The organism is Cupriavidus phytohabitans (genome assembly GCF_017815025.1).
In the GTDB taxonomy this organism is placed as follows: Bacteria; Pseudomonadota; Gammaproteobacteria; order Burkholderiales; family Burkholderiaceae; genus Cupriavidus.
This window is the reverse complement of the sequence record NZ_JAGIQB010000001.1, coordinates 1-57039: the sequence shown is the minus strand read 5'-3', so window position 1 is coordinate 57039 and position 57039 is coordinate 1. Positions and strand designations below refer to the sequence as shown.

Sequence of the window (57039 nt, the reverse complement as noted above, 5' to 3'; positions counted from 1 at the left end):
TGCGCCCTCACAGGCTGCCACCCGAGGTGCGGTAGCGCGGCCGCGCCATCTCCGGCAGCGCGCACGGCAGGAACTCGCCATGGCCTGCCTCGGCGCGCACTTCGCCCTCATGCGCGACGACCTTGCCGCGCACCAGCGTAGTCACCGGCCAGCCGGTCACGCGCTGTCCTTCATACGGCGTGTAGTCGACCGCATGGTGCAGGTCGGTATTGCGGATCTGCACTTCGCGCTTCGGATCCCACAGCACCAGGTCGGCGTCGGCGCCGATGGCAATGGTGCCCTTGCGCGGGTGCAGGCCGTACAGCTTGGCTGGGTTGGTCGAGGTCAGCGCCACGAACTGGTTCACCGAGATGCGCCCGCCGTTGACGCCGGCCGAGAACAGCAGCGGCAGGCGCGTCTCCAGGCCCGGGATGCCGTTGGGGATGTACTGGAACGGCACTTCCTTGCCACCGGGCTTCTTGCCCTCGGGATCGTCGTAGCGGAACGGCGCGTGGTCGGACGAGAAGATCGTGAACAGGCCGTCGGCCAGCCCGTCCCAGATCACCTCCTGGTTGCTGCGGTCGCGCGGCGGCGGGCTGCAGACGCACTTGGCGCCGTGGTAGCCAGGCTGGTCCAGGTCTTCAGCGGTCAGGAACAGGTATTGCGGGCAGGTCTCGGCAAAGATCTTCATGCCGCGGTTGCGTGCCCAGCGGATCTGCTCCACCGCTTCCTTGCCGGAGACGTGCACGATCAGGATCGGCACGTCGACCAGCTCGGAGAAAGTGATGGCGCGGTGCGTGGCCTCGCGCTCGATAGCCATCGGCCGGGCCAGCGCATGGAAGCGCGGCGCGGTGTTGCCGGCAGCCTCGAGCTTGTCGGTCAGCCACGCGATGCAGTCGGAATTCTCGGCATGCACCATCACCAGCGCGCCTTCCTGGCGCGCCACCGACAGCACCTCGAGGATCTCGCGGTCGTCGAGCTTGAGGTCGTCGTAGGTCATGTAGATCTTGAACGACGAATAGCCCTCGCGGATCAGCCCCGGCAGCTCGTCCTGCAGCACGGCATGGGTCGGGTCGGCAACGATCAGGTGGAAGGCGTAGTCGACCACCGACTTGCCGCCGGCGCGTCGATGGTAGTCGTCCACCGCCGCACGCAGCGAATGGCCCTTCTCCTGCGCGGCAAACGGGATCACGGTGGTGGTGCCGCCGCACGCGGCCGAGACCGAGCCGGTGCGGAAGTCGTCGGCCATCCTCAGGCCGTCCGGCATGGGCTGGTCCAGGTGGCAATGCGCATCGACGCCGCCCGGCAGCACCAGCTTGCCGCTGGCATCGATGACCTGCGCGGCATCGCCCAGGTCAAGGCCGAGCTGCACGATGCGGCCGTCCTTGACGGCGATGTCGCATTGCACGGTGTCGCTGGCGGTCACCACGGTGCCGTTGCGGATGATCAGGTCAAACTGTTTCACGATGTTCGTCACGAAAGGAAATGAAGGGCGCGCCGGGCGCGCCCGAGGAGGTCTTCAGCGGTCTGCGTCGGACAGGTGCATACGCGCGGTTTCACGAGCGGCTGCCGCCGCAACAGCGATCAGCGCGCACACCACCGCCAGGTAGATCGCCACCGGCGCGGTGCTGCCGAAGCGGTCGAGCAGGCCCACCGCGATCAGCGGGGCCAGTGCGCCGCCGAACACGCCGGCGAACTGGAAGCCGAGCGAGGCACCGGTGACACGCACCCGGGTGGCAAACAGCTCGGGCAGGAACGAAGCCAGCGGCGAGAACATGAACGACACCAGCACCATGCCGACGAACGAGGCCAGCATGATCAGCGCCGGGCTGCCGGTCTTGACCATGGCGAAGAAGACAAAGGCCCACACCGCGCCGCCGATGCCGCCGATCATCAGCACCGGGCGGCGCCCGATGCGATCCGCCAGCAGGCCGGCGATCGGGATGAACAGGATCTGCGCCACCGCGCCCAGCAGCACCGCATTGAGCGCGATGCTCTTGGGCAGGCCCAGCTTGGTCGGCACGAAGTACAGCAGGAACAGCGTGAACACGTAGAAGGCGATGTCGCCGCCCAGCCGCGCGCCGAAGGCGATCAGCAGCTGCTTCTTGTAGTTGCGCAGCACTTCCATGATGGGCGCGCGCGCTTCGGCATGCGATTCCTCCAGCTTCTCGAACATGCCGGATTCGCGCACGTTGGAGCGGATATAGAGCCCGACGCCGACCAGCAGCGCCGACAGCAGGAACGGCACGCGCCAGCCCCAGCTCAGGAACGCCTCTTCCGATACCTGCCATGTCACCAGCGCGAACACGCCGTTGGCCAGCAGCAGGCCGATCGGCGCCGCCAGCTGGACCAGGCTGCCGAGCATGCCGCGCCGCTTACCTTCGGGATCGAGCTCGTTGACCATGATCGCGGCCCCGCCCCACTCGCCGCCCAGCGCCAGGCCCTGCACCACGCGCAGCAGCACCAGCAGCAGCGGCGCCAGCGCGCCAGCCGCGGCATAGGTCGGCAGCAGGCCGATGCCGAAGGTGGCCAGGCCCATCATCAGCAGCGTGATGATCAGGATCGACTTGCGGCCCATCTTGTCGCCAAAGTGGCCGAAGATCGCCGCGCCCAGCGGCCGCGCCACGAACGCCACACCGTAGCTGGCGAACGACAGCAGCGTCGCGGTCAGCGGGTCGCTCTGCGGGAAGAACAGCTTGGGAAAGACCAGCGCGGCGGCTGATCCGTAGATGAAGTGGTCGTAGAACTCCAGCGTGGTGCCGGCCAGGCTGGCCCCGGCGACGCGCGCGACTGACTGTTTCTGTGCCGACGCGCCTTTTCCCGCGGCGTCGATGCTGACTGCTTGCATGGTGGTCCTCCAATGGTCCCTGGCCTGCCCGCTGCGCACTGGTCTCTGGCTGCGCGTTGGGTCGTCTCCGGACGGGGCATGCATGTGCCTCGCCTTTGCTCAGTACATTAGGCCATAAACCGCCATACAATCAAGCAAAATATTGTTTGTCAGATATGGTGCATATGCATGCTGGATCTTGGTGCAATGCACTAAAGCGGCATCGGCCGCAAAATGGCTGGGACGCTGGCGGCAGACTCGGGGTAAACACCTAGCAGTCATGGCACTGACGAAAAAAACGGCGCATGCCCAAGGGCATGCGCCGTCTTCTATCTAAAAGGCTGAGGTCGCGTCAGATCACGATGGTCTGGGCCTCGCCCTCGGCACGTTCGCGGATCTCACCGATCTGCCACACGGCTTCGCCGGCGGCCTGCAGGTGGCGGATGGCGCGTTCGGCGTCTTCCTTGGCCACGATCACGACCATGCCAATGCCGCAGTTGAAAACGCGGTGCATTTCGTCGTCGGCCACGCGGCCTTGCGCCTGCAGCCACTGGAACAGCGGCGGCAGGGTCCAGGCATCACGATGCAGCACGGCCGTCACGTTCTGCGCCAACACGCGCGGCACGTTCTCGGTCAGGCCGCCGCCGGTGATGTGGGCCATGCCCTTGACCTGCAGGGTTTCGATCAGCGACAGCAGCGGCTTCACGTAGATGCGCGTCGGCGCCATGATGGCATCCTGCAGGCGCTGGCCGTGGAAGTCGGCATTCAGGTCAGGCCTGGCCACCTCGATGATCTTGCGCACCAGCGAATAGCCGTTGGAATGCGCGCCCGACGACGCCAGGCCCAGCACCACGTCGCCCGGGGTGATGGTGCTGCCGTCGATGATCTTCTTCTTTTCGACCGCGCCGACGGCAAAGCCGGCCAGGTCATATTCGCCGTCCGGATACATGCTCGGCATTTCGGCGGTCTCGCCGCCAATCAGCGCGCAGCCGGCCAGTTCGCAGCCGCGGGCGATGCCCTGGATCACGGTGGCGGCGGTGTCGACGTCCAGCTTGCCGCAGGCGAAGTAGTCCAGGAAGAACAGCGGCTCGGCGCCCTGCACCAGGATGTCGTTGACGCTCATCGCGACCAGGTCCTGGCCGACGGTGTCGTGGCGGTTCAGCTGGAACGCCAGCTTGAGCTTGGTGCCCACGCCGTCGGTGCCCGACACCAGCACCGGCTCCTGGAATTTCTTCGACAGCTCGAACAGCGCACCGAACCCGCCGATGCCGGCCATCACGCCTTCGCGCATGGTGCGCTTGGCAAACGGCTTGATGCGGTCGACCAGCGCGTCGCCGGCATCGATGTCAACACCGGCGTCGCGGTAGGAAAGGCCGGCCTGGCCGTCGGTCGGGGATGCGCTCATGGGAACCTGCTTGTCCTGGAGGAATAAAGGGAGGAACTAAAGTGACAAATCCGGCGCTCGCGCAGTCGGGCTTTCCGTCGCAGCTTCCGTCGCTTGGCATCGGAAGGCGGGCGCGAGTCCAGTAGAATCGCAATTTTAACGGATAGAGGCCCCCGGCTTCCAGTTTCCGGCACACTTGGGCCGCAAACCGGCCCCAAGTGCCTCGTCGCCCTCCTTATTGATGAACGCCCCGCTGCTGAACCACGAGACCAAACGCATCCTGCTCTGGATCGCAGTGGCCGCCGCCCTGTTCGCCGCGATCATCGCGCTGGCGCCGGTGCTGACGCCGTTCCTGTTCGCGTTCATCTTCGCCTATATCCTGAACCCCGGCGTGGACTGGCTGCAACGGCGCCGGGTGCCGCGCGCGATCGGCGTGACGCTGATGATCCTGCTGCTGACGGTGATCTGCGTGATGCTGGTGCTGCTGCTGATCGCGGTGCTCCAGCGCGAGATCCCGCAGGTGCGCGAGCAGTTGCCGATCCTGCTCAAGAAGCTCAATGCCGTGGTGGCGCCGCGCCTGGCGGAGTTCGGCGTGCGTATCCGCTTTGACTTCCCGGGGCTGCGCAACATGATGTCGGACCGCTTCGCGGCCAGCCCGGAAGACCTGCTGGTGGTGTTGCTGAACTACGTCAAGATGTCGGGTTCGGCGCTGCTCGAGGTGGCCGGCATCATCTTCATCGTGCCTATTGTCATGTTCTACCTGATGATGGATTGGCACATGGTGATGCGCCGTATCGAGGGCGTGGTGCCGCGCCGCTGGGTGCCCAAGGTGCGCGAGCTGACCAACGAGACGGATGCCCTGCTGTCGCAATACCTGCGCGGCCAGATCCTGGTGATGGTGATCCTGGCGGCGATCTATTCGATCGGGCTGACCATTGCCGGCTTCGATATCGGCGTGCCGGTCGGGGTGTTCACCGGGCTGGCGGTCTTTATCCCGTACATCGGCTTCGGCGTCGGGCTGGTCATGGCGATCCTGGCGGCGATGCTGCAGTTCGGCAACTGGTATGGCCTGGGCGCGGTGGCGGTGGTGTACGGTTTCGGCCAGTTCATCGAGAGCTTCTACCTGACGCCTCGGCTGGTGGGCGAGCGCATCGGGCTGCACCCGCTGGTAGTGATCTTCGCGCTGCTCGCCTTCGGCCAGCTGTTCGGCTTTTTCGGCGTGCTGCTGGCGCTGCCGACATGCGCCGTGCTGCTGGTCGGCGCGCGCCAGCTACGCCGCGTTTACGTCGCCAGCGACCTGTACCGAAAATAGTCTCTGCCGATTGCCGCAATACTGACCGCACCACCGACCGCAACATCGCCCCCGACGCCCACCCCGGAAGTTAGCCATACGTCATGTCCCCGCGTCCCAACAAGCAACTGTCGCTCGAGCTGGGCAGTCCGCCGCCTTCGACCTTCGAGAATTTCGTGGTGGCGTCCAACCGCGAGCCGGTGCAGCGCCTGCAGGAACTACCCGCCGCGGTCGCGCAGGAGCGCGCCACCGACCGGCTGGTCTACCTGTGGGGCGAGGTCGGCTGCGGCCGCACCCACCTGCTGCACGCGGTCTGCGAGGCCGCGCCGCAACATGGCATCCGTTCGCGCTACCTGAGCCCGCACCACCCGTTGTCGGACTTCCTGTTCGACCCGTGGTGCCAGCTCTATACCGTCGACGATGTCGAACTGCTGGACGAAGCGCGCCAGATCGCGGTGTTCTCGCTGTATAACGAGGTGCGCGCCCACGTGCGCACCGCGCTGGTGGTCGCCGGCGGCCTGGCCCCGCGCGCCATGCCGGTGCGGGAAGACCTGCGCACCCGGCTGGGCTGGGGCCTGGTGTACCAGGTCGCGCCGCTGTCCGACGACGACAAGAAGGCTGCAGTGCTGCAAGCGGCACGCGAACGCGGCCTGCAGCTGTCGCCCGAGATCACGCACTGGCTGGTGACGCGCCATTATCGCGACATGCCCAGCCTGATGGCGCTGCTCGACGCGCTTGATACGTACTCGCTGGAACGCAAGCGGCCGGTCACGCTGCCGCTGCTGCGCGAGATGTTCGCTGAATTCCGGGACTAGGCGACGGCCCCGGCCCCGCCCGCTCCATTGCCCCATCCTGCCTTAAGGTAAAATCGCGCCCCATGAATCTGGCACTCTTTGACCTCGACCACACCCTGATCCCGACCGACAGCGACCATGAATGGGGCCGCTTCCTGGTCCGCCTGGGCATTGTCGACGAGGAAATTTACCGGCAGAAGAACGACGAGTTCTACAACCACTACAAGGCTGGCACGCTGGACATCCAGGCGTTCCTGCGCTTCGCGCTGGGGCCGCTGGCGGCCAACCCGCGCGACAAGCTCGACGCCATGCGCATGCAGTTCATGCACGAGGTGATCGACCCGGTGATCACGCCGCAGGCGCGCGCACTGGTCTACAAGCACATCGAGGCCGGTGACCTGTGCGCGGTGGTGACCGCCACCAACAGCTTCGTCACGGCGCCGATCGCCGCCGCCTTCGGCATCAAGCACCTGATCGCGACCGAGCCCGCCACCATCGACGGCAAGCCGGAAAGCCAGTTCACCGGCGAGGTCTTCGGCGTGCCCAGCTTCCGCGAAGGCAAGATCACCCGCGTCGAGGCCTGGCTGAAGGCCCAGGGCGCGGGCTGGGACAACTTCGAGACCACCACCTTCTACAGCGACTCGGCCAACGACCTGCCCCTGCTGGAAAAGGTCTCCGAACCGATCGCCACCAACCCGGACGATCGCCTGCGCCACCACGCCGCCGCAGCCGGCTGGCGCATCATGGATCTGTTCTGACGTGATCAAGAAGCTCATTACCCGGCTGCTGGGCAAACCCGGCCCCAAGCAGCGCCGCACCGGCCGCGCCCATACGCCGCGCATCGTCAACGTGGACGAACACCAGATCGATCCCACGCTGCTGTCTCGCAATGCCGTCAAGGTCACTTCCACGCTGCAGCAGGCCGGCTACCAGGCCTATGTCGTCGGCGGCGCCGTGCGCGACCTGCTGCTCGGCATCAAGCCCAAGGATTTCGACGTCGCGACCAATGCCACGCCCGAGCAGGTGCAGTCGCTGTTCCGCCGCTCGCGCATCATCGGCCGCCGCTTCCAGATCGTGCACGTCACCTTCTACGGCGGGCGCGAGCAGGAGATCATCGAAGTCTCCACCTTCCGCGCGCTGGTCGATGCCATCGCCAGCGAGACCCTGCCCGAAGGCCGACGCCTGAAGCGCGCCGAGCTCGACAGCAAGACCCATGCGATCGACGCCTCCGGCCGCGTGCTGAGGGACAACGTGTGGGGCTCGCAGGCCGAGGACGCGGAACGCCGCGACTTCACCATCAACGCGATGTACTACGACCCGGCCGCGCAGACCGTGCATGACTACCATCACGGCATGGAAGACATCCGCGCGCGCCTGCTGCGCATGATCGGCGACCCGGCCACGCGCTACCGCGAAGACCCGGTGCGGATGCTGCGCGTGGTGCGCTTCGCCGCCAAGACCGGCTTCGATATCGACGAGGCCACGCGCCACCCGGTCGCCGGCCTGGCCGAGCTGATCCACAACGTGCCGAGCGCGCGCCTGTTCGACGAGATGCTCAAGCTGCTGATGTCCGGCCACGCCTGGGCCTCGCTGCAGGAGCTGCGCAAGGCGGGCCTGCACAAGGGCCTGCTGCCGCTGCTGGACGTGGCGCTGGAGCAGCCCATGGGCCAGCGTTTCGTGCAGCTGGCACTGGACAACACCGACCGCCGCGTGCAGGCCGGCAAGCCGGTTTCGCCGGGCTTCCTGTTCGCGGCGCTGCTGTGGCACCACGTGCTGCAGCGCTGGAACCAGCTGCGCGAGGAAGGCGAACATGCCATTGCCGCACTCAACAGCGCCATGGACTCGGTGCTGGAAAAGCAGACCGGCCAGCTCGCGATCCAGCGCCGCTTCGTCACCGACATGCGCGATATCTGGGGCATGCAGCCGCGCTTCGAGAAGCGCGTGGGCCGCATGCCGTTCCGCCTGCTGGAGTCGCCGCGCTTCCGCGCCGGCTACGACTTCCTGCAGCTGCGCTGCCAGTCCGGCGAGTTGCCGGAAGAGCTGGCCGCCTGGTGGCACGACTTCCAGAACGCCGAGCCGCATGAGCGTGAGAACCTGATCGACGCCGTGCGCAGCGCGCGGGGCCAGGGTGGCGGCCAAGGAGGAGCCCAGGGTGCGGAAGGCGAAGGCCCGGCGCGCAAGAAGCGCCGCCGGCGCAGTCCGCGGAAATCGGATAAAGTTTCTTCCCGGAGCGACTCGGACGCGGGCCAGGCAGCACATGCCGGCCCCGGCCAGCCGGAGGAAACGTAAATGACTCTCGCCTTCATCGGCATCGGCGCCAATCTCGGCGATGCGCGCCAGGCCATCAAGGACGCCATCGTGTGCCTGGCCCAGCAGGTCGGCATCACGGTGCTGGCCCGTTCCTCGCTCTATCGCACCGCGCCGGTCGATGCAGGCGGCGACGACTACTACAACGCGGTGGTCAAGGTGCAGACTTCATTCACCGCGGCGCAGCTCTTGCGCATCTGCCACCACATCGAGGACCAGTTCGGCCGCGAGCGCCCGTTCCGCAACGCACCGCGCACACTCGACCTGGACCTCCTTGTGTTCGGCAACGAACAATGCGACGACGAGCACCTGACCGTGCCACATCCGCGCGTGACCGAGCGCGCCTTCACGCTGGTGCCGCTGGTGGAGCTTGACGCCGAGCTGTCGATCCCCGGGCGCGGCCGCGCCGCCGACTTCCTGGCCGGCGTGGCGTCCCAGCGCATAGAGAAAGTCTCCACCTGCAAGTGCCTGCGCCTGCAGGCCGAGGGCGGGGCCGGCCCTACCGGCTGAGGCCAGCCAGGCCATCCGCGCGAAGCGCCATGCTCGATCACCTGCGCCGCATCGTCGTCGAGGGCCCCGTCGGATCGGGCAAGACCTCGCTGGCCCAGCGCCTGGCGCGTACGCTGCAGGCGCACGAGCTGCCTGACTGCGCGCGCCGCAGTCCCTTCCTGGAACCGTTCTATCGCGATCCCGCGCGCCACGCGCTGGCGCTGCAGCTGTGGTGCCTGACCCAGCGCGCCGTGCAGCTGCAGCAATGGCAGGCCGCGCTGCTGGCCGGCCAGCGCATGGTGACCAATTTCCTGATGGCGAAGGATCGCCTGCACGCGGCGCTGACGCTGGCGCCTGACGAACTGGCGCTGTACGACGCCATTGCCGCGCGCTTCAGCCTGCCGCCGCAGCGGGTCGACCTGGTCATCGTGCTGCAGGCCACGCCGTCGCTGCTGCGCGAGCGCATCGTGCGCCGCGGCGAGCCGGGCGAGGCCGGCATCGACGAACACTACCTGCAGCGGCTGGCCGACGCCTACGGCGAACTGTTCCACCGCTACGACGAGGCTCCCGTGCTGGTCGTCGATACCGCCCACTTCAATCCGGTGGACAACGATGACGATTTCCGTACACTACTGTCGCGCATTGAAAACATGCGCGGCCGCAAGGCCTTTCTCAATCTCGCTGCGCCCTGACAGGCCCCGCCTGCCAGCCACAACACAATAACGACGGCAGCCGTTGCCCTGCGTGGTATCGCGGGTAGTTTAGCGGCACAACCCGCCGTCACATTCGGGCACTGCCATGAGTTACCTCCTCGATCCCTCCCGCAAGACCATCACGATCCCCAAACTGCAGGCGATGCGCGACGCCGGCGAGAAAATCGCCATGCTGACCGCCTACGACTCCAGCTTCGCGGCGCTGCTCGATTACTGCGGCGTCGAGATGATCCTGGTTGGCGATTCGCTGGGTAACGTGATCCAGGGCCAGCAGACCACGCTGCCGGTGACGCTGGAACAGATGGCCTACCACACCGAATGCGTGGCCCGTGGCAACCAGACCGCCATGCTGGTGACCGACCTGCCGTTCGGCACCTACCCGACGCCGGAAGCCGCGTTTGCCAGCGCCGTCACGCTGATGAAAGCCGGCGCGCAGATGGTCAAGCTCGAAGGTGGCGACTGGCTCGCGCCCATCGTCAGGTTCCTGGTCGAGCGCAGCATCCCGGTGTGCGCGCATATCGGCCTGACGCCGCAGTCGGTGCATGCGCTGGGCGGCTTCAAGGTGCAGGGCAAGACCGACACGGGCGCCGCGCAGCTCAAGCGCGATGCGCTGGCGCTGCAGGAAGCAGGCGCGCAGGTGGTGCTGATGGAAGCGGTGCCGGCCAAGCTCGCCGGCGAGATCACGCAGCTGCTGAAGGTGCCGACCATCGGCATCGGCGCCGGCGCCGACTGCACCGGCCAGGTGCTGGTGCTGCAGGACATGATCAACGTCTACCCGGGGCGCAAGGCCAAGTTCGTGCGCAACTTCATGGAAGGCCAGGCCTCGATCGAAGGCGCCGTGCGCGCCTACGTGGCCGCGGTCAAGGACGGCAGCTTCCCCGCTCCCGAGCACACCTTCTCCGCCTGACCCGGTGGAGATCGCTGCCGCCACCGTCGCCGCATTCCGACTGCTCGGCAGCGGCGACCCGGGGCTGTGGTTCATCGTCTGGACCTCGCTGGCCATTGCGGTGCTGGGGCTGGCGATAGCCACCGTGCCCGCCATCGCCGCGGCCTGGCTCATCGCCACGCGGCAGTTCCCCGGCCGGCGAGTGGTGGTGGTGGTGGCGCAGGCTTTTCTCTCCTTCCCGACCGTGCTGGTCGGGCTGATCCTTTATCTCTTGCTGACGCGCCAGGGGCCGCTGGGCAGCCTGCACCTGCTGTTCACGCCCTCGGGCATGGTGCTTGGGCAGGCGGTGATCGGCTTCCCGGTGGTGCTGGCGTTTGCGTTGTCGACACTGCAGGGTGCCGATGTGCGCCTGCGCGAAACCGCATGGGTGCTGGGCGCCGGGCGCTGGCGCACCTTCTTCACGGTACTGCGCGAGCTGCGCTTCGGGCTGATGGCGGCGGTGGTGGCGGGCTTCGGACGCGTGATCGCCGAGGTCGGCTCGGCGCTGATGATCGGCGGCAATATCGAAGGCTCCACCCGCACCATCACCACCGCGATCGCGCTGGAAACCAGCAAGGGCGAATTCGCGCAGGGCATTGCGCTGGGCATCGTGCTGGTGGCGCTGGCGCTGCTGGTCAATATCGGCATGGCGTGGCTGCAGGGCGCGGGAGGGTTCCGGCGATGACAGCCGCACCCCAGCCACCGGCATCCCCATTGCTGACCGTGCGTGGGCTGGCCCGCACCATCGGCCTGCGCCGCCTGTTTGCCATCGACGAACTTGTGGTCCCGCGCGCCACCGCGATCGTGCTGACCGGCATGAATGGCGCCGGCAAGACCACGATGCTGCGCATGCTGGCCGGGTTGGAGCGCGCGCCCGGCGCCACCGTCCAATGGACCGATGCCAACGGCCAGCCCCACAGCGCGCCGCTCGATCCGCTGCCGGCAGCGGTGCGCCAGCGCATTGCCTATCTGCACCAGCACCCCTACCTGTTCCGCACCTCGGTGCGCGCGAACATCGCCTACGGCCTGCATGCGCGCCGCATGCCGCACGACGAGATCGCGCGGCGCGTGGGCGAGGCGCTGGGCTGGGCCGGCGTGTCACACCTGCAGGACACCGACCCAGCGCACCTGTCGGGCGGCGAGATCCAGCGCGTGGCGCTGGCGCGCGCCAAGGTGCTGGAGCCCGAACTGCTGCTGTTGGACGAGCCCACCTCCAGTCTCGACGGACATGCGCGCGAACAGGTGATCGCGCTGGTCCGGGACCTGGCCACCGAAGGCCGCACCGTCATCATGGTGTGCCACGACCGCGAGCTGATCAACCTGCCGGGCGTGGTGCGCTGGAAGCTGGGCGACGGCGTGCTGGACACACATCACCCATAGCGCTCAGGTGAGAGTTGCCGGCAGCGCGCCGCGCAGTGCATTGACTACCACGACGGCGTCGGCACGCGCCAGCATGGCGCGCGTGATGACGCCCTCCTCCACTGCTTCGCCGGGCGCGCCGAGTGCCGCGCCGCCTTGCTCCAGCACGACCGCGCGCATCACCCCGGGCAGGATGTCGGCCGACAGCGGCGGCGTCAGCCAGCGGCCATCGATGCGGACGAAGACCGAGCTGCGCCCGCCTTCCAGCAGCTCGTCGCGGGTATTGAAGAACAGGCGGTCGAAGCCGCCGGCGCGCTCGGCGGCCTGCCAGCCGGCGTCGTAGACCGCGCGGGCGCTGGTCTTGTGGCGGCGCAGCGGATCGGCGTCGGGCAACGGTTCGGGCGCCAGGTCGACCGCGACCGGCCCCTGCAATGGCACCACTGCGCCGCTGGAGAAGGACAGCGTGCCCGCCTTGTCCAGCGCCAGACGCAAGCGCCAGGTACCGGCCTCAAGCTGCCCGGCCTGCGTAGCCATCGCCGCCCGTGCAGCGTCGGCATCGAAGGCAAACCCGAGCGCGCGCGCCGAGGCTCCAAGGCGCGCCAGGTGTCGGTCCGCCTGCAGGCATTCGCCGTCCTGCACGCGCATGGTCTCGAACAGCGTGAAGCCGGGATCGAGCCGCGTCAGGAAGCGCGCCTTCCAGCCGCATTCCGCGAATTCCCCGGCGGCCACGCTGTCGTGGACGATGCCGCCGCCGACGCCCATTTCGCCGCGACGCAGTCCGCTGGCCGATTGCGGCGCGAGCACCAGGGTGCGGATCGCCACGGACAGCGCAAACGGGCCCATGGCGGCGCCGGCTTGCGGGGCATCGAGCCAGCCGATCGCGCCGGTGTACAGGCCGCGCGGCGTGCCTTCCAGTTCGGCGATGATCTCCATGGTGCGCCGCTTGGGCGCGCCGGTGATCGAGCCGCACGGGAACAAAGCCGCCATCAGCGCGCCGAAGCCGGTGCCGGGACGCGCCGTGGCGGTGACCGTCGAGGTCATCTGCAGCACCGCGCCGAACGGCTGCACGGCAAAACGCTCGGGAACCGCCACGCTGCCCGGCTGGGCGATGCGGCCCAGGTCGTTGCGCAGCAGGTCGACGATCATCACGTTTTCGGCGCGGTTCTTGGCATCGGCGGCCAGCGCGGCCGCGGCCCGCGCATCGCGCTGCGCATCGCCCGAACGCGGCGCCGTGCCTTTCATCGGGCGCGTCAGCAGGTGGCCGCCGCCGTCGTGGCGCACGAACAGCTCCGGCGACAGCGACAGCACCCAGGCATCGCCCGGCAACCGTGCCAGCGTGCCGTAGGGCACCGGTTGCGCGGCGCGCAGCGCGGCGTACAGCGCTACCGGATCGCCGAAGGCATTGAAGCGCAGGCGCTGGGTGTAGTTGACCTGGTAGGTGTCGCCGGCCTCGATCCACTGGTGGATGCGGGCGATGGCGTCATCGAAGGCCTCGCGCGGGGTGTCGGAAGCGACATCCATCAATCCGGCTGGCGCCGGCGCGGCGTTGGCCTGGAGCCAGTCGGCCACGGCCGCGCTGTCGAGGCGGCGCAGGTCGCGGAACCAGAGCAGGCGCAGCGCGCCGTCGTGGCATGGCATCGTCGCGCCGGTGTGGACCGGGGCATCGACCAGCGCGCCGCCGAACTCATAAGGGGCAAACAGCGTGGCGTGCCAGCCCTGGCGCCAGCCTTCGGCAAGCATCGCGTCGAGCCGGACGATATCGCTGCCGGCGGGCAGCACGTCTTCGCCGAGGAAGCCGGTGTAGAGGCGCGCTGCGGCTTGCGACGCGGGGGCGGTGGCGTCATCGAGAAGGACGAACACCTCTCCTTGCGCTGAGGGCGTGCTCCCCTCTCCCGCGCGCGGGAGAGGGGTCGGGGGTGAGGGCGGGGGCTGGATGCTTGCTACCACGGGGGCGAAACTCTGAGATTCAGCGGAACAGCCATGCATTATCGCGCGGCAATGAGCCTGGGGGAGAGCAACCGATAGGGCATCGGTACTGCCAGCGTCGGCCCTCACCCCCGGCCCCTCTCCCGCGCGCGGGAGAGGGGAGAAAGAGAGGGAGCGTGCGTCGCGATCGTCGCACAAAAACAAAACCGGCCACGCTCACACGTGGCCGGTCTCATACCGCCCAAGCCGGATCAGCTGAAGAAACTCTTCACCTTGTCCAGCCAGGATTGCTCCTGCGGGCTATGCCGCGAACCGCCCTCGTGCACCGAGCGGTCGAACTGGCGCAGCAGTTCCCTCTGCGCCTCGGTCAGCTTGACCGGCGTCTCCACGTTCACGTGCACGTAGAGATCCCCCGGATACCCCGAACGCACGCCCTTGATGCCCTTGCCGCGCAGGCGGAAGGTCTTGCCCGATTGCGTCGCCTCGGGCACCGGGAAGGTGGCCTTGCCGTTCAGCGTCGGCACTTCCAGGTCGCCGCCCAGCGCCGCGGTGGCGAAGGAGATCGGCATCTGGCAGTGCAGGTCATCGCCATCGCGCTCGAACACGGTGTGCTGCTTGATGTGGACTTCCACGTACAGGTCGCCCGGCGGCCCGCCGTTGATGCCCGGCTCGCCGTTACCCGACGAGCGGATGCGCATGCCTTCGTCGATGCCCGCCGGAATCTTCACTTCCAGCGTCTTTTGCGACTTCAGCTTGCCCTGGCCGTGGCACTTGGTGCACGGCTTGGGGATGAACTTGCCGCTGCCGTGGCACTTCGGGCAGGTCTGCTGCATGGTGAAGAAGCCCTGCGACACGCGCACCTGGCCGGCGCCATGGCAGGTCGGGCAGGTCTCGACGCTGGAGCCCGGCTCCGCGCCCTTGCCGTGGCAGTGGTCGCAGTCGTCCCAGTGCGGCACGCGGATCTGCGCCTCGTGGCCGTGCGCGGCCTGCTCCAGCGAGATTTCCATGCTGTAGCGCAGGTCGGCGCCGCGATAGGCCTGCGGGCCGCCAGCGCCGCGGCGACCGCCGCCCTGCTGGCCGAAGATATCGCCGAAGATGTCGCCGAAGGCCTCGGCGAAACCGCCGTAGCCCTGCGCGCCGCCGAAGCCGCCAGCCATGTTGGGATCGACGCCGGCGTGGCCGTACTGGTCATAGGCCGCTTTCTTCTCGGGGTCGGAAAGCATCTCGTAGGCCTCTTTGACCTCCTTGAACTTTTCCTCGGCTTCCTTGGCTTCCTTGCCTTCCGGATTGCGGTCCGGGTGGTACTTCATCGCGAGCTTGCGATAAGCCTTCTTGATTTCGTCGTCGCTCGCGTTCTTGCCTACCCCGAGCACTTCGTAGTAGTCACGTTTTGCCATGGTGGCTCATTACCCTTTGGCCGGCAGGCGCATGCGGCACCGTACCGGCGAATAGCAAAAAAGCCGAGCGAGGCATCCGACGGCGGTTTCCCGCTGGGTCCGATGGCCGCGCCCGGCGTCGGGGGCGGGAGCGGTGCCGGCCAGTGCCTGCACCGCCGCCCGCGTGTCCCGATTACTTCTTGTCGTTGACTTCCTTGAATTCGGCGTCCACAACGTTGTCGTCCTGCGGCTGGGCTTGCTGCTGCGCGCCGGCACCCGCGGCACCCGCTGCGCCCTGCTCGCCGGCCTTGGCCTGCATGTCGGCGTAGACCTTCTCGCCCAGCTTCTGGCTGGCCTCCGACAGGGCGTTGACCTTGGCATCGATCTCGGCCTTGTCGCCGCCGCGGGCGGCGTCTTCCAGTTCCTTGATCGCGGCTTCGATCTTTTCCTTCTCGCCGGCTTCCAGCTTGTCGCCGTATTCGGTGACTGCCTTCTTGGTCGAGTGGATCAGCGCGTCGGCCTGGTTGCGGGCATCAGCCAGCTCGCGGGCCTTCTTGTCTTCCTCGGCGTTGGCCTCGGCGTCCTTGACCATGCGCTGGATCTCGTCTTCCGACAGGCCCGAGTTCGCCTTGATGGTGATCCGGTTTTCCTTGCCGGTCGCCTTGTCCTTGGCGCCCACGTGCAGGATGCCGTTGGCGTCGATGTCGAACGAGACTTCGATCTGCGGCGTGCCGCGCGCTGCGGGCGGAATGCCTTCCAGGTTGAACTCGCCCAGCAGCTTGTTGCCCGAGGCCATTTCACGCTCGCCCTGGAACACCTTGATGGTCACGGCCGGCTGGTTGTCGTCGGCGGTCGAGAACACCTGCGCATGCTTGGTCGGGATGGTGGTGTTCTTGGTGATCATCTTGGTCATCACGCCGCCCAGGGTCTCGATGCCCAGCGACAGCGGCGTCACGTCCAGCAGCAGCACGTCCTTGCGGTCGCCCGACAGCACCGAACCCTGGATCGCGGCACCGACGGCCACGGCTTCATCCGGGTTCACGTCCTTGCGCGCTTCCTTGCCGAAGAACTCCTTGACCTGTTCCTGCACCTTGGGCATGCGGGTCATGCCGCCGACCAGGATCACGTCGTCGATGTCGCTGACCTTGACGCCGGCGTCCTTGATCGCGGTGCGGCACGGCTCGATGGTGCGGGTGATCAGCTCTTCGACCAGCGATTCCAGCTTGGCGCGGGTGATCTTCAGGTTCAGGTGCTTCGGACCCGAGGCATCGGCCGTGATGTACGGCAGGTTGATCTCGGTCTGCTGCGAGCTCGACAGTTCGATCTTGGCCTTTTCAGCGGCTTCCTTCAGGCGCTGCAGCGCGAGCACGTCCTTGGACAGGTCCACGCCCTGGTCCTTCTTGAACTCGCCGATGATGTAGTCGATGATGCGCTGGTCGAAGTCTTCGCCGCCCAGGAACGTATCGCCGTTGGTCGACAGCACTTCGAACTGCTTCTCGCCGTCAACGTCCGCGATCTCGATGATCGAGATATCAAAGGTGCCGCCGCCGAGGTCATACACGGCGATCTTGCGGTCGCCCTTCTCGTTCTTGTCCAGGCCGAAGGCCAGCGCGGCCGCGGTCGGCTCGTTGATGATGCGCTTGACGTCCAGGCCGGCGATGCGGCCGGCGTCCTTGGTCGCCTGGCGCTGCGAGTCGTTGAAGTACGCCGGCACGGTGATCACGGCTTCGGTCACCGGCTCGCCGAGGTAGTCCTCGGCCGTCTTTTTCATCTTGCGCAGCACTTCGGCCGAAACCTGCGGCGGGGCCAGCTTCTGGTCGCGCACCGACACCCATGCGTCGCCGTTGTCGGCCTTGACGATGGAATACGGCATCAGGCCGATGTCCTTCTGGACTTCCTTCTCTTCGAACTTGCGGCCGATCAGGCGCTTGACCGCGTACAGCGTGTTACGCGGGTTGGTCACGGCCTGCCGCTTGGCGGGCGCGCCGACCAGGATTTCGCCGTCTTCCATGTAGGCGATGATCGACGGGGTGGTGCGTGCGCCTTCCGAGTTTTCGATGACCTTGGGGGTGTTGCCCTCCATGATCGACACGCAGCTATTGGTGGTACCGAGGTCGATACCGATGATCTTACCCATTATTCTCTCCTCTTGAGCCATCGCCATCCGCGCGGCTGCAATTCAACCTGAGGCCGAAATGTGGCCGTCCGGGGTCTTTTCAAGGGCAGAAGCGGCAAATCCGAGTAAATTTCTCGGATTTTGCGTTTCCTCAACGGCATTTGCGGCCGGTGCTTGAGCCAAAGCCCTGGCCGACGGCAAAAAAATGCCGCCTGATCTACTTCCGCGGCTCAGCTTCCCTGCCGGTCGCGCTGCCACAGCACGTCGGAGCCGCCGCCGGCCCGGTTCAGCACCCGCGCCAGCACGAACATCAGGTCCGAAAGCCGGTTCAGGTACTGGCGCGGCGCCTCGTTCAGCGGCTCGGCCGCGCCCAGCGCCACCAGCGCGCGCTCGGCGCGCCGGCACACGGTGCGGCACACGTGGGCCTGCGCCGCGGCGCGGCTGCCGCCGGGCAGGATGAACTCGGCCAGCCGCGGAAGGTTGGCGTTGTAGTCGGCCAGCCAGGTGTCGAGCTGCGCCACCTGCTCGGGCTTGAGCAGGGTGTAGCCGGGGATGGAAAGCTCGCCGCCCAGGTCGAACAGGTCGTGCTGGATATGCAGCAGCGCCGCGCGCACGTCGTCGGGAAGCGTCTCGGTCAGCAGCACGCCGAGGTGGCAGTTCAGTTCGTCGACGTCGCCGATGGCGGCGATGCGCAGGCTATCCTTGCCGGTGCGGCTGCCGTCGCCCAGGCCGGTGGTGCCGGCGTCGCCGGTGCGGGTGGCAATCTTGGACAGGCGGTTGCCCATGCCGGTCTCCTCTTGGCTGGTAAGCGTTGGGGGGAAATGGCGCATTATCGCGCCTGAGCGCATGGATCCGCCATGCGCGCGAGAGTCCGCCAGCCCCTCCTTCGGTGCGTGGTCCCGCATGTGCGGCTCGCTTGTGCGGCTATCGGCCAGCCCGGCGCCGGCCAAGGGTGCATGAGCCGCCGCGCGGCGTAGAATGCCGTTATTCATCCATTCGACAACCGGGTCGCGCCCCGCCTGCCCCTCCGGACTACACCGGAACGCCACCGCCGGCAACACCGCCGCGCCGACCCGCCGGAGACCCGCATGAACCACCCCACGCCGCCCGCCGCGCTCGAACGCCGTCCCTTGCCGCCCGCCTTCAGCGAAGCCCTCGCGGCGCGCTTCGGCGAGCGCTTCACCACCTCGGCCGGCGTGCGCGAGCACCATGGGCGCGATGAATCGCCGTTCCCGCCCGCGGCGCCCGATGCGGTCGTGTTTGCCCACAGCACCGACGAAGTCGCCGAGGTGGCGCGCCTGTGCAACCACCACGCCGTGCCGCTGATTCCCTACGGCGCCGGCTCGTCGCTGGAAGGGCACCTGCTGGCCGTGGCCGGCGGCGTCAGCCTGGACCTGTCGCAGATGAACCGCGTGCTGGCGGTGCAGCCCGAGGACCTGACGGTGACCGTGCAGCCCGGCGTCACGCGCAAGCAGCTGAACCAGGAAATCAAGGACACCGGCCTGTTCTTCCCGATCGATCCTGGCGCGGACGCGTCGCTGGGCGGCATGTGCGCGACGCGCGCGTCCGGGACCAACGCGGTACGCTACGGCACCATGCGCGAGAACGTGCTGGCGCTGACCGTGGTGACCGCCGACGGGCGCGTGATCCGCACCGGCACGCACGCGCGCAAGTCGTCGGCCGGCTACGACCTGACCCGCCTTTTCATCGGCAGCGAAGGCACGCTCGGCATCATCACGGAGGTCACGGTGCGGCTCTACCCGCAGCCGGAGGCGATCTCGGCCGCGGTGTGCGCCTTCCCCAGCATGGGCAGCGCGGTGCAGGCCGTGATCCAGACCATCCAGCTGGGCGTGCCGGTAGCGCGCGTGGAGTTCGTCGATGCGCTGGCGATCCGCGCCATCAACCGCCACGACAGCCTGGCGCTGCCGGAAACCCCGCACCTGTTCTTCGAATTCCACGGCACCGAGGCCGGCGTGCGCGAGCAGGCCGAGACCGTGCAACAAATCACCGCCGAGCACGGCGGCCAGGGCTTCGAGTGGGCCACGCGCCCGGAAGACCGCAGCCGGCTGTGGAACGCGCGCCATACCGCCTATTTTGCGATGCTGCAGCTCAAGCCGGGCTGCAAGTCGGTCACCACCGACGTGTGCGTGCCGATCTCGCGCCTGGCCGAGTGCGTGACCGAGACCGAGAAGGACCTGAACGCCTCCGCCCTGCCCTGCCCGATCGTCGGCCACGTCGGCGATGGCAACTTCCACGTGGCGATCCTCGTCGATCCCGACAAGCCCGAGGAAATGGCCGAAGCCGAGGCCATCAACCAGCGCATCGTCGAACGCGCGCTGGCGATGGGCGGCACCTGCACCGGCGAGCACGGCGTGGGGCTGCACAAGCAGCGCTTCCTGGTGAAGGAGCACGGCGAAGATGCGCTCGACCTGATGCGCGCGGTCAAGGACGCGCTCGATCCAAACCATATCCTCAACCCGGGCAAGATCTTCAGTGCCACCCGCGGCGGCGGCGCGCACTGAACCGGCCCGGCATGGCTTCCATGTTCAACCGCGTCCCGCCGCTGCACCTGCTGATCGCCTTCGAGGCCGCCGCGCGCCTGGGCAGCTTCGCGCGCGCGGCCGAGGAGTTGTCGGTCACGCCCAGTGCCGTATCGCACCGCATCAAGAACCTCGAGGAGCTGTGGGGCGAGGACCTGTTCGTGCGCGCCAACGCCGCGCTGCGGCTGACCGCGGCCGGCACGCGCTACCTGCGCAACGTGCAGGACGCGCTCAAGTCGCTGAACGAGCTGGCGCGGCCCGAGTACAACAAGCTGCGCACGCGGCTGCGCGTGGCGATCCCGCCGACCTTCGGGCGCCAGCACCTGGTGCCGCGCCTGCCCGAGTTCGGCGCGCTGTACCCGCATATCGACCTGGAGTTGCATCTGGCGATCCCGTTCCTCGACGTCAAGGCCGAGGACACCGACGTGGAGATCCGCTACGGCACCGGCCGCTATCCCGACCTGAAGACCACCAGGCTGCTGGTCGAGCCGGTGTTCCCGGCATGCGGGCGCGAGTACTATGAACGCGTCAACGGCCGCGCCATCACCAGGCCCGAGCACCTGCACGGCCTGGTGCTGCTGCGCAGCCCGCTGGAGCCGTGGAAGCCGTGGTTCGAGACCGCCGGGCTGGACTGGCCCGAGCCGCAGACGGGGCCGCAGTTCAACGACATCGGCCTGATGCTGGAGGCGATCGCGTCCAACCAGGGCGTGGCGCTGGTGCGCCAGCGCATGGCGCGGCACTGGCTGTCGCTGGGGCAGATGGTGCGGCTGCTCGATATCGAGTCGGTATCGCCGCACGGCTATTACATCGTCGAGCGCGAACAGGCGCCGCTGAAGCCCGAGGCGCGCTATTTCGTCGACTGGCTGCTGAGCCTGGACTGGTAGGAGACTGCCCATATGGAGATCCGGCTGCTGACCCCCGCCGATGCGGATGCCTTCCACGCGCTGCGCCTGCAAGGCCTGGCCGAGGCGCCGGAAGCCTTTGCCGCCAGCCTGGAGGAAGAACAGGACCTGCTGCCCGAGGCGGTGGCGCAGCGGCTCGCGCCAAGCGCCGACAAGGCCGTGTTTGGAGCCTTCGAGGGCACCGCGCTGGCCGGCGTGGTGGGCATCATGCGCGAGCCGAGGCGCAAGCACTGGCACAAGGCCTCGGTCTTCGGCATGTACGTGGCCCCGGGCTGGCGCGACCGCAAGCTCGGGCGCGCGCTGATGGAGCGCGCGCTGCAACAGGCCGCCGCCATGGAAGGCGTGCGCCAGGTGACGCTGTGCGTCAATGCCGGCAGCGCGGGCGCGGTGCGGCTGTACGAGTCGCTCGGCTTCGAGCGGTTCGGCCTGGAGCCCGAGGCGCTGTATGTCGCGCCGCACTTCTACGACAAGCTAGACATGGTGCTGCGGCTGCCGGCCTCGGCACGCTGAGGCGGAGGCGCCACCTTTCACGCACTCTCCGGCCGGTGCTACGCTGAAACCAGGGCCGGTGCCTGCCCGGCATGATGAGCATTTTTGATCGGCTTGCCATGCCGAATTCACGTGCCTGGCGGTGCGCGCGGCAAGAGGCCTGCGCTATAGTCAGCCGTCCCGTCAGCCGTCCCCACGGCGGGCCGCCCGCCCGGCCCGACCAGAGTCCAGGAGTCGCCATGAATGCCCCGCACGAAGCCCGCACCCTCGCCACCGAAGGCAGCGCAGGCGCGCAGGCCACCGCCGAAGGCCGCCGCAGCGCGCTGCTCGCCGGCCTGGCGCAGATCCTGCCGGATGCCGCACTGCTGTCCAAGCCAGAGGACACCGTGCCCTACGAGTGCGACGGCCTGGCCGCGTACCGCCAGGTGCCGATGGCCGTGGCGCTGCCCGACACCGAGGAACAGGTCTGCGCCATCCTGCGCCTGTGCCACAAGCTGGGCGTGCCGGTAGTGCCGCGCGGCGCCGGCACCAGCCTGTCCGGCGGCGCCATGCCGATTGCCGAGGGCCTGGTGCTGTCGCTGGCCAAGTTCAAGCGCATCCTGTCGGTCGACCCGTATTCGCGCACCGCGGTGGTCCAGCCGGGCGTGCGCAACCTGGCCATCTCCGATGCCGCCGCGCCCCACGACCTCTATTACGCGCCCGATCCCTCGTCGCAGATCGCCTGCACCATCGGCGGCAATGTCAGCGAGAACTCCGGTGGCGTGCACTGCCTGAAATACGGCCTGACCGTGCACAACGTGCTGCGCGTGCGCGCCGTGACGATGGAAGGCGAGGTGGTCGTGTTCGGCTCGAATGCGCCCGACTCGCCCGGCCTGGATCTGCTGGCCGTGCTGATCGGCTCCGAAGGCATGCTGGCCGTGGTCACCGAGGTGACCGTGCGGCTGATCCCCAAGCCGCAGCTGGCGCAAGTCATCATGGCGTGCTTCGACGACGTCGAGAAAGGCGGCAATGCGGTCGCCGACGTGATCGCCGCCGGCATCATCCCGGCCGGGCTGGAGATGATGGACAAGCCCGCCACCGCCGCCGTGGAAGAGTTCGTGCACGCCGGCTATGACCTCGATGCCGCCGCCATCCTGCTGTGTGAATCCGATGGCACGCCCGAGGAAGTCGCGGAAGAGATCGAACGCATGAGCGCGGTGCTGAAGGCGTCCGGCTGCACCCGCATCGTGGTCTCGCAGAACGAAGCCGAGCGCCTGCGCTTCTGGAGCGGGCGCAAGAACGCCTTCCCGGCCGCGGGCCGCATCTCGCCGGACTACTACTGCATGGATGGCACCATCCCGCGCAAGCACATCGGCACGCTGCTGCGGCGCATTGAGGAGATGGAACGCAAGTACGCCCTGCGCTGCATCAACGTGTTCCATGCCGGCGACGGCAACATGCACCCGCTGATCCTGTTCGATGGCTCGGACCAGGACGAATGGCACCGTGCCGAGCTGTTCGGCTCCGACATCCTGGAAGCGTGCGTCGAGCTGGGCGGCACCGTCACCGGCGAGCACGGCGTGGGCGTGGAGAAGCTCAACTCGATGTGCGTGCAGTTTTCGCCCAGCGAGCGCGAGGCGTTCTTCGGCGTCAAGGCGGCCTTCGACCCGGCACGGCTGCTGAACCCCGACAAGGCCATTCCCACGCTGGCGCGCTGCGCGGAATACGGCAAGATGCACGTCAGGAAGGGACTGCTGCCGCATCCGGACCTGCCGCGCTTCTGAAGCCCGCGCCATGGCCAACGAACGCCGACGCCAGCACCAGGAAGCGGTGGCTCGCCAGCGCCTGGGCCAGCCCGAGACCGGCTGGCGCCAGCGCTGGTACACCATCATCTTCGAGGCCGACACGCGCGAAGGGCGACTCTTCGACGTCTCGCTGCTGATCGCCATCGTCGCCAGCGTGATGGTGGTGATGCTCGACAGCATGGCCGCGGTGCACAGCCGGCTTGGGCTGCTGTTCACGGTGCTGGAGTGGACCTTCACGCTGTTCTTCACGGCCGAATACGTCATGCGCATCCTGGTGGTGCGCCGGCCGTGGCGCTATGTCATCAGCTTCTACGGCATCATCGACTTCATCTCGATCATGCCGACATGGCTGGCGTTCTTCGTGCCGGAGCTGCACTTCCTGATCGACGTGCGGCTGCTGCGGCTGCTGCGCGTGTTCCGGATCCTCAAGCTGACGGTGTACTTCGAGGAAGCCGAGATCCTGTACCGGGCGCTGGTCAACAGCCGGCGCAAGATCTTCGTGTTCCTGGGCACGGTGTTCATCATCACCGTGATCCTCGGCACGGTGATGCATGTGGTCGAAGGACCGGAGCACGGTTTCCACAGCATCCCGGTAAGCATGTACTGGGCAGTGGTGACGCTGACCACCACCGGCTTCGGCGACATGGTGCCGAAGACGCCGCTGGGGCAGTTCATCACCTCGCTGACGATCCTGCTGGGCTACGGCATCATCGCCTTCCCCACCGGCATCGTCGGCGCCGAGCTGGCCGCGAGCATCCTGAAGAAGCCGCTGACCACGCGCACCTGCACCCACTGCCTGACCGAGGGCCACGAGCCCGACGCGAAGTATTGCAAGCACTGCGGCAGCGCGCTGCCGGATTACCAGAACGACAGGCCCGAAGTCCCCGGCGGCCGCGACGGCAGCCCCGGATCCTGAGCCGCCAGAAACAATATCCTCCTCATCACCCACGCATATGCAAGCCACCCTCGACGCCTTCCGCGACGCCGTCAGGCAAGCCACCGAAACCCGCACGCCGCTGCGGCTGCGCGGTGGCGGCAGCAAGGACTTCTACGGCCAGGCACCTGAAGGCCAGGTGCTGGACACGCGCGCCTATGCCGGCATCGTCGACTACGACCCGGCCGAACTGGTGATCACCGCGCGCTGCGGCACGCCGCTGGCGCAGATCGAAGCCGCGCTGGCCGAGAAGCGCCAGGTGCTGGCATTCGAGCCGCCGCACTTCGCGCTGCCCGGCCAGGCCAGCACGGCCACGCTGGGCGGCGCGGTGGCCGCCGGCTTGTCGGGCCCGCGCCGGCAGTCGGTCGGTGCGCTGCGCGACTTCGTGCTGGGCGCACAACTGATGGACGGCAACGGCGAAGTGATGAACTTCGGCGGGCAGGTGATGAAGAACGTGGCCGGCTACGATGTATCGCGGCTGCTGGCGGGGTCGCTGGGCACGCTCGGGCTGGTGCTGGAAGTCTCGCTCAAGGTGCTGCCCGCGCCGTTCGACGAAGCCACGCTGCGTTTCGAGCTGGGGCAGGCCGATGCGATCCGGCAGCTGAACCAGTGGGGCGGCCAGCCGCTGCCGCTGGCCGCGTCTGCCTGGCATGACGGCGTGCTGCACGTGCGCCTGGCAGGCGCCACCGCGGCGGTGCGCGCCGCATGCGCACGGCTGGGTGGGGAACGTGTCGATGACGCCAAGGCCGCCGCGCTGTGGCAATCGCTGCGCGAGCAGACCCACGCTTTCTTCGCGCCGGCGCACGCGGGCCGCGCACTGTGGCGCCTGGCGGTGCCGCCGGTCGCCGCGCCGCTGGACCTGCCGGGCCAGCAACTGGTGGAATGGGGCGGCGGCCAGCGCTGGTGGCTGCCTGCCGATGGCGCCACCAGGACCGACGCCGAAAGCGTGCGCGCCGTGGCCCAGGCCGCCGGCGGCCATGCCACGCTGTTCCGCAACGGCGACAAGTCGGTGGGCGTGTTCACGCCGCTGGCCTCGCCGCTGGCCGCAATCCACCGGCGCCTGAAAGCGACGTTCGACCCGGCCGGCATCTTCAATCCGCAGCGCATGTATCCCGGACTCTGATCCGGACCACCCAAGCGTTCCCACGCCCAGGCAAAGACCTCCCCACACCATGCAAACGACCCTGGCCGATTTTCTCCGCAACACGCCCGAAGGCGAGGAAGCCCAATCCATCGTCGGCAAATGCGTGCATTGCGGCTTCTGCACCGCCACCTGTCCCACCTACCAGCTGCTCGGCGATGAACTGGACGGACCACGCGGGCGCATCTACCTGATGAAGCAGGTGTTCGAAGGCAACGCCATCACGGAAAGCACGCGCCTGCACCTGGACCGCTGCCTGACCTGCCGCAACTGCGAGTCGACCTGTCCGTCGGGCGTGCGCTACGGGCGCCTGGTGGACATCGGCCGCAAGATCGTCGACGACAAGCTCGAGGCCGAAGGCATCCAGCGCCCGGCCGGCCAGCGCATCGCGCGCTGGGTGCTGCGCGAGGGGCTGACGCGCCCGAAGCTGTTCAGCACCGCGCTGCGGCTCGGCCAGATGGTGCGGCCGATCCTGCCGGACGCGCTGCGCAGCAAGGTGCCGGCGCTGTCGCAAGCCGCCGAGCCGGGCGCCTGGCCCCGCAATGTCCACGCACGCAAGATGTTGTTGCTGGACGGTTGCGTGCAGCCGGCGATGTCGCCCAACATCAATGCCGCGACGGCGCGTGTGCTCGACCGTGTCGGCGTACAACTGGTGCTGGCGCGCGAGGCGGGCTGCTGCGGGGCAATCCGTTTCCACACCGGCGACCACGACGGCGGCCTCGACAATATGCGCCGCAATATCGATGCGTGGTGGCCGCATATCGAAGCCGGCGCCGAGGCCATCGTGATGACGGCCTCCGGCTGCGGCGCGATGGTCAAGGATTACGGGCATTTGCTGCGCAACGATCCGAAATACGCAGAACGCGCACGACGCGTTTCCGCATTGACCCGCGACCTGTCCGAGGTCCTGCCGGACTTTGCCGACGACCTGCATGCGTTGGCGGGCGCGGTACCGCGCGACAGCCGGCGCGTCGCCTACCACCCGCCTTGCACGCTGCAGCACGGCCAGCAGATCCGCGGCAAGGTGGAGGCGCTCTTGACCGGCCTCGGCGTGGAGGTCAAACTCTGCGCTGACAGCCACCTGTGCTGCGGCTCGGCGGGCACGTATTCGGTGCTGCAGCCGGAACTGGCCTACCGCCTGCGCGACGACAAGCTCGGCAAACTGCAGGCCACGCAGCCCGAAGCCATCGTGTCAGCCAATATCGGCTGCATCACGCACCTGCAGAGCGGTACCGATACGCCGGTGATGCACTGGGTCGAACTGGTCGACCGCATGCTGGGCTGACTGGCACACGGGGCCGGATCACGGCCGTGTGGTTGTCTCCCCTCTCCCGCTCGCGGGAGAGGGGCGGGGGTGAGGGTGAGCGGTTCGTCGGGCGATATCGCATCAAGACGCGCCGGCCCTCACCCCCGGCCCCTCTTCCATTCATGGGAGAGGGGAGAAACAGAGCGACCTACGACGCGACCGCCCCCATGCTCCAGACCTTTGCCATCCTGCTGGTTTTCCAATCCGTCGGCGAGGTGATCAGCTACGCGCTGCACCTGCCCGTGCCCGGCCCCGTGCTCGGCATGATCCTGCTGTTCGGCTGGCTCGTCTTCGACGACCGCCTGCTGCCCATCATCCAGGGCACTACCAGCGAACTTCTCAAGCACCTGTCGCTGCTGTTCGTTCCCGCCGGCGTCGGCATCATGGTGCACGCCAACCGCATCGAAGGCGAATGGATGCCGATCCTGGTGGCGCTGGTGATTTCCACCTGGCTCGCCATCGCCACGACGGCGGTGGTCACGCGCGTGCTGATGCGCAAGCGCACCAACGCGCCGGGCGCCGACGCAAAGGGAGAGCAGGCATGATGACGCCACGCCTGAACGAGATCTGGGTCTACCTGGCCGCGAGCCCGCTTGTCGGGCTGACCGCCACCCTGCTCGCCTACGTCTTCGCCTTCCGCATCTACGAGAAGTCGCGTTTCTCGCCGCTGGCCAACCCGGTGATGATCGCGGTGGCGCTGCTGGTCACGGTGCTGACCGTCACCGGCACGCCGTACAAGACCTATTTCGACGGCGCGCAGTTCGTGCATTTCCTGCTCGGGCCGGCCACCGTGGCGCTGGCGGTGCCGCTGTACATGCAGCTGCCCAAGCTGCGCACGCATGTGTTCCCGCTGCTGGCCGGCCTGGTGGCCGGCTCGGTGGTCGCGGTGGTGTCGGCGGTTGGTATCGCCTGGCTGCTTGGCGCCTCGCCGGAAACCGTGCGGTCGCTGGCACCCAAGTCCGTGACCATCCCCATCGCCATGGGCGTGGCCGAGAAGATCGGCGGCCTGCCGTCGCTGACCGCGGTGCTGGTGATGGGCACCGGCATCATCGGCGCGGTCAGTGCAACCGCCCTGTTGAACCTGCTGCGCATCCGCGACTACAGCGTGCGCGGCTTTGCCACCGGCGTGGCCGCGCACGGCATCGGCACCGCGCGCGCGTTCCAGGTGAACCAGGAAGCCGGCGCCTTCGCCGCGCTCGGCATGGGCCTGAACGGCGTGCTGACCGCGATCCTGGTGCCGGTGATGGCGGCCTGGATGCCTCGCTGATGCCACGCTGACGGCCTACTGACAGCACGCTGTCAGCAGCCCCCGCGCATGATGCGAGCTCCTCACTCCCCATCAACCGGAACCAAGGAGCCCGTCATGAGCAACCGTCTGATCAACTGGCTGGAAATCCCTGTCGTCGACATGGTCCGCGCCATCGGATTCTACGAACAGGTCTTCGACACCAAGCTGCGCCGCGAAACCATGAGCCAGGTCGACATGGCCGTGTTTCCGCACCCCGATCCCGGCGGCGCGCTCGTCGCCGGCGAAGGCTACCGCCCCAGCAACTACTATGGCACAGTGCCCTACCTGCACGCACCCGAGCTGGACGCGCTGCTGGAGCGCGCCGCGCGCGCCGGCGGCAAGACCGTGTTCGGGCCGCTGCGCCTGCCGGGCGAGATCGGCCGCATCGCCCATATCACCGACAGCGAAGGCAACCGCATCGGGCTGCACGAGCCTGTTGCCGGGTAAGGGCACCTTTGCCACATCAGGGACGCCGCCACGGATGAGCCGCCGCGCCGACCGCCTCTTCCAGATCGTCCAGGTCCTGCGCGGCCGCCGCCTGACCACGGCGGCGCTGCTGGCGCAGCGGCTCGGCGTATCGGAACGCACTGTCTATCGTGATATCCAGGCGCTGTCGCTGTCGGGCGTGCCGGTCGAAGGCGAGGCCGGCATCGGCTACCGGCTGCGCGCCGATTTCGATGTCCCGCCGCTGATGTTCAGTGCCTTGGAAGTGGAAGCGCTGGTGGCCGGCCTGCGGCTGCTGAAGGCCTGGGGCGGCGGCGCACTCGCCGCCGCGGCCGATCCGGCGCTGGAAAAGCTGGTCGCCGCATTGCCGCCGCCACGCCGGCTGGCGGCGCAGCAGAGCCGCGTGTTCGCGCCCGAGTACGTCAACCAGTCACACGTGCGCGAAGCCTTCGACGTCGTGCACGGCGCGCTGGGCGAGCAAAAGCTGCTGCTGCTCGACTACTGCGACGCGCAGCAGCGCATCACCGAACGCGTGGTGATGCCGCTGGGCCTGTTCTTCTGGGGCAATGCGTGGCTGCTGGCGGCGTGGTGCACCACGCGCTCGGACTACCGCAGTTTCCGCCTCGACCGCTGCCGCACCATCCGCATGCTGGACGACCATTTCCATGAAACGCCGGACCGGTCGCTCAACGGCTTCCTGCGCGCCGTGCGCGCGAGCGGGGTATAGCCTCAGGCCGCCGGGTCAGACAGCAGCGTCTCGATATCCTTGCGCAACTCATCCGGCTTGGTGGTCGGGGCGTAGCGTTCGTACACCGTGCCGTCGCGCCGCACCAGGAACTTGGTGAAGTTCCACTTGATCCCCTGCGTGCCCAGCACGCCGCGCTTCTCGGTGGTCAGCCAGCGGTATAGCGGATGCGCCTGGTCGCCATTGACGTCGATCTTGGCGAACATCGGGAACCTCACGCTGAAGCGCGATTCGCAGAACTGGCCGATCTGCTGCGCATCGCCGGGCTCCTGCTTGCCGAACTGGTTGCACGGAAAGCCCAGCACTTCCAGCCCGCGCTCGCGGTATTCCTCATAGAGCTTCTGCAGGCCGGCGTACTGTGGCGTGAAGCCGCATTCGCTGGCGGTATTGACGACCAGCAGCACCTTGCCCTGGAACTGCGACAGCGGCACAGGTTGCCCGGACAGCGAATTGGCATCGAACTGGTAGATATTGCTCATGGCAGGCTCCTGCGGACTTCTTGCATGTGGCCGAAGCATACGCCCATGCACGCGGGCGTGCACGGCAGCCGGGCCCTAGATCACATTCAGGTGCTCGGTGCCGGCGCCCAGGTCGGTGTCCCTGGCGCGCGCGCTGTGCAGCTTGATCATCAGGCGCAGGTCATTGAGCGAGTCGGCATTGCGCAGCGCGTCCTCGTAGGTGATCTTGCCCTCTTCGTGCAGGTCGAACAGCGCCTGGTCGAACGAGATCATGCCCTGCTCGCGCGACTTCTTGATAACTTCCTTCAACTCGTGGATCTCGCCCTTGAAGATCAGGTCCGCCACCAGCGGCGTGCCGATCATGATCTCCACGGCCGGCACGCGGCCCTTGCGCCCGGCGCGCGGCAGCAGGCGCTGCGACACCATTGCCTTCAGGTTCAGCGACAGGTCGATCAGCAGCTGCTGGCGCTTTTCCTCGGGGAAGAAGTTGACCACGCGGTCGATCGCCTGGTTGGCGTTGTTGGCGTGCAGCGTGGCCAGGCAAAGGTGGCCGGTTTCCGCGTACTGCATCGCGTACTCCATGGTCTCGCGGTCACGGATTTCGCCGATCAGGATCACGTCGGGCGCCTGGCGCAGCGTGTTCTTCAGCGCCACGTGCCAGGATTCCGTGTCGATGCCGACCTCGCGCTGCGTGACGATGCAGTTCTGGTGCGCATGCACGTATTCGATCGGATCCTCGATGGTGATGATGTGGCCGTAGGAATGCGCATTGCGGTGGTCGAGCATTGCCGCCAGCGTGGTCGACTTGCCCGAGCCGGTCGCGCCGGTCACGATCACCAGCCCGCGCTTGGACATCACGATGTCGTGCAGCGTCGGGGGCAGGTCCAGGTCTGCCACCGACGGAATCCGCGTATTGATGGTCCGCACCACCATGCCGGCCTTGCCCTGCTGGATGAACGCCGATACGCGGAAGCGCCCCGCCTTGGGCGCGGTGATGGCGAAGTTGCATTCGCGGCTGGTATCGAAATCCTGCACCTGGCGCTCGTTCATCACCGAGCGCACCAGGCCCAGCGCCTGCGTCGGGTTCAGCGGCTGCTGCGACACCGGCGTGATCTTGCCGTCCACCTTGATGGCCGGCGGGAAATCGGACGTGATGAACAGGTCAGAGCCACGGTTGCCGACCATCAGCTCCAGCAGGTCGTTGATGTACTTGGCGGCGGATTCGCGATCGAGCATGGCGGTGTCCTGCAGGAGTGCGGCCGCCGCATGCGTGCGGGCGGCCTGAAGGCAAGGGGTCGGCGCTGGCTTCGGGGCCTCAGGGGTTGCCTCAGCCCATGAACGCGTCTGGGTTTTTGGCAATCGCGCGCGCATCGGTGTAGCTGATCATGCTGCGCTTGATCAGGTCCGACAGGCACTGGTCCAGCGTCTGCATGCCCAGCCCGCTGCTGGTCTGCATCATCGAGTACATCTGTGCGATCTTGTTCTCGCGGATCAGGTGCCGGATCGCCGGGGTGGCGATCATGATCTCGTGCGCGGCGGTACGGCCGTTGCCGTCGCGGGTCTTGAGCAGCGTCTGCGAGATCACCGCTTCGAGCGATTCGGACAGCATGGTGCGCACCATGTCCTTTTCTTCCGGCGGGAACACGTCGACCACGCGGTCGATGGTCTTGGCGGCGGAACTGGTGTGCAGCGTGCCGAAGACCAGGTGGCCGGTTTCCGCGGCGGTCAGCGCCAGGCGGATGGTTTCGAGGTCGCGCAATTCGCCCACCAGGATCACGTCCGGATCCTCGCGCAGCGCGGAGCGCAACGCGTTGGCGAATGAATGCGTGTGCGGCCCCAGCTCGCGCTGGTTGATCAGGCTCTTCTTGGAGTTGTGGACGAATTCGATCGGGTCCTCCACCGTCAGGATGTGACCCATGTCGTTTTCATTGCGATGGTCGACCATCGCCGCCAGCGTGGTGGACTTGCCCGAACCGGTCGGCCCCGTCACCAGCACCAGCCCGCGCGGCTTCATGCACAGGTCGGCGAACACCGCCGGCGCGCGCAGCTCTTCCAGCGTGAGGACCTTGGAGGGAATGGTACGGAACACCGCGGCGGCGCCGCGCTGCGTGTTGTAGGCATTGACCCGGAAGCGCGACAGGCCGGCGATCTCGAACGAGAAGTCGATTTCCAGCCGTTCTTCGTAGAGCTTGCGCTGGGTGTCGCTCATGATGTCGTACACCATGGCGTGGACATCCTTGTGCGCCATCGCCGCGACATTGATCCGGCGCATGTCGCCGTGGATCCGGACCATCGGCGGCATGTCCGACGACAGATGAAGATCGGACGCCTTGTTCTTGACGGCGAAAGCCAATAGCTGCGCGATGTCCATCTATAATGACCCCACCCTGAAATAGTTATCAGTACTTTAAGTACTTCTTTTATATGTCCGCCGGATTATGTCTGTGATTGCCGCCAACTTGCAAGCCGTGCGCCAGCGCATTGCGGCGGCGGCACAACAGGCTGGCAGGCAGCCCGGCGACATCGCCCTGCTGGCCGTTTCCAAGACCGTATCCGCCGACCGTGTACGCGCCGCCGCCGAGGCCGGACAGCTCGCCTTTGGCGAGAATTATGTCCAGGAAGGGGTGGAGAAGATCGCCGCGCTGGCCGATTTGCGGGACCGGTTGCAGTGGCATTTCATCGGTCCGCTGCAAAGCAACAAGACGCGGCTGGTGGCGGAGCATTTCGACTGGGTGCATGCCATCGACCGGCTCAAGATCGCGGAGCGGCTGTCGGCGCAACGTCCGGCGGGGATGGCGCCGCTGCAGCTTTGTATCCAGGTCAATATCAGTGGCGAGGCCAGCAAGAGTGGCGTGGCGCCGGCTGACGTGCCGGCGCTGGCGCAGGCCGTGGCCGCGCTGCCGGGCCTGCGGCTGCGGGGCCTGATGGCGATTCCCGAACCCGAGGACGATCCCGTTGCCCAGCGCCGGCCGTTTGCCACCATGCGCTCGCTGCTGCGCGGGCTGCGGGAGGCCGGCCTGGACGTCGACACGCTATCGATGGGCATGTCGGGCGACATGGAAGCCGCCATCGCCGAGGGCGCCACCATGGTGCGGATCGGCACCGCGATCTTCGGTGCGCGCGGCTGAGCCGGCGCCTTCCCTATCCACCAAGACACGACAGACATTCCCATGCTCGATACCCTTACCTTCGGCTTTCTCGGCGGCGGCAATATGGCTTCCGCGTTGATTAGCGGGCTGATTGCCCGCGGCGTTCCTGCTGGTTCGATCCGGGTGGTGGATCCTTTCCCGGAGGCACAGCAACGCCTTGCGCGGGATCTCGGCGTCCATGCCGCGGGAGCGCCCGATGCCGCGTTCGGGGCCAGTGATGTGCTGGTGCTGGCGGTCAAGCCACAGCAGTTCCGCGAGGCGGCGGCGCAGTTGCTGCCGCACCTGCCGGCCGGCGACGGCAACCTGGTGATCAGCGTGGCGGCCGGTATACGGTTGCAGGACATGCAGCGGTGGCTGGGCGGCCGCAACCGGGTGGTGCGGGCGATGCCGAATACGCCGGCGCTGGCGGGGATGGGAATGACCGGGCTGGCGGCGCCGGCCGGGTTGTCGGACAAGGACCGGAACATCGCCAGTGCCGTGGCCCAGGCCGTGGGCAAGTGCGTGTGGGTGGAGAACGACGCGCAGATCGACGCCGTCACCGCCATTTCCGGTAGCGGCCCGGCCTATGTTTTCTATTTCATCGAGGCGATGCAGCGCGCCGCCACCGAACTGGGGCTGAGCGCCGATCAAGGGCGCGAACTGGCAGTGGAAACCTTCCGCGGCGCAGCCACGCTGGCCGGCCAGTCAGCGGAGCCGGTGTCGACGCTGCGCGAGCGCGTGACGTCAAAGGGCGGCACCACGTATGCGGCCCTGACGGCAATGGATGCGGGAGGGATCGCTGATGCCTTCGTGCGCGCGATGCATGCGGCGGCGGCGCGGGGCAAGGAGATGGGGGCGGAGTTCGGGAAGGATTGAACGTCGATATCCTGAGGGTTTTCTTCCCTTCGGGGAAGCAAACCCTCAGCAAGGCTTCAACGCACCGCGTAAGCCAGCGCCGTCCCCGCAAACACACACGCCCCCAGCCAGTTGTTGTGCCGGAACGCCGCAAAGCACCGCATCCTGTCGCGATCGCGGATTAGCGTGTAGTGGTAGGCCGCGCAGCCGGCCGCCGCCGCCAGCCCCAGCCAGTACGGCCACCCCAGGCCAAGCAGCATGCCTGCCCAGGCCATCAGCGCCAGGAATGCTGCGTAGCAGATCATGATCGCCGCCACGTCGAGTCGACCAAAGGTGATGGCCGACGTCTTCATGCCGAGCCGCAGGTCGTCATCGCGATCCACCATCGCGTAGGCCGTGTCATACGCCACCGCCCAGAACACATTGGCCAGCAGCATCAGCCAGGCCACCGCCGGCACCTGGTCCTGGATCGCGGCGAATGCCATCGGAATGCCGAAGCCAAACGCGATCCCCAGGTAAGCCTGCGGAATCGCGAAGAAGCGCTTGAAGAACGGATAGGTGCCCGCCACCACCACCGCCACCACCGCCAGCCACTTGGTCAGCGCATTGAGCGGCAGCACCAGCGTGAATGCCACCAGCGCCAGCACGGCGGCCACGGCCAGTGCTTCCCATGCGGCGATCTTGCCGGCGGTCAGCGGCCGGTCTTTCGTGCGCTTCACATGCTTGTCAAAATCCCGATCCGCCCAGTCATTGATCGCGCATCCAGCCGAGCGCATCAGGAACGTCCCCGCGACGAAAATCCAGAACAAGCCCCACGACGGCGGCCCGCCGGCAGCCATCCACATGGCCCACAACGTCGGCCACAGCAGCAGCAGCGTGCCGATCGGCTTGTCGATGCGCACCAGGCGCGCGTAGAGAGAAAGGCGTTCAAGCATGGGAGCGGGAGGCAACGGCGACAGGGACTGCACGGCGGGGATCCGGGAAGGAAGATTCAATGAAAACGCGCCGCAGCCCGGATGGCTGCAGCGCGCAATGCCGGCCGGCGGTGGCAGCGGCCGGAAGTCGCTCAAGCCGTCAGGCGAGCATCGCGCGCAGCATCCACGCGGTCTTCTCATGCGTTTGCATACGCTGGGTCAGCAGGTCGGCCGACGGCTCATCGCCGGCGGCGTCGATCACCGGGAAGATCGAGCGCGCGGTGCGCACCACGGCTTCCTGGCCTTCGACCAGCTTGCGGATCATGTCGGTCGCCTCGGGCACGCCCTCTTCCTCGGCGATCGACGACAGGCGGGCGTATTCCTTGTAGGTACCCGGTGCCGGGTAGCCCAGCGCGCGAATGCGCTCGGCGATCGAGTCCACGGCCAGCGCCAGTTCGGTGTACTGCGTCTCGAACATCAGATGCAGCGTATTGAACATGGGACCCGTCACGTTCCAGTGGAAGTTATGGGTCTTGAGGTAGAGGGTGTAGGTGTCTGCCAGCAGCTTGGACAGGCCTTCCGCAATCTTCTTGCGGTCCTTGTCGGAAATACCGATGTTCACGCTCATCTCATTCTTCTTTGCCATGGTAGGTATGCTCCGTTCTGGTAAAGCGAGGTGCGCCGCCAAAATTGCCGAAAACACGGTTCGGGGCAGCGCATTACCCGCATTATTGCATTAGCCGGCGATCCCGGCCAAACCCCGGGCTATCTCGATAAACATCGCCGTGGCACCGAGCACGATCACGGCGACACCAACCTCCTTGCGCCACAGCTTGTGGCGCAACCGCGCGGCATCGGGGCGCTCCGGCCTGTCATGGCCATCGTGCCAAAGCTTGCGCCATTCGTCGATAAAGAACCGGATCATCGCCATGGTGCTTCTCCCGGGCACGGCGGCCATTGCGGGCCGCCGCGCCAGACTCGTTGCTTCAGGCCGAGTGCGCGCTTCACGTAGTTGGCATCGACCAGAGGCAGTCTATAAACAAACTATTACATTGAGAATTTAATTATTTATACCTATGTATTAGTTCAAATCTATTCGACTTTCGAGAACAAGATCCTGACCTGCCGGTTTGCGGGCGCGGAAAAACAAAGGCCGCAGCGGAAATCCCGCTGCGGCCTTGTCTTGGGGTCCGAGGCGAATCAGGCGGCTTCCGCCAACTCCTTGGCATCGAGCTTGCGCACACCCGGCAGCTCGCAGGCGGCCACGGCGTTGGCCAGTGCTTCCATCGCCGGCAGGCGGGTGAAGCTCTTGCGCCAGGCCAGCACCACGCGGCGGTCCGGCACCGGATCGGCGAACGGCACGTACGACAGCATGTCGCCTTTGGCCTTCAGGTCAGGCACCGAGGTGCGCGGCAGCACGGTAATGCCGACGCCGCTGGCCACCATATGGCGGATGGTTTCCAGCGACGAGCCTTCGAACGTCTTCTGGATGCCATCGGCGGCCTGCGAGAAGCGCGACAGCTCCGGGCACACACCCAGCACATGGTCGCGGAAGCAGTGGCCGCTGCCCAGCAGCAGCATAGTCTGCCGCTTCAGCTCGTCCGGATCGATCGCGCGCGCCTCGGCGAGCTGGTGACCGCGCGGCACGGCGACAACGAAGGGCTCGTCGTACAGCGGACGCACCGTCAGGCCGGAATCGGGGAACGGCTCGGCCATGACCGCGCAATCGATCTCGCCCTGCTTGAGCAGCTCGATCAGCTTGTGCGTGTAGTTCTCCTGCAGCATCAGCGGCATCTGCGGCACGGTCTCGATCATCTGCTTGACCAGCGACGGCAGCAGGTACGGCCCGATGGTGTAGATCACCCCCACGCGCAGCGGCCCGGCCAGCGGATCCTTGCCCTGCTTGGCGATCTCGCGGATGGCCATGGTCTGTTCAAGCACGCGCTGGGCCTGCGCCACGATCTGCTCGCCGACGGAAGTCACCGACACCTCGGAGGTGCCGCGCTCGAAGATCTGCACGTTGAGTTCGTCCTCCAGCTTCTTGATGGCGACCGACAGTGTCGGCTGCGACACGAAGCAGGCTTCGGCGGCCCGGCCGAAATGGCGCTCGCGCGCCACGGCGACGATGTACTTGAGTTCGGTGAGCGTCATGACTTATCAAATCCGGGTAGTCGATAGATTTTACCTTCGATTCCGGGATCTGTCAGAGCGCCCTTGTGATTTGTGCGGTATGCGTACGATGCGGCACAAGCATCTGCCCAATCAGGCTTTCAGGTAGTGTTCGCGCCCGCCGAGCCAGCGTGACAGGTGCGTTTCCACCGCTTCCGGGAACTGTGCCAGCATCAGCTCGGCTGCTTCCTGCGCGTACTCCACCAGCCACGCGTCGGTCTGCAGGTCAGCGAAGCGCAACATGGCCTCGCCCGACTGGCGCGCACCGAGGAATTCACCCGGGCCGCGGATTTCCAGGTCGCGGCGCGCGATCTCGAAACCGTCGGTCGTCTCGCGCATGGTCGCCAGCCGCTCGCGCGCGGTGGGCGACAGCGGCGCCTGGTACATCAGCAGGCACACCGATTCGGCGCTGCCCCGCCCCACCCGGCCGCGCAGCTGGTGCAGCTGGGCCAGGCCGAAGCGCTCGGCGTGCTCGATCACCATCAGCGAGGCGTTAGGCACGTCCACGCCCACCTCGATCACCGTGGTGGCGACCAGCACCTGCATGCGGTTGGCGCTGAAGTCGTCCATCACCGAGGCCTTCTCGGCAGGCGGCAGGCGGCCGTGCACCAGCCCGACGCGCAGGTCGGGCAGCGCGGCCACCAGCGTTTCATAGGTCTCGACCGCTGTCTGCAGCTGCAGCGCCTCGCTTTCCTCGATCAGCGGACAAACCCAGTAGACCTGGCGGCCCTCTGCGGCAGCGTGGTGGATGCGCGCGATCACTTCATCGCGCCGCTCGTCGTTGACCAGGCGCGTGACGATCGGCGTGCGGCCCGGCGGCAGTTCGTCGATCACGGATACGTCCAGGTCCGCGTAATACGTCATGGCGAGCGTGCGCGGGATCGGCGTGGCCGACATCATCAGCTGGTGCGGCACGGTATCGGGCGCCGGCACATCGGTCGCCCCCGCCTTGCCGCGCAATGCCAGACGCTGCGCCACGCCAAAGCGGTGCTGTTCGTCCACCACCGACAGGCCCAGTTTCGCAAAGCGCACCGTGTCCTGGATCAGCGCATGGGTGCCGATCACCAGTTGCGCCTCGCCCGACTCCACGCGTGCCGCGGCCTCGCGCTTCTCGCGCGCCTTCAGGCTGCCGGCCAGCCAGACTACCGGCACGCCCAGCGGCTCCAGCCAGGCCGACAGCTTGCGGAAGTGCTGCTCGGCCAGGATTTCGGTCGGTGCCATCAGCGCGGCCTGGTAGCCGGTATCGATCGCCTGGCACGCCGCCAGCGCGGCGACGATGGTCTTGCCGCTGCCCACGTCGCCCTGCAGCAGCCGGTGCATCGGGTGCGGGAGCGCCATGTCGGCGGCGATCTCGGCTACCACGCGCTCCTGCGCGCCGGTCAGGCGGAACGGCAGCGCCGCCAGGAAGCGCGTCAACAGGCCGCCTTCACGGGGCGGCATGGTCGGCGCGGTCTTCTCGCGCCGCGCGGCGTGCGCGCGCCGCAGCGAGATCTGCTGCGCCAGCAGTTCGTCAAACTTGATGCGCTGCCAGGCCGGATGCGTGCGGTCGGCCAGGGCGGCCTCGCTTTCTTCCGGCGGCGGCGCATGCAGCAGGCGAAGGCAGTCGGCCAGCGGGCGCAGGTGCAGGCGCGCCAGCGGTCCCTGCAGCACCGGGCGCGGCAGCGTCTCCGGCATGGGCGTGCGCGACAGCGCGCCGCCGATGGCCTTGCGCAGGTAGGCCTGCGAGATGCCGGCGGTGGCCGGGTAGACCGGCGTCAGGCGGTCCGGCAGCGCTTCGCCCTCCACCACCGGGCGCACCGTCGGGTGGACCATCTCGGCGCCGAAAAAGCCGCCGCGGACCTCGCCGCGCACGCGCAGCCGCACGCCTTCGGCCATCTGCTTGGTCTGGCTGCCGTAGAAGTTGAGGAAGCGCAGCGTCAGCTCGCCGGACGCGTCGGCGATCTTGACCACCAGTTGGCGGCGCGGGCGGAACGTGACTTCGTTGGAGATGACCTCGCCTTCCACCTGCGCCGGCTGGCCGAGCCCCGCGCGGCGGATCGCGTCGGCGATCGGCGCCAGCGTGGTCTCGTCCTCGTAGCGCATCGGCAGGTGCAGCACCAGGTCGACCGGGCGGCGCAGGCCTAGCTTGGCGAGGCGGGCCGCTGCGGACGAGGCGGCGGACGAGGTGGCGGATGATGCCGGCTTGCCCTTGCCCTCCCCAGCCTTGCCGCGCGCGGGCGCGCCCGCCTCCTTGGCGGCATCGGCGGACAGGTCGGTCGTTTCGGTGGCGGTTCCGGGCATCGGCAACAAAGACTGGCGGCAGGGGCGGCCGGGGCCGCTGGCATCGGGCGGGAGCGCCGGCGAATAGCCGGTATCACGCCCGGCCCGGCGGCGAGCACGCCCGTGGCCTTACAATATCGGATTCGCCGATTGTACCCATGCCGGCTGCCACCACGGGCGGCGAGTGCCGTTTTGTGCCTCGCTTTCCGACCCGTCGCGGGCCCCGCGCGCCGTTTCCACGATGTTGACGCTTTCCGATTTCGATTTTCCGCTGCCGCCAGAACTGATCGCCCAGAGCGCGCTGCCCGACCGCAGCGCCAGCCGGCTGCTGGTGGTGGAGCGGGTCGCACCCGCCGATACCGCCGATGCGGTACGCCTGGTCGACCGCGCCTTCAGCGACATCGTCGACTACCTGCGCCCTGAAGACCTGCTGGTGTTCAACGACACGCGCGTGATCAAGGCACGCTTCTTCGGCCACAAGCCCAGCGGCGGCAAGGTCGAGGTGCTGGTCGAGCGCGTGGTGGACTCCTATACCGTGCTGGCCCATGTGCGCGCCTCCAAGACGCCCGCCGAGGGCAGCGTGCTGCACCTGGCCGAAGACGCCTTCGCGGTGACGGTCGGCCCGCGGGTCGACCAGTTCTTCACCCTGCGCTTCCCCGAGCCGGCACTGGACCTGATCGAGCGCTACGGCCGCCTGCCGCTGCCGCCTTACATCACGCATGATCCCGACGCCTATGACGAGACCCGCTACCAGACCGTCTACGCGCGCAATCCGGGCGCCGTGGCGGCGCCGACCGCGGGGCTGCATTTCGATGACGCGCTGTTCGCGCGGCTGGATGCCGCCGGCGTGCGCCGCGCCTTCCTGACGCTGCACGTGGGCGCCGGCACCTTCCAGCCGGTGCGCACCGAAAACCTGGCAGAGCACAAGATGCATTCGGAGTGGTATGCCGTCTCCGAGGAACTGGCCCGGGCCGTGCGTGAAACCCGCGCCCGCGGCGGCCGCGTGATAGCGGTCGGCACCACTTCGCTGCGCGCGCTGGAATCGGCCGCGCAGCCAGACGGCACGCTGGCCGCCGGCAGCGGCGACACCGATATCTTCATCACCCCGGGCTACCGTTTCCGGCTGGTCGATGCCCTGATCACCAACTTCCACCTGCCCAAGTCAACGCTGCTGATGCTGGTGTCGGCGCTGGCCGGCGTGGAAGCCATCCGCGCCACCTACCGCCATGCGGTCGAGCAGCGCTACCGCTTCTTCAGCTATGGCGACGCCATGCTGCTGACCCGCCGGAATGGTGCCGATACCGCCGAAACCGCGGACACCGCGGCCTGAACCCTGACCTAAGCATGCTTAACTTCGAACTCATCACCACCGACGGCAACGCCCGCCGCGGCCGCGTCACGCTGAACCACGGCGTGGTCGAGACGCCGATCTTCATGCCGGTGGGCACCTATGGCTCGGTCAAGGCGATGTCGCCGCTGGAGCTGAACGAGATTGGCGCGCACATCATCCTGGGCAACACTTTCCACCTTTGGCTGCGCCCGGGCCTGGACGTGGTCAACGCCCATGGCGGCTTGCACAAGTTCATCGGCTGGGACAAGCCGATCCTGACCGATTCCGGCGGCTTCCAGGTGTTTTCACTCGGTGATCTGCGCAAGATCACCGAAGATGGTGTCACGTTTGCGTCGCCGGTCAATGGCGACAAGCTCTTCCTGTCGCCCGAGATCTCGATGCAGATCCAGCGCACGCTGAACTCGGATATCGTGATGCAGTTCGACGAGTGCACGCCGTATGAGATCGACGGCCGTCCCGCCACGCACGAGGAAGCGGCCAAGTCGATGCGCATGAGCCTGCGCTGGGCCAAGCGCTCGCGCGACGAGTTCGAGCGGCTGGCCAATCCCAATGCGCTGTTCGGCATCGTCCAGGGCGGCATGTACGAGGACCTGCGCGATGAATCGCTGGCGGGCCTGTCGGAGCTGGACTTCCACGGCTTCGCCATCGGCGGCCTGTCCGTCGGCGAGCCCAAGGAAGACATGATGCGCGTGCTCGAGCACGTGGCCCCGCGCCTGCCGGCCAACAAGCCGCACTACCTGATGGGCGTTGGCACGCCCGAGGACCTGGTCGCGGGTGTCGCCGCCGGCGTCGACATGTTCGACTGCGTCATGCCGACCCGCAATGCGCGCAACGGCTGGCTCTTCACCCGCTACGGCGACGTCAAGATCAAGAACGCCGCGCACCGCAGCGACCCGCGCCCGCTCGACGAAAACTGCGCCTGCTACACCTGCCGCAACTTCTCGCGCGCTTACCTGCACCATCTGCACCGGGTCGGCGAAATCCTTGGCGCGCGCCTGAATACCATCCACAACCTCCACTACTACCTGCAGCTGATGCGCGAGGTGCGCGAGTCGATCGAACAGCACCGCTTCGCCGACTTCCGCCGCCAGTTTGCGGCTGACCGCGCGCGCGGCACGCAGTAAAGCTGGCACGGCGTGCGAACTTTCCTGCCTGCGGCGGTCGAATAGCCGGGTCATTTTTTCCGTCATCCCCGCCTTCGCGGAAATGACGGGTGAGGCGTAGCGGGTAGCGCCGCGAGTCGCCCGTAAAGCACCCCGAACAAACCCGTATTCCGCCCTAGAATGCCAAAGGCGGGCGGAATGCGAATGGTAGAATGATCGATTACTTGACTGACTTTTGTGACGGAGAATCAACGTGCTGATTTCTAACGCATTTGCCCAGACCGCCGGTGCCGGCGGCGCGGCTGGCGGCCTGATGAGCTTCCTGCCCATCATCCTGATGTTTGCGGTGCTGTGGTTCATCATGATCCGCCCGCAAATGAAGCGCCAGAAAGAAGCGAAGGCAATGCTCGAAGCGCTGGCCAAGAACGACGAAGTCGTCACCGCCGGCGGTATCCTGGGCCGCGTGACCAGGGTCACCGACCAGTACGTCAGCCTGGAAATCTCGGAAGGCACCGAGATTACCGTGCAGAAGAACGCCGTGACCGCGGTGCTGCCGAAGGGTTCGCTTAAGGCGCTTTGATCCGGCGCTTTGATCCGCCGATCGCCCCGATCGACTAAGCGACTCCCGCCTTTGTCTTTTCCGGCATGCCCGTTCGCGCATGCCCCGGCAGCCGCCTGAACCAGCCCGACGGAGCCCCCGTGGCTCCGTTCCGTGGCTGCCAGGCGGCTGTTTGCCAAACCGGTTCGGCCCCGCCAACCGCTGAATGACTGGCCCGAGATGAATCGTTATCCGCTTTGGAAATACCTCGTGATCCTGGTGGCGCTGACCATCGGCATCCTCTACACCTTGCCGAACTTCTTCGGCGAGGCGCCCGCCGTGCAGGTGTCTTCGGGCAAGGCCACGGTCAAGGTCGACCTGTCGATGCAGAAGCAGGTCGAAGAGATCCTGGCGCAAAACCAGCTGCGGCCTGACGGCGTGTTTTTCGACATTTCCGGCCAGTCCGGCTCGGTCAAGGCGCGTTTCCGCACCACCGACGAGCAGCTCAAGGCCAAGGACGTGCTGTCGCGCGCGCTCAACCCGGATGCCGCCGATCCGACCTACGTGGTCGCGCTGAACCTGCTGTCGGGCTCGCCGCGCTGGCTGACCTCGCTGCACGCGCTGCCGATGTACCTGGGCCTGGACCTGCGCGGCGGCGTGCACTTCCTGCTGCAGGTCGACATGAAGGGCGCCGTCGACAAGAAGCTCGACAGCCTGGCCGGCGACGCGCGCACGCTGCTGCGCGACAAGAACGTGCGCCATGGCGGCATCGACCGCGACGGCGAGCGCCTGACGGTGCGCTTCAACAACGCCGACGACGCCAACCGCGCCCGCGCGCTGCTGGCCGACAACCTGCGCGAAGTGGCCTTCGCCATGGACGGCAACAACGTGGTCGGCACCTTCACCGAGGCCGCCCGCAAGGCCGTGCAGGATGCCGCCGTCAAGCAGAACATCACCACCCTGCACAACCGCGTCAATGAACTCGGCGTGGCGGAGCCGGTGATCCAGCAGCAAGGCGCCGACCGCATCGTGGTGCAGCTGCCCGGCGTGCAGGACACCGCCAAGGCCAAGGACATCATCGGCCGCACCGCCACGCTGGAAGCGCGGCTGGTCGACAACGACGCGCCGCGCAGCCCGCGTCCGGGCGACCCGATCCCCTTCGGCAGCGAGCTGTTCACGCATGGCAACGGCGCCCCGGTGGTGCTGAAGAAGCAGGTCATCTTCACCGGCGACCGCATCGAAAGCGCGTCGGCCGGCTTCGACCAGAACCAGCAGCCCTCGGTCAATATCAAGCTCGACGCCCAGGGCGGCCGCGTGCTGCGTGACGTCTCGCGCGAGAACCTGAAGAAGCCGATGGCGATCGTGCTGTTCGAGAAGGGCAAGGGCGAAGTGCTGACGGTGGCGACGATCCAATCCGAGCTGGGCTCGAGCTTCCAGATCACCGGCTCCTACTCCACCGAAGCCGCCAACGACCTGGCGCTGCTGCTGCGCGCTGGCTCGCTGGCCGCGCCGATGGAGATCATCGAGGAGCGCACCATCGGCCCGTCGCTGGGTGCCGACAACATCGAGAAGGGTTTTGACTCGGTCGCCTATGGCTTTGCCGCCATCGGCGTATTCATGATCCTGTACTACATGCTGTTCGGCGTGTTCTCTGTGATGGCACTGGGCGTGAACCTGCTGCTGCTGATCGCGGTGCTGTCGATGCTGCAGGCCACGCTGACGCTGCCGGGCATCGCCGCTATCGCGCTGGTGTTGGGCATGGCCATTGACGCCAACGTGCTGATCAACGAGCGTATCCGCGAGGAACTGCGCGCGGGCGCATCGCCGCAGATGGCAATCGCCGTCGGCTTCGACCGCGCGTGGGCAACCATCCTGGACTCGAACGTGACCACGCTGATCGCCGGCCTGGCGCTACTGGCCTTCGGTTCGGGCCCGGTGCGCGGCTTTGCCGTGGTGCACTGCCTGGGCATCCTGACCTCCATGTTCTCGGCGGTGTTCTTCAACCGCGGCCTGGTCAACCTCTGGTACGGCCGCAAGAAGAAGCTGCAGAGCGTGGCCATCGGCCAGATCTGGAAGCCGGGCAACGCCTCTGACACCCCGGTCGCCAAGTAAGCGGCCGGGACAGCCGATCAGCAAAACTAGCAGTACAGAACAGGATTCAACATGGAATTCTTCCGCATCCGGCGCGACATTCCGTTCATGAAGCACGCGTTGGTCTTCAACGTGATCTCCTTCGTGACGTTTGCCGCAGCCGTGTTCTTCCTCTGGCAAAAAGGCCTGCACCTGTCGATCGAGTTCACCGGTGGCACGGTGATGGAGGTCAGCTACCAGCAGGCGGCCGACCTGGAAAAGATCCGCGGCCAGGTAAGCAAGCTGGGCTATAGCGACGTGCAGGTGCAGAACTTCGGCACCTCGCGCGACGTGATGATCCGCCTGCCGCTGCAGAAAGGCCCGGACGGCAAGCCCGTCACGTCGGCCCAGCAGAGCGAGCAGGTCATGGGCGCGCTGCAGGCCGCCTCGCCTGACGTCAAGCTGCAACGGGTCGAGTTCGTCGGCCCGCAGGTCGGCAAGGAGCTGGCGACCGATGGCCTGCTGGCGCTGCTGTGCGTGATAGTCGGGATCGTGATCTACCTGTCGTTCCGCTTCGAGTGGAAGTTCGCGGTGGCGGGCATCATCGCCAACCTGCACGACATCGTGATCATCCTGGGCTTCTTCGCCTACTTCCAGTGGGAATTCTCGCTATCGGTGCTGGCGGCGGTGCTGGCGGTGCTGGGCTACTCGGTCAACGAATCGGTGGTGATCTTCGACCGGATCCGCGAGAACTTCCGCAAGTTCCGCAAGATGACCACGCATGAAATCATCGACAACGCGATCACCAGCACGATCTCGCGGACCATCATCACCCACGGTTCGACCCAGATGATGGTGCTGTCGATGTTCTTCTTCGGCGGCCCGACGCTGCACTACTTCGCGCTGGCGCTGACGGTGGGTATCCTGTTTGGCATCTATTCGTCGGTGTTCGTGGCCGCGGCGCTGGCGATGTGGTTGGGCGTGAAGCGGGAAGACCTGGTCAAGGCCGACAAGAAGGGCGAGTCGACCGACCGCAACGACCCGAACTTCGGCGCGCAGGCCTGACGATCTGCTGCTCCGGTAAATAGAAATGGCGCCCCGAGGGGCGCCATTTCTTATTGCGGCGGGATGCAACCGCATCAGGCCTGTTGCGCGAACCGCTCGATCCACGCCGCCAATCGGTCGGCCGCGAACGTCTCCGTACGCGGCGCTGCGCGGCACAGGATGGTGTCCCCATCGCGCGCGAACTGCAGCGCGCCGCCGGCCTCGTCCAGCCACAGCAGGCTGGCCAGCCAGGCCGCGTGATGGGGCGACACCGGCGTGCCCACCGGCTGCGCCAGGAATTCGACCAGCGTGGCCGGCGTGGTCCACACCACGGCATCGCCGTCGCGGCGCACCACGTCGCTGCCCAGCACTTCGGCAATGACCACGACCGCATCGGCCGCGCCCTTGCCCGCGTTGGCGCTGCGCAGCGCCGCCAGCCGCATGGCCACGGCATGGCCGAAGCTGCCGCTGCGCTCGGACTCGGCGCGCACCAGGTCAGCGTAATCCATGCGCTGCCAGTCCGGGTCAGCGTTTTTCGCGCCGGCCAGGCTGACCGCCGCCAGGTAGGTCTCGACCGGCTGGAAGCGGCCCGGGCCGATCAGGCTCGCGCACAGCGCATGCAGCATGCCGATGCGGGTGGCCACGGTCTGGGTCTGCAGCACCGCCAGCTTCTCGCGCACCAGCTGGTCGCGCTCCTTGCGCAGTCCGGACAGCTCCAGCGCCTGCTTCAGTTCCATGCGCAATGCCGTGATGTCCCACGGCTTCTTGATATAGCGATGGATCTGGCCCTGGTTGACCGCCTCGACGGTCTGGTCCAGCTCGGAGTAGGCCGTGGTCAGGATACGCACGATATGCGGGTAGCGTTCGCGCGCATAGCGCAGCAGCTCGTTGCCGTATTCGCCGGGCATGCGCTGGTCCGACACCAGCACCGCCAGGCTGTCGGCGTGCGCGTCCAGCAGCGCCTTGCCCTCTTCCACCGAACCGCCGGTCACCACCGGTGCCAGTGCCCCGATGGCGCGCTGGAAATACTTGACGGCGGTTGCCTCGTCATCGACGAACAGAATCGCCGGGGGTGGTGCCTGGGTGGCATTCGGTTCGCTCATCGGTCACTCCTAATCATTCGATTCTTGAAACTCGGAAAGTCCAGCGTCACGGTCGTGCCGGCGCCGGACGCGGACGCGATCCGGATGCCGCCGCCAAAGGACTGCATGACGCGGTTGCAGAAAATCATGCCCAGGCCGCTGCCGCCGGCGCTGGCGTGGGTGGTCACGGGGTCGACCAGCAAGCGCTCCATCACCTCGGGCGGGATGCCGGGTCCGTTGTCGGTGATATGGATTTCCTGGTGCGGCTGGGCCACCACCACGAAGCGCAGCGCCGGCGACGGCGTGCCGGCGAGCGCGCGCAGCGCGTTGCTCATCACTGACGAGAGCACCAGCGCCACGCAGTTGGGCAGCGTCTGTACCGGGAAATCGCCGTGCAGCTCGACCTGCACCCACTGGCGCTGGTCGCCGGAGAACGGGTAGGTATCGAGCAGCGACGCGACCAGCGCACCGGCGCTGACCTCGCCACCGGGCTCGGGCCGCGCTGCCTTGCTGCCGGCACTGTTGCGCACCGACTGCAGGAACGACGACAGCACCGCCAGGCAATACTGGGCGTTGTCGTGCATGGCGCTGGCGGCCTGGCCGATCTCGCCCTGGCGCTGCTCGGTGTATTCGCCCGCAACCCGGCTTTCGATGCCGCGCGCGAAGTTGGCGATCGCCGCCAGCGGCGTGTTCAGCTCGTGCGCCAGGAAAGCCAGAGTCTCGTCGATCGCCATCAGCCGGTGCTGGCGCAGCGCGCGTTCGCGGTGGCGCTCGCCGGCCAGGCGCAGCACTTCGCGCACCTGCGCCACGCTCAGCGGCTTCTCCAGGATGCGGAACACCTCGCCGCTGTTGACCGTCTGCAGCAGCATGTCCTTGTCGGCATACGCCGTCACCAGGATGCGCACGATCTGCGGGTACAGTTGCGCCACTTCGCGCAGCAGTTCTCCGCCATCGCGGCCGGGCATGCGGAAGTCGGTCACCAGGACGGCGATGCGCGCGCCCTCGGTGGCGAGCGTGGCGATCGCCTCCTCGGCACTGGCGGCCAGCAGTACTTCATACTCCGAGCCCACCGCGCGCGCGAAATACTTGCGCGCCATGTCTTCGTCGTCGACGTAAAGCAGGGTCGGCCGCGCTTGCTGCACCTCGGTCATGGCACTCATGACGGCTTACTCCGCGCGCGGCAGGTCAAAGCTGAACGCGGCCCACTGCCCCAGCTCGCTCTCGGCGAAGAGCTGGCCGCCGTGGCGCTCGATCACCGCGTAGCTGATCGACAGCCCCAGCCCCAGGCCCTGCCCCACGTCGCGCGTGGTGAAGAAGGGCTCGAACACGCGCGCCAGGTTTTCCTCGGCGATGCCGGGGCCATTGTCGCGCACCGTGACATGGAGCCGGCTGTCGGCCCAGCGCACCGTGGTATGGATCTCCGGCGCGGCCGTGCCGGCCTTGCGCATGGCCAGCGCGGCGTTGGAGAACAGGTTGATCAGCACGCCGATGACCGCGGCCTCATCGCCCAGCACCAGCGTGTCGCCCGGCAGCTCGCGCGTCACCTTGACGCCGCGCAGCTCGTGCGCGGTCAGGCGGATCGACGAGTCCAGCGCCTTCTCGAACAGGAATGGCGTGCCCTCTACCTCGGCGCCCGGCTTGCGGTAGGCGAAGGTCTTCAGGTCGGACACGATATGCTGGATGCGCTGCATGCCCTGCTTGGCATCGACCAGGCATTCGGTCAGCGATTCGCTTTCCTTGGCCTGCGGCTCCTCCATCGCCACCTCGATCGCCATCAGGCAGAAGTTGACCGGGTTGTTGACCTCATGCAGCAGCCCGGCCGCCAGCGTACCGATCGCGGCCATCTTTTCCTGCTGCAGCATCTGGCCCTTGATGTCGACCAGCTTGCGGTTGATGACTTCCAGCTCGGCGTTTTTCTCGGCCACTTCCGCTTTCAGGCGGAACAGGATGAAACGCGCGCGCTCATTGAAGAACGTATAGACCCCGCTGGCCGCCGCGGCGAACAGCAGGAACAGCGAGTTGACGATGAAGGTCCCCATCGGCTCGATGCCCCCGGCGTGGAACAGGCACGCCAGCACGTACAGCAGGTAGGAAAGCAGGCCAAAGACCAGGTTCTGCCACAGCCCGAACGGCAGCGCGATGCCCGAGGCGAAGATCGCCAGGTTCAGGCCGACGTAGTAAGGCGACTGCACGCCTTCGGTCTGCGAGATCATCCACGCGATCATGATCTGCGGCAGCAGCAGCCAGGTCAGCGTCAGCCAGGGTGCGAACCGGCGCCCGATGGCGCTGTACAGCATCACCACCACGCCCGCGATCAGCAGGGACACCACCACGCGCGCCACCGCGAACGCCAGCTGCTGCTGTGGATACTGGCCGTAGTCGAGCCCGACACCGAGCAGGACCAGCACGATCGCGGTATATGCGCCGCCACGGCTGAACGCCAGGCGGAAATCGGCCAGCTCGGACTGGTAGCCGGCGTAGAGTTGGTTGGTGCTCATGGGGTGGTCCGCCCGGACAGCCTCATTCAATGGTGGCTTCAGCAAAGACGTTGACGCCCGTGGCGTCGACGTAGATGCGGTGCGAATGCGAATTCTCCGGCAGCAGCTGCGCCATGCCGGCGTCGTCGCGGTAGATCAGGTACCACTCCAGCAGGTGCTCCATGCCAAATTTCTCTGGATTGTTGGCATGCACGTTGGTGACCAGGATCTGGCCGCCCGTACGCGAACGCGAGGCGAAATACGCCAGCAGCCGCGTGCAGACCTTGTCCGACAGGTAGTCGAACAGCCCCGCGCAGTAGACCGCGTCGAACTCCCGTGCACTGATATCGTCAGGCGAGATGCGGCGCTTGAGCAGATCGTGCACCGACTGGTGCACCATCTCGACCGACACCTTGCGCCCGGCGCCAGAGGCCGCCCGCTCGATCGAATTGCGCGTGTAGTCCAGCGTCTCTTCACTGAAGTCGACCAGCTGGAACGACAGCAGCTCCGGATTGGGATACTCGCGCACGAAACGCTGGATCTCGAAGGCCGGTCCGCAGCCCACGTTGAGCACGCGGAGCGGGCGGCCGGCGGCGCGCGCGCGCTCGGCCTGGCGCGTCAGGAAGTCCACCAGCAGGTCGATGCGGTTGCGGTGCGCAGTGGCGACTGCCGCCTTCAGGAAGGCGGTGTTGACGATCTGGAAGTAAGTGGTCGGGCCCTGCTGCGGATCGCTCAGGATCTGGTTGACCATCTCGTAGTCGCCCGCGTACCCGAGCGGCTTGGTAAAGGTCCGGTACACGAACGGTGCGCGCAGCAGCAGCGGGTGCAGCGCGGACTGCGCATAGGTGCGGTGCACCGGCGCGATCTCCGGGTCCACGCGCTCGGCCTCGCCCTCAAGCCAGTCGAGATAGGTCTTGGTCCTGGCCATGATCGGCGTGGCCAGCTCGTAGAAGACGTCCTCGCGCAGCTTGCCGTCCTTCTTGGGCAGCGATTCGGTCAGGTCGACCTGCTCGACCCAGCGCGACACTTCGGACAGGAAGGCGCGCATCTCGTTGACCACGATCTGGTAGTCGCGCCGGATATTGAAGCGCGTATCCCAGTCCTGCACGAACAGCTCGGCTTCGCGCGCGACCGACTTGGGCTCGTTGTTCAGGTCGGTCAGCTCGCGCCACTCGTCGATCAGCGTCAGCGATACCACCGCAGTCAAGCCGGTGTTCACCAGGCTCATCACTACGGCCTTGCCCAGGTAGGCATTCTTGGCGCCCATGCGGACGCTGAGCTCGCTCAGCACCTCGCTGACCTGCACGATCGAATACGGATTGTAGATTTCCATCACCAGAGACTTTCTCTGGAGATTGATGATCGTGCCCCGCACCTGTTCGCCCTGCGAGTTGCGGAAACTAACTACCGGATCGATTTGCGTTTTGGAATACACGGTATTGCGCCAGGGAAATCCGAGAAACGCTGCGGGCCATACTGCGTGGGCGGGACGGCCGGGTACAGCAGGAGGGGCGAGAGAATCGCGGGGAAGGCTACCGGTATCGGGATGTGCAGCGAATGCTCATAGGAATGCGCTATAGCCTGTTGGCGGGCGGCGGGCTCACCCTTTGCGGGAAAGCACCGACATGCCCGGATCGTCTGGAATTGCCGCGGCCCATTGTACTGTGGCAATTGAGCCGCGTACAACCAAGTGCCTTGTCCGCCCCTCTAGCGGCGGGGTCGGCTACAGGATACCTAAAGCCATGAAAAAAGGCCGGCGATCGCCGGCCTTGTGTCGCTTTCTGTGAGCGGGCCCTGGCGGGCCAACCCGTGGCGCTTACTCGGCGCGCACGCCTTCCACCTGGATGGCGAGCTTGACTTCGGGCTTGAAGCCCATCTTCACGCCGTAGTCCAGGCCGAAATCGGCGCGGTTGAACTCGCCCACGGCGTCGGCGCCGCAGGCTTCGCGCTTGAGCATGGGGTGGTGGATGCACTTGAATTCGCGGATTTCCAGCTTGACGGGCTTGGACACGCCGCGCAGCGTCAGCACGCCGTCGACTTCGGTCGGCACGTCGCCCTTGAACTTGCTGAACTTGCCCTTGTAGGTCGCCTCCGGGAAAGCTTCCACGTTGAACATGTCCGGACCCTTGGCGTGCTGGTTCAGCTTGGTATTGCCGAAATCGATCGAAGACGGATCGATCTTCACCTCGACGGTACCAGCCTTGGCGGCACGATCCAGCGTGACGGTGCCGCTGGACTTGTCGAACTTGCCGCGCCACGTCGACAGGCCACCCAGGTGGTCGGCCTCGAAGCTCGGATAGGTATGGGTCGGATCGAGGTTGTACGTCACGGTATTGGCCGTAGCCACGCCGAAGGCGGCGGTTGCGGAAATGGCCGCGACGGCGGCAACGACGGAACGCAGTTTCATGGGATCTCCCGACAAAAGCAGGTTAACAGGTTAAGCGGAACGTTCTTGGTTATTAACGTCCTGGTACGTCAGCGGAATGCCGGCCTTACTTCTTGGCCTGCACGATACGGAACTTGATCTGCACATCGTCAGCCACCACCGATGTGTCCTTCCACTCGCCGTCGCCGATGTTGAACGCGGTGCGCTTGATCGGCAGCGCGCCCTCGAACACCTGGCTGGCGCCTTCCTGGCGGTAGGTGGCCGGCACCACCACATCGACGGTCTTGCCCTTGATGGTCAGCTTGCCGGCGACGTCGTACTTGCCCGGCGTGCCGTTCTTGATGCTGGTGGACTGGAACACGGCCTTGGGGTACTTGGCCGCGTCGAACCAGTCCTTGCCCTTCACTTCCTTGGTGGTCTCGGCGTCGCCGATCTCGAAGCTGGCGACGTCGATCTCGACCTTGGCCGACGAGGCGGCCAGCTTGGCGGGATCGAAACTGACCTGCGCATCGAACTTCTTGAACTTGCCTTCCATCGGCACGCCGATCTGGCGCGCCACGGCGGTCACCGAGCTCTTGGCCGCGTCGACCTGGGCCCAGGCCAGGTTGGCGGCGATGCCTGCGGCGGCCAGCACGGCTGCCACGGTGGCGTTGAGGGCCAGCGAGCCGCGGCGGGAATGGCGATTCATCTTCAATGACTCCTGTCAGGTTCGAGGTTCGGCGCAAGGCGCCGCAGAATGGGAAATGTCAGCGCAGAATGTCAGCGCAGGAAGGGCAGCATCCGGCCCAGCGTGCCGTCGCGGTCGACGAACTGGTGCTTCACTGCCGCCGCCGCATGGACAACGACCACGGCGGCCATCAGGTAGTTCAGCCAGGCATGCGCAAACTTGAGCAATTCCTTCAGTTCGTCGTTCTTCTCGATCAGCACCGGCATCTTCCACAGGCCGAGGTAAACCACCGGCACGCCAGCCGCCAGGCTGTAGAAATAGCCGCTGATGGGAACGATCACGATCAACAGGTACAGCAGGTGATGCGCGCCGGCGGCGGCCCTGGCCTGCCATGCCGGCGTGCCGGGCGCGACCGGCGGGGCCGCGTGCGTGGCGCGCCACAGCACGCGCAGCAGCGCCACGGCGAAGATCGTCACGCCCAGCCACTTGTGCCACGAATACAGCTTCAGCTTCGTCGGCGTCAGCCCGGGGATGCCGGTCATGTACAGGCCGAGCCCGAACGCGCCGAAGATCGCCAGGGCGACGATCCAGTGCAGCGCGATGGCTGTGGCACCGTAGCCGGCCGGGGCATTGGCGGTAGAACGCATCTGTTTCCTCTCGCCCGGGTCATGGGCATTTCACAAATTTGGGGGAGCACCCTGGAATTGGATCCGCCGGGGCGCTGAAGATTCTCGCATTATTGCGGCGGGAAGTGCGCCCATGCAGGACAGTCCTTCATTAAGTTATTCAAATGCTTTGAAGTGTCATTCTGCCGCAAGCGCCACAACGCCGCAGACGGCTTCGAGGTAGCACAATCGGGCGCGGCCAAAGCAAAAAAGCCATCCTGGCGGATGGCTTTTTCTGACTGTGCCGGCGCTGAGGCCAACGGATGTGACGTTAAATGCGCTCTGCGAGCGAGACCGCCTTGCCGATGTAGCTGCCCGGCGTCATGTCGAGCAGCAGTTGCTTGGCATCGGCCGGGATCGCCAGGCCGTTGATGAAGGTTTGCAGCGCCTCGCGCGAGATGCCCTTGCCGCGGGTCAGCTCCTTGAGCTGCTCGTACGGATTGGGCACGCCGAAGCGGCGCATCACGGTCTGCACCGGCTCGGCCAGCACTTCCCAGCAGTTGTCGAGGTCTTCGTTCAGGCGCTCGGGGTTGGTTTCCAGCTTGCCCAGGCCGCGCAGGCAGGCCTCGTAGGCCAGCAGGCTGTAGCCGAAGGCCACGCCGATATTGCGCAGCACCGTCGAGTCGGTCAGGTCGCGCTGCCAGCGCGACACCGGCAGCTTTTCCGACAGGTGGCGCAGCACCGCGTTGGCAAGTCCGACGTTGCCTTCCGAGTTCTCGAAATCGATCGGGTTGACCTTGTGCGGCATGGTCGACGAGCCGATTTCGCCGGCCTTGGTCTTCTGCTTGAAGTAGCCCAGCGAGATATAGCCCCAGATGTCGCGGTTCAGGTCGAGCAGGATAGTGTTGGCGCGGGCGACCGCGTCGAACAGCTCGGCCATGTAGTCGTGCGGCTCGATCTGGATGGTGTACGGATTGAAGGCCAGGCCCAGGCGGGTTTCGATTACCTGCTTCGAGAACGCTTCCCAGTCGAACGCCGGATAGGCCGACAGGTGCGCGTTGTAGTTGCCCACCGCGCCGTTCATCTTGCCCAGCAGCTCGACCTGCTCGATGCGCTGGATCGCGCGCGCCAGGCGCGCGGCCACGTTGGCCATTTCCTTGCCCAGCGTGGTCGGGCTGGCCGGCTGGCCGTGGGTGCGCGACAGCATCGGCTGGGTGGCATTGAGCCTGGCCAGTTCCACCAGGCGGGCGTGCACGCGCTTGAGCGCCGGCACGATGACGCCGTCGCGGGCGCCCTTGAGCATCATCCCGTGCGAGGTGTTGTTGATGTCTTCCGAAGTGCAGGCGAAGTGGATGAACTCGCTGGCCGCTTCCAGTTCGGCGTTGCCCTTGACCTGCTCCTTGAGCCAGTACTCGACGGCCTTCACGTCATGGTTGGTGACGGCTTCGATTTCCTTGATGCGGACGGCATCGGCTTCGGAGAACTTGTCCACCAGTGCCAGCAGCGCGGCTTCGGAGGCGGCGGAGAACTTCGGCATGTCGGGCAGGCCGGTCTGGGCCAGCGCGATCAGCCAGTGCACCTCGACCTTGACGCGGTTGCGCATGAAGGCCGCCTCGGACAGCCATTCGCGCAGCGCGTCGGCCTTGGCGGCGTAGCGGCCATCGATCGGGGATAGAGCGGTGAGCGGCGAAAGCGAGGAGGTGGTCATGCTGGAAACCGGGGAAAGGAAGGAAATAGGGGACGTACGGTGCGCGCCGCGGGGGCTGGCGCGATATCAGCGTCGGATCGGCGGAAGCAACCGCCGGCAACAAGGGCAAAGCGCCCGATGCGCCGCACCGGCGGGTTCGCCCGCACGCGCCGCACCGGCGTCCGGCGCTGCGCAACACGGGATCTTACCACCCCTGCCCCGGCTCCGGGGCAGCGGTCAAGTGCGCCCGCGGGGCATCGGTGCGCGACCCCGCATTCGTCCGGCACCGCAGGTATACTCGCGCACGCCGTTCCAGTAGCCTGTTATGAAGTGCATCGGGCAGCAGCGCACCCCGGCGCCGCTGCCACGCCGCAGGCGATGCACTTCATAACAAGCTCAAGGGGAGAACATGAAGCTGTATGCGTCCCATACCAGTCCCTACGCGCGCAAGGTGCGCGTGGTGATGGCGGAAAAGAAGATCGACTACCAGCTGGTTGAAGAGGACGTCTGGTCGCCGGAATCGAAGATCGGCCAGTACAACCCCCTCGGCAAGGTGCCTTGCCTGGTGATGGAAGACGGCGGCGCCATCTACGATTCGCGCGTGATCGTCGAATATGTCGACACGCTGACGCCGGTCAGCCGGATGATCCCGCAAGGCGGGCGCGAGCGGCTGGAAGTGCGCTGCTGGGAAGCGCTGGCCGACGGCCTGCTCGACGCGGCCCTGCTGGCGCGCCTGGAAGTGACGCAGCGCGAGCCGCACGAGCGCAGCGAACGCTGGGTCAAGCGCCAGCTCGGCAAGATCGACGCGGCGCTGGCCGCCATGGCACACGGCCTGGCCGACCGCCCCTTCTGCACCGGCACGCACTATTCGCTGGCGGACGTCGCGGTGGGCTGCGCGCTGTCCTACCTGGATTTCCGCTTCCCCGATATCGCCTGGCGCGAGCGCCATCCCAACCTGGCGGCGCTGGAAGAAAAGCTGTCGAAGCGGCAGTCATTCATCGATACCGCGCCGCCGCGCGGCTGAAACCCGCCCGCCTTGATAAAAAACACCCGCACACAGCGGGTGTTTTTTATCCGGCCGCCGGCAGCGCCTACTGGATGATGCCGCCGCCCAGGCACACCTCGCCGTCATACAGCACCGCCGACTGCCCCGGCGTGACGGCCCACTGGGCCTCGGCAAACCCCAGCTGCAGCGTGTCCCCGTCCGCCGCCTGCACGGTGCAGGCGGCATCACTCTGGCGATAGCGGGTCTTGGCCGCCATCGCCGCGCCCGCGGCCGGTGGCGCGCCGGCCACCCACGACAGATCCGAGGCGGTCAGCACCGGCGTCAGCAACCACGGGTGGTCGTGGCCCTGCACCACGTATAGCGTGTTGTTCGCCATATCCTTGCGCGCCACATACCAGGCATCGCCGTTGCCGTCGCGGCTGCCGCCCAGGCCAATGCCCTTGCGCTGGCCCAGCGTATAGAACGCCAGCCCGATATGCTCGCCCACGACCTTGCCCTCGGGCGTCTTCATCGGGCCCGGCCGGGTCGGCAGGTAGCGGTTCAGGAAATCGCGGAACGGCCGTTCGCCGATAAAGCAGATACCGGTCGAATCCTTCTTTTTCGCGTTCGGCAGGCCGATCTCGGCAGCGATCTCGCGCACGCGCGTCTTGGGGATCTCGCCCAGCGGGAACAGCGTGCGCGACAGTTGCGCCTGGTTCAGCCGGTGCAGGAAATAGCTCTGATCCTTGGTGTGGTCGAGCGCCTTGAGCAGCTCGAAGCGCCCTGCCGCGTTCTGGCGCACGCGCGCATAGTGGCCGGTGGCGATGGTCTCGGCGCCCAGCGACATCGCATGGTCCAGGAAAGCCTTGAACTTGATCTCGGCATTGCACAGCACGTCGGGGTTGGGCGTGCGGCCTGCCGAATACTCGCGCAGGAAATCGGCAAAGACGCGGTCCTTGTACTCGGCGGCAAAGTTGACCGCCTCGACGTCGACGCCGATCAGGTCGGCCACCGACACCACGTCCAGCCAGTCCTGGCGTGTGGAGCAGTACTCGCTGTCGTCATCGTCTTCCCAGTTCTTCATGAACAGGCCGATGACCTCGTAGCCCTGCTGCTTGAGCAGCCAGGCAGTGACCGACGAATCGACCCCGCCCGACATGCCCACGACCACGCGCTTGCCTTTCGCGTTTGCGTTCGCGCTCACAACTGTGCTCCCACGGACAACGCCGAAGGGTGCGTGTACAACGCGTCCAGCGCGAAGCGCTTGCCGGCCAGGTAATCGTCGACGCAGGCCACCACGAGCGGCGAGCGATGGCGTTCCGGGCACGCGCGGATCTCGTCGGCACTCATCCAGACCGTGCGCACGATGCCGGTGTCGAGCTGGCGGCCCGCGTCGAGCGAGCCCAGGTCGCCGGTAAAGGCAAAGCGCACGTATGTGACATCCGTACCGCTGCGCGAAGACAGCGAGCGGCCCATGTAGCAGCCCAGCAACGCACGCGGCTCGAAGGTGTGTGCGGTTTCTTCCAGGGTTTCGCGGATAACGGCGCGGATCAGGCTCTCGCCCGGATCCAGGTGGCCGGCGGGCTGGTTCAGCCGCAGGCCTTCCGCGGTTTCCTCTTCGACCAGCAGGAAGCGTCCGCCGCGCTCGATCACGGCGGCAACGGTCACGCTGGCATTCCAATCACGTGGCATGATGCTCAATTTTTAGGCAATCTCGCATTCTACCGGTTGCCGGGGCATCGTGCAGCGGCATCGGCCGCCGGCCAGACAACCAGGCGAAACTGTTCGGAACTGTCCGGAAATTCGTCGCCGCACTGCAACAAAAACCGACCGCCCGGTCACACCATAGCGCGTCAGATTGCTGTAAGCTGCGAAAAAATTGTGCGCTGCGGCCAGGCCGGCACGGCGAGCAACGGACCAGACGTCGGTCCGCCCAACCAGATCACGACGCCAGCTAAAGGAGAAATCGACGATGTACATCGGCATCCCGCAGGAGACGCGGGCAGGCGAAACTCGCGTCGCCGCCACCCCCGAGACGGTCAAGAAGTACGTCGCCCAGGGCCACAAGGTGGTCGTCCAGGCCGGCGCCGGCGTTCGCGCCAGCCAGCCCGACGGCGCGTATGAAGCGGTCGGCGCCACCATCGGCACCGCTGCCGAGGCGCTCGGGGCGCAACTGGTGCTCAAGGTACGCGCCCCCGAGCC

Annotated in this window: 53 protein-coding genes and 1 pseudogene; 29 read left to right on the top strand and 25 right to left on the bottom strand. The window is 66.8% G+C overall.

Annotation, left to right across the window (positions count from 1 at the left end):
• Positions 1–7 precede the first annotated feature (7 nt).
• The 3 genes from hydA to purM all read right to left on the bottom strand — a co-directional run bounded on the left by hydA (position 8) and on the right by purM (position 4211).
• A complete protein-coding gene (hydA, locus tag J8I34_RS00270) occupies positions 8–1444 on the bottom strand; it encodes a dihydropyrimidinase (RefSeq protein WP_029045959.1) in 1437 nt (478 codons plus the stop codon).
• 54 nt (positions 1445–1498) lie between these two features.
• Entirely contained in the window at positions 1499–2827 is a 1329-nt protein-coding gene (locus J8I34_RS00265; protein WP_029045958.1) for an MFS transporter, read from the bottom strand.
• Positions 2828–3158: 331 nt separating this feature from the next.
• Positions 3159–4211, bottom strand: coding sequence for a phosphoribosylformylglycinamidine cyclo-ligase (purM, locus tag J8I34_RS00260; protein WP_209769355.1), 1053 nt, complete (start codon positions 4209–4211; stop codon positions 3159–3161).
• A 220-nt stretch (positions 4212–4431) separates the two neighbouring features.
• Here purM and J8I34_RS00255 point away from each other — a divergent pair, with 220 nt between their 5' ends.
• From J8I34_RS00255 to J8I34_RS00215, 9 genes are all read left to right on the top strand, one after another.
• On the top strand, positions 4432–5502 hold the full coding sequence (locus J8I34_RS00255) for an AI-2E family transporter (protein WP_029048933.1): 1071 nt from the start codon (positions 4432–4434) through the stop codon (positions 5500–5502).
• Positions 5503–5585: 83 nt separating this feature from the next.
• The gene (gene hda, locus J8I34_RS00250) at positions 5586–6296 is read left to right on the top strand and encodes a DnaA regulatory inactivator Hda (protein WP_029048934.1); all 711 of its coding nucleotides are present in this window, start codon (positions 5586–5588) and stop codon (positions 6294–6296) included.
• A gap of 62 nt (positions 6297–6358) precedes the next feature.
• Positions 6359–7033: a histidinol-phosphatase gene (locus J8I34_RS00245; RefSeq protein ID WP_209769353.1), complete on the top strand. Its 675-nt coding sequence runs from the start codon at positions 6359–6361 to the stop codon at positions 7031–7033.
• 1 nt (position 7034) lies between these two features.
• Complete coding sequence (pcnB, locus tag J8I34_RS00240; protein WP_209805104.1) at positions 7035–8564, top strand: polynucleotide adenylyltransferase PcnB; 1530 nt, start codon at positions 7035–7037, stop codon at positions 8562–8564.
• Positions 8565–9092, top strand: coding sequence for a 2-amino-4-hydroxy-6-hydroxymethyldihydropteridine diphosphokinase (gene folK, locus J8I34_RS00235; RefSeq protein ID WP_209805103.1), 528 nt, complete (start codon positions 8565–8567; stop codon positions 9090–9092).
• A 29-nt stretch (positions 9093–9121) separates the two neighbouring features.
• Positions 9122–9763 carry a deoxynucleoside kinase gene (locus J8I34_RS00230; RefSeq protein WP_209769349.1) on the top strand — a complete coding sequence of 214 codons (642 nt, stop codon included), beginning with the start codon at positions 9122–9124 and terminating at the stop codon, positions 9761–9763.
• Positions 9764–9869: 106 nt separating this feature from the next.
• Positions 9870–10691, top strand: coding sequence for a 3-methyl-2-oxobutanoate hydroxymethyltransferase (gene panB, locus J8I34_RS00225; RefSeq protein WP_029048939.1), 822 nt, complete (start codon positions 9870–9872; stop codon positions 10689–10691).
• 4 nt (positions 10692–10695) lie between these two features.
• A complete protein-coding gene (locus tag J8I34_RS00220) occupies positions 10696–11394 on the top strand; it encodes an ABC transporter permease (protein WP_029048940.1) in 699 nt (232 codons plus the stop codon).
• Positions 11391–12089, top strand: coding sequence for an energy-coupling factor ABC transporter ATP-binding protein (locus tag J8I34_RS00215; RefSeq protein WP_029048941.1), 699 nt, complete (start codon positions 11391–11393; stop codon positions 12087–12089). Before J8I34_RS00220 ends, J8I34_RS00215 begins: the two co-directional genes overlap by 4 nt.
• Positions 12090–12092: 3 nt before the next feature.
• On the opposite strand, the gene pabB is transcribed toward J8I34_RS00215, so the two are convergent.
• The 4 genes from pabB to J8I34_RS00195 form a co-directional block, all read right to left on the bottom strand.
• Positions 12093–14015: an aminodeoxychorismate synthase component I gene (pabB, locus tag J8I34_RS00210; RefSeq protein WP_371748025.1), complete on the bottom strand. Its 1923-nt coding sequence runs from the start codon at positions 14013–14015 to the stop codon at positions 12093–12095.
• 230 nt (positions 14016–14245) lie between these two features.
• Complete coding sequence (gene dnaJ / locus J8I34_RS00205) at positions 14246–15391, bottom strand: molecular chaperone DnaJ (protein WP_029048943.1); 1146 nt, start codon at positions 15389–15391, stop codon at positions 14246–14248.
• A 172-nt stretch (positions 15392–15563) separates the two neighbouring features.
• Positions 15564–17507, bottom strand: coding sequence for a molecular chaperone DnaK (gene dnaK, locus J8I34_RS00200; RefSeq protein ID WP_209805101.1), 1944 nt, complete (start codon positions 17505–17507; stop codon positions 15564–15566).
• A gap of 209 nt (positions 17508–17716) precedes the next feature.
• Positions 17717–18271: a cob(I)yrinic acid a,c-diamide adenosyltransferase gene (locus tag J8I34_RS00195; RefSeq protein WP_029048945.1), complete on the bottom strand. Its 555-nt coding sequence runs from the start codon at positions 18269–18271 to the stop codon at positions 17717–17719.
• Between the two features lie 303 nt (positions 18272–18574).
• Here J8I34_RS00195 and J8I34_RS00190 point away from each other — a divergent pair, with 303 nt between their 5' ends.
• The 11 genes from J8I34_RS00190 (at position 18575) to J8I34_RS00140 (ending at position 29041) form a co-directional block, all read left to right on the top strand.
• Entirely contained in the window at positions 18575–20008 is a 1434-nt protein-coding gene (locus tag J8I34_RS00190) for an FAD-binding oxidoreductase (RefSeq protein WP_209805100.1), read from the top strand.
• Positions 20009–20019: 11 nt separating this feature from the next.
• Positions 20020–20910 (top strand): LysR substrate-binding domain-containing protein, encoded by an 891-nt coding sequence (locus J8I34_RS00185; RefSeq protein ID WP_029048947.1) that lies wholly within the window; start codon positions 20020–20022, stop codon positions 20908–20910.
• A gap of 12 nt (positions 20911–20922) precedes the next feature.
• Positions 20923–21438, top strand: coding sequence for a GNAT family N-acetyltransferase (locus J8I34_RS00180; protein ID WP_209769329.1), 516 nt, complete (start codon positions 20923–20925; stop codon positions 21436–21438).
• Between the two features lie 218 nt (positions 21439–21656).
• Entirely contained in the window at positions 21657–23180 is a 1524-nt protein-coding gene (locus tag J8I34_RS00175; RefSeq protein WP_029048949.1) for an FAD-linked oxidase C-terminal domain-containing protein, read from the top strand.
• 10 nt (positions 23181–23190) lie between these two features.
• The gene (locus tag J8I34_RS00170) at positions 23191–24117 is read left to right on the top strand and encodes an ion transporter (RefSeq protein WP_029048950.1); all 927 of its coding nucleotides are present in this window, start codon (positions 23191–23193) and stop codon (positions 24115–24117) included.
• A gap of 37 nt (positions 24118–24154) precedes the next feature.
• Positions 24155–25258: a glycolate oxidase subunit GlcE gene (glcE, locus tag J8I34_RS00165; RefSeq protein WP_029048951.1), complete on the top strand. Its 1104-nt coding sequence runs from the start codon at positions 24155–24157 to the stop codon at positions 25256–25258.
• A 49-nt stretch (positions 25259–25307) separates the two neighbouring features.
• Positions 25308–26561 (top strand): glycolate oxidase subunit GlcF, encoded by a 1254-nt coding sequence (gene glcF / locus J8I34_RS00160; protein WP_209769325.1) that lies wholly within the window; start codon positions 25308–25310, stop codon positions 26559–26561.
• A gap of 188 nt (positions 26562–26749) precedes the next feature.
• A complete protein-coding gene (locus J8I34_RS00155) occupies positions 26750–27127 on the top strand; it encodes a CidA/LrgA family protein (RefSeq protein ID WP_029048953.1) in 378 nt (125 codons plus the stop codon).
• On the top strand, positions 27124–27849 hold the full coding sequence (locus J8I34_RS00150) for an LrgB family protein (protein ID WP_029048954.1): 726 nt from the start codon (positions 27124–27126) through the stop codon (positions 27847–27849). The genes J8I34_RS00155 and J8I34_RS00150 overlap by 4 nt, the downstream gene beginning before the upstream one ends.
• A 96-nt stretch (positions 27850–27945) precedes the next feature.
• Positions 27946–28317 carry a VOC family protein gene (locus J8I34_RS00145; RefSeq protein WP_029048955.1) on the top strand — a complete coding sequence of 124 codons (372 nt, stop codon included), beginning with the start codon at positions 27946–27948 and terminating at the stop codon, positions 28315–28317.
• A gap of 34 nt (positions 28318–28351) precedes the next feature.
• Entirely contained in the window at positions 28352–29041 is a 690-nt protein-coding gene (locus J8I34_RS00140) for a helix-turn-helix transcriptional regulator (protein WP_029048956.1), read from the top strand.
• 2 nt (positions 29042–29043) lie between these two features.
• Here the strand turns inward: J8I34_RS00140 and J8I34_RS00135 are convergent, their stop codons facing one another.
• From J8I34_RS00135 to J8I34_RS00125, 3 genes are all read right to left on the bottom strand, one after another.
• Positions 29044–29538, bottom strand: a complete 495-nt coding sequence (locus J8I34_RS00135) for a glutathione peroxidase (protein ID WP_209805099.1) — start codon at positions 29536–29538, stop codon at positions 29044–29046.
• A 75-nt stretch (positions 29539–29613) separates the two neighbouring features.
• On the bottom strand, positions 29614–30753 hold the full coding sequence (locus J8I34_RS00130) for a PilT/PilU family type 4a pilus ATPase (protein WP_209769320.1): 1140 nt from the start codon (positions 30751–30753) through the stop codon (positions 29614–29616).
• 91 nt (positions 30754–30844) lie between these two features.
• Positions 30845–31888: a type IV pilus twitching motility protein PilT gene (locus tag J8I34_RS00125; RefSeq protein WP_029048959.1), complete on the bottom strand. Its 1044-nt coding sequence runs from the start codon at positions 31886–31888 to the stop codon at positions 30845–30847.
• A 67-nt stretch (positions 31889–31955) separates the two neighbouring features.
• On the opposite strand from J8I34_RS00125, the gene J8I34_RS00120 reads away from it, so the two are divergent.
• Positions 31956–32645, top strand: coding sequence for a YggS family pyridoxal phosphate-dependent enzyme (locus J8I34_RS00120; RefSeq protein WP_029048960.1), 690 nt, complete (start codon positions 31956–31958; stop codon positions 32643–32645).
• Between the two features lie 42 nt (positions 32646–32687).
• Positions 32688–33521, top strand: a complete 834-nt coding sequence (gene proC, locus J8I34_RS00115; RefSeq protein WP_209805098.1) for a pyrroline-5-carboxylate reductase — start codon at positions 32688–32690, stop codon at positions 33519–33521.
• Positions 33522–33577: 56 nt separating this feature from the next.
• Here the strand turns inward: proC and ubiA are convergent, their stop codons facing one another.
• The 5 genes from ubiA to recG form a co-directional block, all read right to left on the bottom strand.
• On the bottom strand, positions 33578–34435 hold the full coding sequence (gene ubiA, locus J8I34_RS00110) for a 4-hydroxybenzoate octaprenyltransferase (RefSeq protein ID WP_029048962.1): 858 nt from the start codon (positions 34433–34435) through the stop codon (positions 33578–33580).
• A gap of 139 nt (positions 34436–34574) precedes the next feature.
• Positions 34575–35060, bottom strand: coding sequence for a Dps family protein (locus J8I34_RS00105; RefSeq protein ID WP_029048963.1), 486 nt, complete (start codon positions 35058–35060; stop codon positions 34575–34577).
• A gap of 90 nt (positions 35061–35150) precedes the next feature.
• Positions 35151–35345, bottom strand: coding sequence for a hypothetical protein (locus tag J8I34_RS00100; protein ID WP_209769313.1), 195 nt, complete (start codon positions 35343–35345; stop codon positions 35151–35153).
• Between the two features lie 269 nt (positions 35346–35614).
• Positions 35615–36565: a LysR substrate-binding domain-containing protein gene (locus tag J8I34_RS00095; protein WP_209769311.1), complete on the bottom strand. Its 951-nt coding sequence runs from the start codon at positions 36563–36565 to the stop codon at positions 35615–35617.
• A gap of 111 nt (positions 36566–36676) precedes the next feature.
• Entirely contained in the window at positions 36677–38863 is a 2187-nt protein-coding gene (gene recG, locus J8I34_RS00090; protein WP_209805097.1) for an ATP-dependent DNA helicase RecG, read from the bottom strand.
• Between the two features lie 220 nt (positions 38864–39083).
• Here recG and queA point away from each other — a divergent pair, with 220 nt between their 5' ends.
• The 5 genes from queA to secF all read left to right on the top strand — a co-directional run bounded on the left by queA (position 39084) and on the right by secF (position 44969).
• A complete protein-coding gene (gene queA, locus J8I34_RS00085) occupies positions 39084–40172 on the top strand; it encodes a tRNA preQ1(34) S-adenosylmethionine ribosyltransferase-isomerase QueA (protein ID WP_209805096.1) in 1089 nt (362 codons plus the stop codon).
• A 14-nt stretch (positions 40173–40186) separates the two neighbouring features.
• The gene (tgt, locus tag J8I34_RS00080) at positions 40187–41317 is read left to right on the top strand and encodes a tRNA guanosine(34) transglycosylase Tgt (RefSeq protein ID WP_209769300.1); all 1131 of its coding nucleotides are present in this window, start codon (positions 40187–40189) and stop codon (positions 41315–41317) included.
• 232 nt (positions 41318–41549) lie between these two features.
• Positions 41550–41876, top strand: coding sequence for a preprotein translocase subunit YajC (yajC, locus tag J8I34_RS00075; RefSeq protein ID WP_029048969.1), 327 nt, complete (start codon positions 41550–41552; stop codon positions 41874–41876).
• 198 nt (positions 41877–42074) lie between these two features.
• Positions 42075–43946: a protein translocase subunit SecD gene (secD, locus tag J8I34_RS00070; RefSeq protein WP_029048970.1), complete on the top strand. Its 1872-nt coding sequence runs from the start codon at positions 42075–42077 to the stop codon at positions 43944–43946.
• Between the two features lie 51 nt (positions 43947–43997).
• A complete protein-coding gene (secF, locus tag J8I34_RS00065; protein ID WP_029048971.1) occupies positions 43998–44969 on the top strand; it encodes a protein translocase subunit SecF in 972 nt (323 codons plus the stop codon).
• A 74-nt stretch (positions 44970–45043) separates the two neighbouring features.
• On the opposite strand, the gene J8I34_RS00060 is transcribed toward secF, so the two are convergent.
• The 8 genes from J8I34_RS00060 to purB all read right to left on the bottom strand — a co-directional run bounded on the left by J8I34_RS00060 (position 45044) and on the right by purB (position 53873).
• Positions 45044–46051 carry a response regulator gene (locus tag J8I34_RS00060; protein ID WP_209805095.1) on the bottom strand — a complete coding sequence of 336 codons (1008 nt, stop codon included), beginning with the start codon at positions 46049–46051 and terminating at the stop codon, positions 45044–45046.
• The gene (locus tag J8I34_RS00055; protein WP_029048973.1) at positions 46048–47181 is read right to left on the bottom strand and encodes a hybrid sensor histidine kinase/response regulator; all 1134 of its coding nucleotides are present in this window, start codon (positions 47179–47181) and stop codon (positions 46048–46050) included. The genes J8I34_RS00060 and J8I34_RS00055 overlap by 4 nt, the downstream gene beginning before the upstream one ends.
• Before the next feature lie 15 nt (positions 47182–47196).
• Positions 47197–48528 (bottom strand): sensor histidine kinase, encoded by a 1332-nt coding sequence (locus J8I34_RS00050; protein WP_029048974.1) that lies wholly within the window; start codon positions 48526–48528, stop codon positions 47197–47199.
• Between the two features lie 22 nt (positions 48529–48550).
• A complete protein-coding gene (locus J8I34_RS00045; protein WP_029048975.1) occupies positions 48551–49942 on the bottom strand; it encodes a class I SAM-dependent methyltransferase in 1392 nt (463 codons plus the stop codon).
• 381 nt (positions 49943–50323) lie between these two features.
• Positions 50324–50914: a YceI family protein gene (locus tag J8I34_RS00040; RefSeq protein WP_209805094.1), complete on the bottom strand. Its 591-nt coding sequence runs from the start codon at positions 50912–50914 to the stop codon at positions 50324–50326.
• Positions 50915–50999: 85 nt separating this feature from the next.
• Positions 51000–51581, bottom strand: a complete 582-nt coding sequence (locus J8I34_RS00035) for a YceI family protein (RefSeq protein WP_029048977.1) — start codon at positions 51579–51581, stop codon at positions 51000–51002.
• A 71-nt stretch (positions 51582–51652) separates the two neighbouring features.
• Positions 51653–52207 carry a cytochrome b gene (locus tag J8I34_RS00030; RefSeq protein ID WP_029048978.1) on the bottom strand — a complete coding sequence of 185 codons (555 nt, stop codon included), beginning with the start codon at positions 52205–52207 and terminating at the stop codon, positions 51653–51655.
• Between the two features lie 289 nt (positions 52208–52496).
• Positions 52497–53873 carry an adenylosuccinate lyase gene (gene purB, locus J8I34_RS00025; protein ID WP_209805093.1) on the bottom strand — a complete coding sequence of 459 codons (1377 nt, stop codon included), beginning with the start codon at positions 53871–53873 and terminating at the stop codon, positions 52497–52499.
• Positions 53874–54261: 388 nt separating this feature from the next.
• Between purB and J8I34_RS00020 the strand changes: the two genes are divergently transcribed.
• Positions 54262–54876 (top strand): glutathione S-transferase family protein, encoded by a 615-nt coding sequence (locus J8I34_RS00020; protein WP_029048980.1) that lies wholly within the window; start codon positions 54262–54264, stop codon positions 54874–54876.
• A gap of 67 nt (positions 54877–54943) precedes the next feature.
• Here the strand turns inward: J8I34_RS00020 and mnmA are convergent, their stop codons facing one another.
• Positions 54944–56041 carry a tRNA 2-thiouridine(34) synthase MnmA gene (gene mnmA, locus J8I34_RS00015; protein ID WP_348635696.1) on the bottom strand — a complete coding sequence of 366 codons (1098 nt, stop codon included), beginning with the start codon at positions 56039–56041 and terminating at the stop codon, positions 54944–54946.
• Positions 56038–56529, bottom strand: coding sequence for an NUDIX hydrolase (locus J8I34_RS00010; RefSeq protein ID WP_029048982.1), 492 nt, complete (start codon positions 56527–56529; stop codon positions 56038–56040). Before J8I34_RS00010 ends, mnmA begins: the two co-directional genes overlap by 4 nt.
• A 280-nt stretch (positions 56530–56809) precedes the next feature.
• Here J8I34_RS00010 and J8I34_RS00005 point away from each other — a divergent pair.
• Positions 56810–57039 (top strand): annotated as a pseudogene (locus J8I34_RS00005) (NAD(P)(+) transhydrogenase (Re/Si-specific) subunit alpha); the annotation flags it as partial.

Bases quoted from the DNA above. Each gene is read 5' to 3' on its own strand.
- J8I34_RS00265 (WP_029045958.1), bottom strand. From the start codon at position 2,827: ATGCAAGCAGTCAGCATCGACGCCGCGGGAAAAGGCGCGTCGGCACAG.
- purM (WP_209769355.1), bottom strand. From the start codon at position 4,211: ATGAGCGCATCCCCGACCGACGGCCAGGCCGGCCTTTCCTACCGCGAC.
- J8I34_RS00255 (WP_029048933.1), top strand. From the start codon at position 4,432: ATGAACGCCCCGCTGCTGAACCACGAGACCAAACGCATCCTGCTCTGG.
- hda (WP_029048934.1), top strand. From the start codon at position 5,586: ATGTCCCCGCGTCCCAACAAGCAACTGTCGCTCGAGCTGGGCAGTCCG.
- J8I34_RS00245 (WP_209769353.1), top strand. From the start codon at position 6,359: ATGAATCTGGCACTCTTTGACCTCGACCACACCCTGATCCCGACCGAC.
- folK (WP_209805103.1), top strand. From the start codon at position 8,565: ATGACTCTCGCCTTCATCGGCATCGGCGCCAATCTCGGCGATGCGCGC.
- J8I34_RS00230 (WP_209769349.1), top strand. From the start codon at position 9,122: ATGCTCGATCACCTGCGCCGCATCGTCGTCGAGGGCCCCGTCGGATCG.
- panB (WP_029048939.1), top strand. From the start codon at position 9,870: ATGAGTTACCTCCTCGATCCCTCCCGCAAGACCATCACGATCCCCAAA.
- J8I34_RS00215 (WP_029048941.1), top strand. From the start codon at position 11,391: ATGACAGCCGCACCCCAGCCACCGGCATCCCCATTGCTGACCGTGCGT.
- dnaJ (WP_029048943.1), bottom strand. From the start codon at position 15,391: ATGGCAAAACGTGACTACTACGAAGTGCTCGGGGTAGGCAAGAACGCG.
- dnaK (WP_209805101.1), bottom strand. From the start codon at position 17,507: ATGGGTAAGATCATCGGTATCGACCTCGGTACCACCAATAGCTGCGTG.
- J8I34_RS00195 (WP_029048945.1), bottom strand. From the start codon at position 18,271: ATGGGCAACCGCCTGTCCAAGATTGCCACCCGCACCGGCGACGCCGGC.
- J8I34_RS00190 (WP_209805100.1), top strand. From the start codon at position 18,575: ATGAACCACCCCACGCCGCCCGCCGCGCTCGAACGCCGTCCCTTGCCG.
- J8I34_RS00185 (WP_029048947.1), top strand. From the start codon at position 20,020: ATGGCTTCCATGTTCAACCGCGTCCCGCCGCTGCACCTGCTGATCGCC.
- J8I34_RS00180 (WP_209769329.1), top strand. From the start codon at position 20,923: ATGGAGATCCGGCTGCTGACCCCCGCCGATGCGGATGCCTTCCACGCG.
- J8I34_RS00175 (WP_029048949.1), top strand. From the start codon at position 21,657: ATGAATGCCCCGCACGAAGCCCGCACCCTCGCCACCGAAGGCAGCGCA.
- J8I34_RS00170 (WP_029048950.1), top strand. From the start codon at position 23,191: ATGGCCAACGAACGCCGACGCCAGCACCAGGAAGCGGTGGCTCGCCAG.
- glcE (WP_029048951.1), top strand. From the start codon at position 24,155: ATGCAAGCCACCCTCGACGCCTTCCGCGACGCCGTCAGGCAAGCCACC.
- glcF (WP_209769325.1), top strand. From the start codon at position 25,308: ATGCAAACGACCCTGGCCGATTTTCTCCGCAACACGCCCGAAGGCGAG.
- J8I34_RS00155 (WP_029048953.1), top strand. From the start codon at position 26,750: ATGCTCCAGACCTTTGCCATCCTGCTGGTTTTCCAATCCGTCGGCGAG.
- J8I34_RS00150 (WP_029048954.1), top strand. From the start codon at position 27,124: ATGATGACGCCACGCCTGAACGAGATCTGGGTCTACCTGGCCGCGAGC.
- J8I34_RS00145 (WP_029048955.1), top strand. From the start codon at position 27,946: ATGAGCAACCGTCTGATCAACTGGCTGGAAATCCCTGTCGTCGACATG.
- J8I34_RS00140 (WP_029048956.1), top strand. From the start codon at position 28,352: ATGAGCCGCCGCGCCGACCGCCTCTTCCAGATCGTCCAGGTCCTGCGC.
- J8I34_RS00135 (WP_209805099.1), bottom strand. From the start codon at position 29,538: ATGAGCAATATCTACCAGTTCGATGCCAATTCGCTGTCCGGGCAACCT.
- J8I34_RS00130 (WP_209769320.1), bottom strand. From the start codon at position 30,753: ATGCTCGATCGCGAATCCGCCGCCAAGTACATCAACGACCTGCTGGAG.
- J8I34_RS00125 (WP_029048959.1), bottom strand. From the start codon at position 31,888: ATGGACATCGCGCAGCTATTGGCTTTCGCCGTCAAGAACAAGGCGTCC.
- J8I34_RS00120 (WP_029048960.1), top strand. From the start codon at position 31,956: ATGTCTGTGATTGCCGCCAACTTGCAAGCCGTGCGCCAGCGCATTGCG.
- proC (WP_209805098.1), top strand. From the start codon at position 32,688: ATGCTCGATACCCTTACCTTCGGCTTTCTCGGCGGCGGCAATATGGCT.
- ubiA (WP_029048962.1), bottom strand. From the start codon at position 34,435: ATGCTTGAACGCCTTTCTCTCTACGCGCGCCTGGTGCGCATCGACAAG.
- J8I34_RS00105 (WP_029048963.1), bottom strand. From the start codon at position 35,060: ATGGCAAAGAAGAATGAGATGAGCGTGAACATCGGTATTTCCGACAAG.
- J8I34_RS00100 (WP_209769313.1), bottom strand. From the start codon at position 35,345: ATGGCGATGATCCGGTTCTTTATCGACGAATGGCGCAAGCTTTGGCAC.
- J8I34_RS00095 (WP_209769311.1), bottom strand. From the start codon at position 36,565: ATGACGCTCACCGAACTCAAGTACATCGTCGCCGTGGCGCGCGAGCGC.
- recG (WP_209805097.1), bottom strand. From the start codon at position 38,863: ATGCCCGGAACCGCCACCGAAACGACCGACCTGTCCGCCGATGCCGCC.
- queA (WP_209805096.1), top strand. From the start codon at position 39,084: ATGTTGACGCTTTCCGATTTCGATTTTCCGCTGCCGCCAGAACTGATC.
- tgt (WP_209769300.1), top strand. From the start codon at position 40,187: ATGCTTAACTTCGAACTCATCACCACCGACGGCAACGCCCGCCGCGGC.
- secD (WP_029048970.1), top strand. From the start codon at position 42,075: ATGAATCGTTATCCGCTTTGGAAATACCTCGTGATCCTGGTGGCGCTG.
- secF (WP_029048971.1), top strand. From the start codon at position 43,998: ATGGAATTCTTCCGCATCCGGCGCGACATTCCGTTCATGAAGCACGCG.
- J8I34_RS00060 (WP_209805095.1), bottom strand. From the start codon at position 46,051: ATGAGCGAACCGAATGCCACCCAGGCACCACCCCCGGCGATTCTGTTC.
- J8I34_RS00055 (WP_029048973.1), bottom strand. From the start codon at position 47,181: ATGACCGAGGTGCAGCAAGCGCGGCCGACCCTGCTTTACGTCGACGAC.
- J8I34_RS00050 (WP_029048974.1), bottom strand. From the start codon at position 48,528: ATGAGCACCAACCAACTCTACGCCGGCTACCAGTCCGAGCTGGCCGAT.
- J8I34_RS00040 (WP_209805094.1), bottom strand. From the start codon at position 50,914: ATGAAACTGCGTTCCGTCGTTGCCGCCGTCGCGGCCATTTCCGCAACC.
- J8I34_RS00035 (WP_029048977.1), bottom strand. From the start codon at position 51,581: ATGAATCGCCATTCCCGCCGCGGCTCGCTGGCCCTCAACGCCACCGTG.
- J8I34_RS00030 (WP_029048978.1), bottom strand. From the start codon at position 52,207: ATGCGTTCTACCGCCAATGCCCCGGCCGGCTACGGTGCCACAGCCATC.
- purB (WP_209805093.1), bottom strand. From the start codon at position 53,873: ATGACCACCTCCTCGCTTTCGCCGCTCACCGCTCTATCCCCGATCGAT.
- J8I34_RS00020 (WP_029048980.1), top strand. From the start codon at position 54,262: ATGAAGCTGTATGCGTCCCATACCAGTCCCTACGCGCGCAAGGTGCGC.
- J8I34_RS00010 (WP_029048982.1), bottom strand. From the start codon at position 56,529: ATGCCACGTGATTGGAATGCCAGCGTGACCGTTGCCGCCGTGATCGAG.